This is a genomic window from Nocardioides sp. GY 10127, assembly GCF_004919085.1.
Lineage (GTDB): Bacteria > Actinomycetota > Actinomycetes > Propionibacteriales > Nocardioidaceae > Nocardioides.
In genome coordinates this window covers 400,871-443,936 of sequence record NZ_STGL01000008.1, presented here as the reverse complement: position 1 = coordinate 443,936, position 43,066 = coordinate 400,871, and the positions used below count along the sequence as shown (strand labels likewise).

Here is a 43,066-nt window from a genome sequence, read left to right as displayed (position 1 = left end):
CCGGCCCGCGGGCGGGTTGGGTCCTCGTGCCCACGAGGACCGAAGGCGTCTCGGTGCGCTGGGTGGTGGTGCGTTGGTGCTGGTCAGCGGGGTGGTGTCGCGGGCGGGCGCGGGTTCGGTCCTTCTGGGGCGCGTGGACGGCCTGCTGGGCGTGGCGGGTCTGCTGACTGAGTTCCTGAGCGGTTGGGCTCCGGCCCTACCCGCGGGCGGGTTGGGTCCTCGTGCCCACGAGGACCGAAGGCGTCTCGGTGCGCTGGGGGTGGAGTGTTGGTGCTGGTCAGCGGGGTGGTGTCAGGGCGGGTGTGGGTTCGGTCCTTCTGGGGCACGTGGACGGCTGGAGGCCAGCCCGCTCACGGCCAGCCCGGGCCACGGCCGGCCCCACCCCTCAGCACGCACAGCAGCAGGCGGACACGTCCCTGCTGGTCACGGCGCTTCGGCTGTCTGTCAGGATGAGAGCGTGAGCGACGCAACGCCCCGGCCGCCGCAGGTCACGTTCGCCTCGTGGCTGATCGTGCTGGGTTCCCTGGGCGTGCTGGTCACCTCGTGGGAGCGCATCTCCGACCTGCGCTCGCTCGACAGCCGCGAGCAGGTGGCCGGCTGGGTCACCAGCGGCGCCGGCCGCGACCTCGGCCTGAGCACCACCGAGCTGCTCGACCTCCTGCACTGGGTCACGATCGCCGTGGCCGCATGCGCGGTCGCCGCCGCCGTCCTCGGGCTCTTCCTGCGGGAGCCGGCCCGGCTGACGCGGGCGGTGCTCGGCGTCCTGGCCGTGCCGATCTTCCTCGGCGGCCTCGTGGTGGGGAGCATCCTCACCTCGATCGTGGCCGCCGCCGTGGTGATGCTCTGGCTGCCGCCGGGTCGCTGGTGGTTCGACCCGGACAAGGCGCCCGCGGGCTACGACCCCAAGACCGGGCGGATGAAGCCGGACGAGCGGGTCGACCCGGGCGAGGGCCCGCGGCGTCCCGGACCCTGGACCGCCGCCCCGTACGGCTCCTCCCCCTACGGCTCGCTGGAGCGACGCCCGCAGGCCGTGGTGACCGCGTGCCTGCTGACCTGGGCGCTCAGCGCGATGGTCGCCGTCGTGCTGGGTCTCGTGATCGTCACGCTGCTGGTCTCCGGCTCCGCCGAGGTCGACCAGGCGCTGGACGAGGCGATCACCCAGATGAAGAGCGTCGACCCCTCCGTGGCCACCGGCCTCGACCGACACCTCCTGCTCATGGTGATGATCGCGATGATGGCGGGCTTCGTGCTGTGGAGCCTGCTGGCCGTCGTCCTCGGCGTGCTGGTCTGGCAGCGCCGCGACTGGGCCCGCTGGCTGCTCGTCGTCTCCGCCGGCTGCGCGGCCCTGACGATGATCCTGGGCGCGGTCGCCACGCCCGTCCTGCTCGTGCCCTTCGCGGGGTGCGTTGCCGTCGTGATCCTGCTGCTGCGGCGCGACGTCAACGCCTGGCTCACCCGGCGCTGACGTCCGCGCTGAGGTCCGCCCCCAGCAGCTGCTCGACGGCGCGGGAGAGCACCTCCGGGCGCTTGCAGAACGTCCACCGGACGAGGTGGCGCGACGCGTCGGAGTCGCCGAAGCCCTGCAGCGGGATGGCGACGACGCCGGCCCGCTCCGGCAGCGCCCGGCAGAACGTCTCGCCGTCCGGCCAGCCCAGGTGCGAGACGTCCGTGACCGCGAAGTAGGTGCCCTCGGGGGTGCGCACCGGGCGGGCGGGGTCCACGAGGCCCGCCTCCGCCAGCCCGGCGAGCAGGAGGTCGCGCCGGCCCTGGAGGTCGGCGGCCAGCGCCTGCGGCCAGTCGCCGTGCTCGCGCAGCGCCACCTCGACGGCCGGCTGGAGCGGCGCGCCGGAGGTGAACGTGAGCCACTGCTTGGCCGCGAGCACCGAGGCCACGAGCGGGGCGGGCCCGGTCGCCCAGCCGACCTTCCACCCGGTGAGGGAGAAGGACTTGCCGACGCTGGAGATGGTGAGGGTCCGCTCGCGCATCCCCGGGAACGTCGCGGCAGGACGGTGCCGGCGGCCGTCGAAGACGAGGTGCTCGTAGACCTCGTCGGTGATGACCAGCAGGTCGTGCTCGACGGCCACGGCCGCGACGGCGGCGACCTCGTCGTCGGTGAGCACCGTGCCGGTGGGGTTGTGCGGGGTGTTGAGCAGGACGGCGCGGGTGCGGTCCGTGACCGCGGCACGCAGAGCGGCCACGTCCAGCCGGAAGTCGGGCGCGCGCAGCGGGACGGGCACGCGCACCGCGCCGGCCATCTGGAGCATCGCGACGTAGGAGTCGTACCAGGGCTCAAGGACCAGCACCTCGTCGCCGGGGTCCAGGAGCCCCAGGACGGCGGCCGCGACGGCCTCCGTGGCGCCGGTGGTCACCACGACCTCGGACGTCGGGTCCAGCGTGATCCCGTAGCGCCGCTGCTGGTGCTCGGCGACCGCCTCGCGCAGCCCGGGCAGTCCCGGCCCGGGGGCGTACTGGTTGTGGCCCGAGACGAGCGCCGCGCGCGCCGCCTCGACGACCTCGCCGGGCCCGTCGACGTCCGGGAAGCCCTGGCCGAGGTTGACGGCCCCCGTGCGCACCGCAAGCGCGGAGTACTCGCTGAAGACCGTCGGCGCGATCCCGGCCAGCCGCGCCGCGCGACGCAGGGCGCCGGCCCGGTCACCGGCCCGGGACCCCGGGGAGGCGCCGGGGGCAGAGCCGCTGGTGGAGGGCGTGTCTGTGGGCAGGCTCATGCCCGCCACCGTAGGCCGCGGGAGGCCGGGGGCCGCGCGCGTCTCGCGGACCTTGTTGAATGGTCCCCGTGACGACCTCCTCGCAGACCCCTGTCCCGGACGAGACCCTCGCGGCCGACATCGACGCCCGCTGCCGCCTCACGGGCACGTTCACCCTGCGCTCCGGCCAGGTGGCCTCGGAGTACTTCGACAAGTACCTCTTCGAGTCCGACCCGGCGCTGCTGCGCCGCGTCGCCGCCCAGATGGTCGGCCTCCTGCCCGAGGGCACGGAGCTGCTCGGCGGCCTGGAGCTCGGCGGCGTCCCGATCGCCACGGCCGTCTCCGGCCTCACCGACCTGCCGGCGCTCTTCGTGCGCAAGAAGGCCAAGGAGTACGGCACCTGCAAGCTCGCCGAGGGCCCGGACGTCGCGGGCAAGCGCGTCACCCTCATCGAGGACGTCATCACCACCGGCGGCGCCGTCCGCGACGCCACGAACGCGCTGCGCGAGGCGGGCGCGATCGTCGAGGTCGTGGTCTGCGCGATCGACCGCAGCCCCGCCGACGTGACCCCGCTGGCCGACCTCGGCCTCGAGATCCGCCCGGTGCTCACCAAGGCCCAGCTGGACGCGGTGAGCGGCGCGTGAGCCTCGCCGCGGACGGGTACGGCGCGGACGCTCCGGGGACGCCCCCGGCGCACCCCCGGCGCTCGCGGGCGCTGCTGCCCCTGGACGTCCTCCGGGGCTTCCTCATCGGCACCGCCGAGCTCGTCCCCGGCGTCTCGGGCGGCACGGTCGCCCTGGTCACCGGCGTGTACGACCAGCTCATCAGCTCGGCCTCGCACGTCGTCTCGGCGGCCCGCCGCCTCGTCCTCGGGCCGCAGCGGCTGGCCGGCCTGCGGGTCGAGCTGGCCCGCACCGACTGGTGGCTCGTCGTCCCCGTGCTCGTGGGGATGGCGACCGCCGTCCTCACCATCGCGGGCGTCATGGAGGGCTTCGTCTCCGGGCACCCCGAGCTGGCGCGCGGGCTGTTCTTCGGCCTGGTCGCGGAGTCCGTCCTCGTCCCGCTGCGGATGCTGCCCGCCCAGGGTCGCCGGCACTGGGGCGTCGAGGTGCTCGTCGTCGCCACGATGGCGGCGCTCGCCTGGTGGCTGGTCTCGCTGGCCGGCGGCAGCGCGGACGCCGACCCCGCCCTGCCCGTCGTCTTCCTGGCCGCCGCGGTGGCGATCTGCGCGCTCGTCGTGCCCGGCGTCTCCGGCTCGTTCTTCCTGCTGGCCGTCGGCCTCTACACCACCACGCTCACCGCGGTCGACGAGCGCGACCTCGTCTACATCGCCGTCTTCGGCCTCGGCGCCGTCGTCGGCCTGGCCTCGTTCGTGCAGGTCCTGCGGTGGCTGCTCGACCACCACCGCCGGCTGACGCTGCTGGCGATGACCGGCCTCATGATCGGGTCGCTGCGCGCGCTGTGGCCCTGGCAGTCCAGCGGGGGCGCGGAGGACGGCGAGGCGCACGGCCCGGGCGCGCTGCTCGCCCCCTACGACCCGGTGGCCGGCCCGATCCTGCTGGCGCTGCTGGGCGCGGCGATCGTGCTCGTCCTCCTGGTCGTGGAGTCCGTGAAGGAGCGGCGGCTCGCGGCGTCCGCCTGAGACGCCTGAGCCGCCCGAGCCGCCCCGGGTGCCCGAGCCCGGTCAGGCCCGGCTGCGGGACCGGCGACGGTCCTTGACCCACTCCACGACGAGCGGGACGAAGAAGACCGCCATCACCAGCAGGAGGATGAGGTCGAGGTTCTCGCCGAGCCAGGGCAGCCCGCCGAGGAAGTAGCCGAGCAGCGTGATCGACACGACCCAGGCCAGCGCGCCGACGGCGCTCCAGAGCAGGAAGACCCGGCGCGGCATCTCGGTGGCGCCGGCGACCACGGTGACGTAGGTGCGGACGAAGGCCACGAACCGGCCCCCGACGATCGCGGCCTGGCCGTGCTCGGCGAAGAAGAGCCGGGTGCGGTCGATGCCCTTACTGTTGATGAACCGGCCCTCGCGCTCGTAGAGCCGGGGGCCGATGCGCCGCCCGATCTCGTAGCCGACGACGTTGCCGAGGAACGCCGAGAGGCTGAGCAGGGCGATGGAGATCGTCAGCTCGACGGCGGCGTTGCCGGGGAACAGGTCGAAGTTCCCGGCGGCCACGAAGAGGCCGAAGCTGAACAGCAGGGTGTCGCCCGGGAGGAACGGGAACAGCAGCCCGCACTCGATGAACACGACGACGAGGCCGACCCAGAACAGGGCGGGCCCCAGGAGGGCGAGCCAGTACTCCACGTCCAGGAAGTCCAGCCCGAGGAGAAACGGCTCGATCCCCAGCACCCTCTCAGGTTACGGGTGGCCCGGTAGCGTCCTCGTGTGCGGGACCACCCAGACGACCTCGGCCGTGACGAGCGACACCGTGACGAGGCCCCGCCCCCCGAGGCGACCACGCCCCCCGAGGAGCGCGCGCCCTACGACCCGATGCCCCACGGCCGGCCGGAGGTCGGCGTCGGGCCGTGGGAGGGCCCGTGGCCCGAGGGCCCGCAGTGGGACCCGGTGCTGCTCGCGGAGGGCGACCGGCGCAACGTGGTGGACCGGTACCGCTACTGGACGCTGGAGGCCGTCCGCGCCGACCTCGACACGCGCCGCCACGACTTCCACGTGGCGATCGAGAACTGGCAGCACGACTTCAACATCGGGACGGTCGTGCGCAGCGCCAACGCCTTCCTGGCCGCCGAGGTGCACATCGTGGGCAACCGCCGCTGGAACCGCCGCGGCGCCATGGTGACCGACCGCTACCAGCACCTGCGGCACCACGGGAGCGTCCCCGACCTCGCGGCGGACCTGCACGCGCGGGGCGTGGCGCTGTGGGGCGTCGACAACCTGCCGGGCTCCCTGCCGCTGGAGACCGCGGCGCTGCCCCGCCGCGTCTGCTTCCTGTTCGGCCAGGAGGGCCCGGGGCTCTCGGAGCAGGCGCGGGAGGCGTGCGACGCCACCTTCTCGATCGCCCAGTTCGGCTCGACGCGCTCGATCAACGCCTCGGCCGCCGCGGCGATCGCCATGCACACGTGGGTGGTGCAGCACGCCGACCTCGCCGGCGAGGACGCCTGGCGGGGCTGAGCCCGCCCGCGTCCCCGCCGGTGGGGGTCAGTTGCTGGTGCGGGAGAAGCAGGCGACGACGGCGGTGGTCGCGGACAACCTGCGCCACGAGTAGAACCACTGGTCGGTGGTGGTCAGCCTCGGGCACTGCGCCTTGGTCTTCTTCGCCACCTGCTTGGCCGCCTTGCTGTCGTTCTTGCTCAGCTTCTTGGCCACGAACGTGCCCGTGGCGCGGGCGACGTGCGCGTGGGAGCACAGCGTGGTGGCGTACTTCGCCGACACGCACCGGCCCACCGAGCGGCGCGACGCCCGCCCCACGTTCGCGGCGGTGACCTTGAGGAGCGTGGCGGGCAGGGGCGCCAGGGCGGCGTCGCTCTTGAGGAGCGTCATGTCGCACCGGTACCAGCGGGCGCCCCGGTCGAGCTGCGCGTCGGTGGGGCGGAAGATGAACGCGCCGTACAGGGTGCGGAAGGCGGTCGTGGGCGACCCGTAGACCTTCGCGAACGACGGGTCGCACCGGTCGCCGATCTCCGCGAGGACGGCCGTCTCGTCGCTCCAGTCGGTGTCCGCAGGCAGCAGGCCGGTCTTGAGGACGACGACCTGGTGGGTCTTCTTGCACGGGACCGCGTCGATGTTCAGCGCGGCCTGGTAGACCTGCTTGAACGTCGCCCGGTAGCAGTCGCCCTCCGAGGGCGCGCCGGCCCAGGCGTCGGCGGCGGTGACGGGGCTCGCGAGCGCGAGCAGGCCGAGCACGGGGCCCAGGAGCAGGCCCAGGAGCAGGGCGAGCAGGCGGGGCAGGGCGGGCAGGGCGCCGCGGTGGGTCATGGGGGTCCTCTCGAACGGGTGGTCGCCGCAGCGTAGGTGCAAGACGTTCCGGACGTCTCCGGAACCCTGACTTCCGCGCCCGTTCGTGACCATCCGCCGCCGGCGGGCACCCTCAGTCCTCCAGCGCGGACCTCACCTCGGCCAGCGCGCGCCGGTGCACGAGCTCGACGAGCGCCTCGCGCGCGGGCAGGTCGGCGACCAGGTAGGCGGCACCCAGCAGCCCGGCCGGGTCGAACCGGACCTCCTGGCTCACCACGGCGCCGGCGTCCCGCCCCCGGCCGGCGGGTCGCACCAGCGTCTCCAGCCGCACCCGGCCCGGCGCGCGGACCTCCGCCTCCAGCAGCAGCCGGTGCCCGTCGGGCCCACGGCCGCAGCTGAGCACCCGCCAGAACCCGACGAGCTCGCCCTCGCGCAGGAGGGCACGCCCGCTCGGCTCCCCTGCGGCCCCCGCACCCCCGAGCAGGACGTCGAGCAGCGCGCGGAACCGCAGCGGCAGCGCGTCCGCGTACCAGTGGGGCCCCGGGCGGGCGGAGGCGAGCGTCCGGAAGGCCGCCGCGGGCGTGGCGGGGAACCGCGTCGCGCGGGAGGAGGTGAGCAGCGTCCGGTCGCGCCGGCGGCCGGGGGAGCCGTGCAGCCCCGCGGAGGGGGGTCCGGAGGTCATGACGATGCAGCGTACGTCGCACGGACACGGGACCAACGGCAGCGCCGGGAGCGACTAGGCTCGGGCCGTCCTCGACGTCACCGTCGCCCTCGTGAGGAGACTCATCGCATGCCCATCGCCACTCCGGAGAAGTACGCCGAGATGCTGGACGCCGCCAAGAGCGGCCAGTACGCCTTCCCGGCCGTCAACGTCTCGTCGTCCCAGACGCTCAACGCGGTCCTCCAGGGCTTCGCCGACGCGGGCTCCGACGGCATCATCCAGGTCTCCACCGGCGGCGCGGAGTACCTCTCCGGCCAGAAGGTCAAGAAGATGACCACCGGTGCCGCCGCCTTCGCCGCGTTCGCCGCCGAGGTCGCCAAGGACTACCCGGTCAACATCGCGCTGCACACCGACCACTGCCCGAAGGACAAGCTCGACACCTTCGTCCGGCCGCTGCTCGACATGTCGCTCGAGCGCGTGAAGAACGGCTCCGCGCCGCTGTTCAACTCGCACATGTGGGACGGCTCGGCCGTGCCGCTCGACGAGAACCTCGTCATCGCCGAGGAGCTCCTCGAGAAGTGCATCGCGGCGAAGATCATCCTCGAGATCGAGGTCGGCGTCGTCGGTGGCGAGGAGGACGGCGTCGCGCACGAGATCAACGACAAGCTCTACACCACGCCCGAGGACGCCATCGCCACCGTCAAGGCCCTCGGCCACGGCGACCGCGGCTACTACATGACCGCGCTGACCTTCGGCAACGTGCACGGCGTCTACAAGCCGGGCGGCGTGAAGCTCAAGCCGTCCGTCCTCAAGGACGCCCAGGAGGCCGTCGTCGCCGAGCTCGGCCTCGAGGCCGGCTCCAAGCCGTTCCACTTCGTCTTCCACGGCGGCTCCGGCTCGGCCCCCGAGGAGATCGCCGAGGCCGTCTCCTACGGCGTCGTGAAGATGAACATCGACACCGACACCCAGTACGCCTTCACCCGCTCGATCGCCGGCCACATGCTCGGCAACTACGACGGCGTGCTGAAGATCGACGGCGAGGTCGGCAACAAGAAGCTGTACGACCCCCGAGTGTGGGGCAAGGCCGCCGAGACCGCCATGGCCGCCCGCGTGGTCGAGGCCTGCCAGGACCTGTCCTCCGCCGGCAAGACGCTGGGCTGACTCCTGGGCTGAGTCCCGGGCCGGCTCCCGCAGCAGCCGCGACGCCCCGCACCCGTTCCCGGGTGCGGGGCGTCGTCGCGTCCGGCCCGCGTCCGGCCCCCGCTCCCGTGTCGTGGGGCCGGTGGCACGATGACCCCATGAGCATCGGAACCGACCTGATGGCCGGGCCCCCGCCCGTCCACCTCCCCGTCGACCCGGCCCAGGCCGAGCTGGCCGCGGGCGCCGACCCGTCCGCCGTCGCGCGGGCGCACCCCGCCTCGCCGTTCGCGTGGGCCGCCCTGGCGGGCGCGGCCGCCGAGCGCGAGGACGACCCGATCACCGTGTACGCGTTCGCCCGTGTCGGCTACCACCGCTCGCTGGACCTGCTGCGCCGCAACGGCTGGAAGGGCCACGGGCCCGTGCCGTGGGAGCACGAGCCGAACCGCGGCTTCCTCATGAGCCTGGCGATGCTGGCGCTGGCCGCGACCGCCATCGGCGAGACCGAGGAGTGGGAGCGCTGCTCCACGTTCCTGCGCGAGACCAGCCAGACGGCCTACGACGAGCTGCTCGCCGACCTGGCGTGAGCCGCGCCGCCGGTGGTCCGGGTCTCGAGGCTCGGCCGTGGCCGGCCTCGCACCTCGACCACCGGTGAGGTCGCCGGGTCTCGAGGCTCGGCCGTGGCCGGCCTCGCACCTCGACCACCGGTGAGGTCAGCGGGCCTCGGGGCGCAGGTGCGGGAAGAGGATGGTCTCGCGGATGCCGGAGCCGGTGAACAGCATGATCATCCGGTCCAGGCCGAGGCCCAGGCCGCCCATCGGCGGGGCGCCGTACTCCAGCGCCCGCAGGAAGTCCTCGTCGAGCTGCATCGCCTCGGGGTCACCGGCGGCTGCGGCCAGCGACTGGGCGGTGAGCACCTCGCGCTGGACGACCGGGTCGACCAGCTCGGAGAACGCCGTGCCGCGCTCGACGCCGCCGATGATGAGGTCCCACGCCTCGATGAGGCCGGGCTTGCTGCGGTGCGGGCGGGCCAGCGGCTGGGCTGAGGCCGGGTAGTCGCACAGGAACGTCGGCTGGAGCAGGCCGGGCTCGACGAGCTCGGAGAGGAGCTCCAGCGCCAGCTTCTCGGTGCCCCACTTCGGGTCGAAGTCGATCTCGTGCTTGCGCAGGTGGCCGATGAGCGTCGCGGCGTCCGTCTCGATCGTGATCTCCTCGCCCACCGCCTCGCTGATGGCGTCGTAGACGGGGAGCCAGCGCCACTCGGCGTCGAGGTCGATGACGCCCTCGGGGGTCTCGACCTGGCGCGAGCCCGCCGCGTCGGCGGCGGCGAGGAAGAGCTCGCGCATGAGCGCGGCCATCGTGAACTGGTCGCCGTAGGCCTCGTACGCCTCGAGCATCGTGAACTCGGGGGAGTGGGTGGAGTCCACGCCCTCGTTGCGGAAGATGCGGCCGAGCTCGTAGACCTTGTCGACGCCGCCGACGACGGCCTTCTTCAGGTTGAGCTCGAGGGCGATGCGCAGGGTCATCGGCTGGTCGAAGGCGTTCATGTGGGTGGTGAACGGCCGGGCGGCGGCGCCGCCGTGGATGAGCTGGAGGGCCGGGGTCTCGATCTCCAGGAACTCGCGGCCCTCGAGGACGCCGCGGACGGCGCGGGTGATGGCCGCGCGGGTGCGGACCATGTCGCGCGCCTCCTGGCGCACGATGAGGTCGGCGTAGCGCTGGCGGACCCGGGACTCCTCGGAGAGGTCCTTGTGCAGCGTGGGCAGCGGGCGCAGGGCTTTGGAGGCCATCTCCCAGCGCGTGGCCATGACGGAGAGCTCCCCGCGGCGCGAGGAGATGACGCGGCCCTCGACGAAGACGTGGTCGCCCAGGTCGACGGTGCGCTTCCAGTCCTCCAGCGCCTCCTCGCCGACCTCGGCGAGGCTGAGCATCACCTGGAGGCGGGTGCCGATGCCCTCCTGGAGGGTGGCGAAGCAGAGCTTGCCGGTGTTGCGCGAGAAGACCACGCGGCCGGCGATGCCGACGACGTCCTGCGTCTCCTCGCCCGACTCCAGGTGGCTCCAGCCCTCGCGGACGGCGGCCAGCGAGTGGGTGCGGGCGACGTGGACCGGGTAGGCCTCGCGTCCCTCCTCGAGCAGGCGCGCGCGCTTCTCCTTGCGCACCGCGATCTGCGAGGGGACGTCCTCGGTGACGTCGGCCGCGGTGGCGTCAGGGTGCGCGTCGGTGCTCATGGGGCGAGGGTATCGAGAGGGACGCCCCTGGCCCGAGTCGGCGGAGCGGGTGCCCGCCCGTGCGGGGGCGGCGCGCGACGGCGCGGGCCCGCGATGGTGCCGGCGGCGCGTCTCTCGGAGCGGCGCCGTGCGCCCCACGCGGACAGCGACGTCTCCGGCGCGGCTCGCCGACACCCACGGGGGAGGGTGGGCGCCGGAGTCAACCCCTGAACTCGACCCCGACGCCCGGACGTGCACGATGCGGGTCATCCCCCGACGAAGCCCGTGTCGCGCCGGTCCGCCGTAAGGCAGGACCGGACCGTCCTTCGCGCCATCATCGGGGCGGAGCCGGTTCCTTTACCAGGCAGAAACGGACAATGGCAGGAAGCGGACACCATCCCGGGACTCAGGTCCCTGTGCGGGGATCAGGGCGGACTCTGGTGAACCTGTGCGCCGGGATGATCTCCCGTCCTACTCTCCGGTCATGCCGCTCCCGCCCCCCGAGTCCGTGCTCACGGCCCTCGGCGTGCCGCGCGCGGCGGAGCGGACCTACCAGCGGGTCCTGGGGCAGTCGGGCCGCGAGGTCGTCTCCATCGCCTCCTCGCTGCTCCAGACCGAGGCCGAGCTCCTGGCCGACCTGGCACCCCTCGCCGAGCGGGGCCTGGTGGACGTCCGCGACTCCCGCGTCTTCGTCTCCACCCCCGCCGAGGCCGTCTCCCGCGCCATCGCCGAGACCTCCCGCGCGGCGGCGGAGGCCCACCGCCGGCTCGAGGCGATCTCCGACGCCGTCCCGTTCCTCACCGCCACCAACGTGCGCCCCGGGCCCGGCGAGGTGCTCGACGTGCTGCCCGTCGACGGGGAGATCAGCTCCGGGGGCAACCCGGTCGAGCTCCTCACCAGCCTGATCCGCGAGAGCAGCGGGGACCTCCTCTGGCTGCGCCCGGACCAGTTCCGCCGTCCCCGTGAGGACGCCATGGCGGCCCTCGTGGGCGAGATCGTGGCCAAGGGCCGGCGCTCGCGCGCCATCTACCCCGTGCGGGCCGTCTCCGAGGCGCCGGAGACCCTCTCCCTGCGCGCGGAGGTCGGCGAGGAGATCCGCATCCTCCCCGACCTGCCCACGCGGATGTTCATCATCGGGACGACGCACGTGGTGCTCCCCGAGCCGCTGGGCTTCGCCGACGAGCCGCGCTCGCTGGTGCGGCAGGCCGGGTGGGTGCAGGCGATGACGCACTGGTTCGAGCTGCTGTGGGACCAGGCGGTGCCCTACGCGCAGCAGTCGCGCTCCGAGGTGCGCTCGGACATGCGGACGTTCCTGCTCCAGCAGCTGGCCAGCGGCGCCCAGGACGAGCAGATCGCCCGCCGCCTCGGCGTCAGCCTGCGGACGGTGCGCCGCCGCGTGGCCGACATGATGACCGAGCTCGGCGCGGAGTCCCGGTTCCAGGCCGGGGTCGAGGCCGCGCGGCGCGGCTGGCTCTGACGCGGTCCTCCTGGTCAGCAGCGGGCTGAGCGGGGGCTCAGGCCGGCGGCGGCTGCATCGCGGGCAGGACCATCCGCAGCGCGTGCGGCTCGACCCGCCAGGTGCGGCGCCGGTCCGGGCCGTCGATCTCGCCGTCCGCGGAGCACCAGAACTCCTCGCCGGACACCGAGACCCGGCTCCCACGCAGGTACAGGACGTCGTCCCGCTCGGGGTGCCGGCCGCGCACCAGGTCCGCCACGTAGCCGAAGCGGGCCAGCGGGCCGACGGACCGGCTCACCATGACGTCCACCTTGCCGTCGTCCACGCGGGCGAGCGGGGTCAGGGGGGTGCCGCCGCCGACGTGCCGGCCGTTGCCGATGGCGACCATGAGGACGGGCTCGTCGACGTCCACCACGCGCTCGCCGTCCACCTCGACGCGGAGCCGGACGAACGGGGGTCGCACCGCGGCCTGGAGCGAGCCGACCGGGTACCCGAGCCGTCCGAGGTTCACCCGGCCCACGCCCACGCGGTGCAGCCGCTCCTTCCAGCGCGCGCCCCGCCGGCTGGCCTGCGCCCCGGCCCCGACGTGGACGCTGTTGACCACGACGTGGCCCAGCTCGTCGACCACGAGGTCGACGGGACGCTCCACGCCGGTGAGCACGAGCCGCGCCGCGTCGTCCACCTCGAGCGGGACGCCGTTGCCGCGGGCGAAGTCGTTCCCGGTGCCGAGGGGGAGCAACCCGAGGACCCGCTCGCCGAGCTCACCGCGGGCGTGCAGCGCGGCCACGACCGCGTGCAGGCTGCCGTCGCCGCCCGCCACGACGATCCGCCGGGTGCCGGCGCGGTGCAGGACGCTGTTGAGCTCGCCGGGGTCGCCGGTCGCGACGACCTCGACCGACGTCGCCTCCCGGAGCACGGACAGACCGAGCTCGAGGTTCTCCTCGTCCGCGGTCCCGGCTCCGCTGTTCCTGATGACCAGCAGCGGCTCCACGGCGACGACGCTACCGTCCGACCCGCCGCCCGCGCCCCCGCCCGGGCGGGTGCAGGAGCGTGCACCGGAACGTCGGCCGCCGCCGGCCGCAGAACCGGTGCGTCCGACATCCGGACGTCCGTCCAGCCGGACCGGACGGGTGAGGCCCGCCGATCAGGCCCCGGGGGGTCTCCGGTGCTAGCGTGCTGCCGCACAAGCCCCCGGCCGTTGTGCCAGGGGCATTCGCCTTTCAGGGCCCGCCGCGAGGGCGGTCCCCCGGCTGGAGAGTGAGCAGGCAGATGCCCGCGATCGCCATCATCGGAGCCCAGTGGGGAGACGAGGGGAAGGGCAAGGCCACCGACCTGCTCGGCTCCTCCGTCGACTACGTCGTCAAGTTCAACGGCGGCAACAACGCGGGCCACACCGTCGTCATCGGCGACGAGAAGTACGCCCTGCACCTGCTGCCGTCGGGCATCCTCACGCCGGGCTGCACCCCGGTGATCGGCAACGGCGTGGTCATCGACCTCGACGTCCTCTTCCACGAGATCGACGGCCTCGAGGCCCGCGGGATCGACACCTCCCGCCTCGTCGTCTCGGCCAGCGCCCACGTCATCCCGGACTACAACCGGACGATCGACAAGGTCACCGAGCGCTTCCTCGGCTCCCGCCGGATCGGCACCACCGGCCGCGGCATCGGCCCGACCTACGCCGACAAGATGAACCGCATCGGCATCCGCGTCCAGGACCTCTTCGACGAGTCGATCCTGCGCCAGAAGGTCGAGGGCGCGCTCGAGCTCAAGAGCCAGATCCTCACCAAGGTCTACAACCGCAAGGCCCCGGGCGTCGACGAGATCGTCGACGGCCTGCTCGTGCACGCCGACCGGCTGCGTCCCTACGTCGCCGACACCGTGCTGCTGCTCAACCAGGCGCTCGATCGTGGCGAGACGGTCCTGCTCGAGGCCGGTCAGGCCACGCTGCTGGACGTCGACCACGGCACCTACCCGTTCGTGACCTCCTCCTCGGCCACCGCCGGCGGCGCCTGCACCGGCTCCGGCATCCCGCCGATGCGGATGGACCAGGTCATCGGCATCGTGAAGGCGTACACGACCCGCGTCGGCGAGGGCCCGTTCCCCACCGAGCTGTTCGACGACGCCGGCGAGCACCTGCGCAAGGTCGGCCACGAGTACGGCACCACCACCGGCCGCCCGCGTCGCTGCGGCTGGTACGACTCCGTGGTCGCCCGCTACGCGGCCCGCGTCAACGGCGTCACCGACTTCGTGCTCACCAAGCTCGACGTCCTCACGGGCCTCGAGCAGGTCCCGGTGTGCGTGGCCTACGACGTCAACGGCGTCCGGCACGACGAGATGCCGGTCAACCAGACCGACTTCCACCACGCCAAGCCGATCTTCGAGTACCTCCCCGGCTGGTGGGAGGACATCTCCGGTGCCCGCACCTTCGCGGACCTCCCCGAGAACGCGCAGAACTACGTGAAGGCCGTCGAGAAGCTCTCCGGCGCCCGGATCTCCGCCGTCGGCGTGGGCCCGGCCCGCGACGAGACCTGCGTGGTCCACCCCCTGGTCTGAGCGCACAGCGCCCCACCGCGACGCGGCCCGCCCCCACCGGGGACGGGCCGCGTCCGTTTTTCCTTGACCGCGATCCTCTCGCTCAGTGGAAGCGCTGCGCCGAACGGTCGCTAGCGGTCGGCCAGCGGCCGAGCCCGTGGCGAAGGTCCCGAAAGGTGCGTTCGGCAGTCCTCTCAGGTCGGGCCTGCTGCCGCCCGCCGCCGTGCTCCGGCCGCCGTACGGTGCTCGGGTGTGCCTCTCCGGCAACCGGGGAGGGGGATCTGGCAAGGGGGCTGGAATGACGCTGGACAGCTCTCCCGTGCCGGCGGCCGAGGCGGTCGTCTGGCGGGAGAAGACGCTGGGAGAGAACCTGGCGAGGGCCGGCGTCTCACGCCGCTCCTTCCTGGCCTTCTGCAGCCGGATGGCGGCCGTGTTCGCGGTCGGCGCGCCCGTCGCCGGATGGGCCGGCTCGGCCAGCGGCGCGACGCCGACGGCCGAGGAGATCGCGAGCGCGCTGGAGAAGGTCACCAAGCCCGTCGTGGTGTGGCTCCAGCTCCAGGAGTGCACCGGCTGCTCGGAGTCGCTCCTGCGCGCCGGCGGCACCACGGTCGAGGACGTCGTCCTCAAGCTCCTCTCCGTCGACTACCTCGAGCTGCTCATGGCCGCCTCGGGCGACGCCGCGAACAAGGCGCTCGAGGACGCGAACGCCTCCGACCACGTGCTCGTGGTCAACGGCTCGGTGCCCACGAAGAACGGCGCCTTCTGCGTCATCGGCGGGGAGTCGGCCGAGACGGTCCTGCGCAAGTCCGCCGAGAACGCCACCGCCGTGCTCGCCGTCGGCGCCTGCGCGGTGTGGGGCTCCGTCCAGGCCTCGAAGCCGAACCCCACCGGCGCCGTCGGCGTCGAGGAGATCATCACCGACAAACCGGTGCTCAACGTGGCCGGCTGCCCGCCCATCGGCGAGGTCATCGTCGCCGCCATCACCTACATCCTGGCCAACGGCGACCTGCCGGAGACCGACAGCGAGGGCCGCCCGACCTTCGCCTACGGCCAGCGCATCCACGACACCTGCCCCCGCCGCGCGCACTTCGACGCGGGGCAGTTCGTGAAGACCTTCGACGACGAGGGCGCCAAGCAGGGCTGGTGCCTCTACGACGTCGGCTGCAAGGGCCCGAGCACCTTCAGCCCCTGCCCCGTCGTGCAGTGGAACCTGGGCACCAGCTGGCCCATCGGGTCCGGCCACCCCTGCATCGGCTGCACCGAGAAGGACTTCTTCGACACCTTCACGCCCTTCTACACCGAGCTCCCGGACGTCGAGCTGCCCGGCGTGGAGGCCACCGCCAACAAGGTCGGGCTGGGCCTGCTCGGCGTGGCCGCGGGCGGTGTGGCGATCCACTCCGCCGCCACCGGCGTCCGCCGCTGGCAGGGGAACCGGAAGGACGCGGGCGACGCCCCGCTGGTCGCCTTCGGCGACACCGACAAGGTCTGGCTGCCCACCCCGCAGGGCCGCCCCGGCCTCGGCGGCCGGCACCAGGCACCCGACGAGACGACCGAGGAGCAGAGCTGATGTCCACCACCCGCGTCGTCATCGACCCGCTGACCCGCATCGAGGGCCACCTGCGGATGGAGCTGGAGGCCGCCGACGGCGCCGTCTCCGACGCCTGGTGCGAGGTCACCCAGTTCCGCGGGATCGAGATGATCCTCAAGGGGCGCGACCCGCGCGATGCGTGGGCCTTCGCGCAGCGCATCTGCGGGGTCTGCACGGCGGTCCACGCCGTGGCGTCCGTCGTGGCCGTCGAGGACGCCCTCGACTACGCCCCGCCGATCCAGGCCCAGCGCATCCGCGAGCTCGTCCTGGCCTCGCAGACGGTGCAGGACCACGTCGTGCACTTCTACCACCTGCAGGCGCTGGACTGGGTGAACGTCCCGAACGCCGCGAAGGCCTCCCCGGCGGCGGCCGCCGCCTTCGCCGCGAACGCCGGCTCCACCTGGACCGGCAACTCCGTGGAGCGGATGGCCGAGGTCAAGGAGACGCTCACCTCGATCCTGGCCAGCGGCCAGGAGTCGATCTTCACCAACGGCTACTGGGACCACCCCGCCTACGAGCTGCCGCCGGCCGCCGACCTCATGGCCGTCGCGCACTACCTGGACGCGCTGGAGTTCCAGCGGACGATGATCCGCGTCGGCACCGTCTTCGGCGGCAAGAACCCGCACCCGAACTTCCTGGTCGGGGGCATGGCCTGCTCCATCGACGTCGACTCCCAGACGGCGGTCAACCAGGTCGACATCGACTCGATCACCGCGTGGATCGACGACACGGTCACGTTCGTCACGGACTGCTACTACCCGGACGTCCTGGCGCTGATGAAGGCCTACAAGCCGTGGTTCTCCATCGGTCGGGCCGCCGACACCTACCTGGCGGCCGGCATGGCCGGCGCGGTCTTCCAGGGCGACCCGAACGACACCCGGACGCTGCCCTCGCTGAGCCCGGTCATGGGCGGCGTCCTGCTGGACGGCGACCTCTCCACGGTGCACCCCATCGACACCGACAAGATCGCGGAGTACGTGACCTCGGCGTGGTACTCCCAGGACGACCCGGACGCCGGCCTGCACCCCAGCAAGGGCGAGACCGAGCCCGACTACACCGGCCCCGAGCTGCCGTGGGAGTGGATCGCGGACGAGGACCGGTACACCTGGTCCAAGTCGCCCCGCTACGACGGCCGGGTCACGCAGGTGGGCCCGCTGGCCCGCGTCCTCATGGCGTACGCGCAGGGCCACGACCGCACGGTCGAGCTCGTGGACGAGGCGCTGAAGGTGCTGCGGATCGAGCTGAAGGACCTCAACTCCACGGCCGGTCGCATCCTCACCCGCGCCATCGAGGCGGTCACGGCCGCCGAGCTCATGCGCGACGCCACCTGGGCCGCCTTCACCGCCGACGTGGCGTCCGGCACCACCGACGTCTTCAACGCCGAGAAGTGGGAGCCGAAGACGTGGCCCTCGCAGGCGTCCGGCTTCGGGATGATCGAGGTCGCGCGCGGCAACCTCTCGCACTGGGTGACGATCGAGGACGGCGAGGTGGCGCGCTACCAGGCCGTCGTCCCGACGACCTGGCTCTCCGGCGGGCGCGACGCCGAGGGCAAGCCGGGGCCGTACGAGCAGTCGCTCACGCTCGACACCCACCCGCTGGTGGACCCGAAGGCCCCGCTCGAGGCGCTGCGGACCATCCACAGCTTCGACCCGTGCATGTCGTGCGCGGTGCACGTGCTCGACCCGGAGGGCGCCGAGATCGTCTCGGTGACCACGTCATGAGCACCGTCGCGGACGAGGACAGGCGGGCCGGCACGCCGGCGGAGCCGCCGCGGGTCGAGGTGCAGGTGGCCTCGGCGATCTCGGTCGGCACCGTCGCCGCCTCCCGGGTCACGGCCCTCGCGGCCGCGGCCTGCCCGGAGCCCGTGACCGCGGTGCTCGCCGACGCGCTCGGCGAGCAGGCGCCGGCTCCGGACGCGGTGGACGAGGCGCTGGCGGCCGCCCTCTGCGTCCTGCTGGAGGAGGCCCACGAGACCGACGCGCACGAGGTGGAGGGGTGCACCTGCGCGGACGTGCTCGGCCGGGTCCGGGTGCTCGCCCACGAGCCGGCCACGCCGTCGCGGCGCTACAGCCGCACCCGGCTCACGGGTCTGCTCTACCCGGACGGTGCCCGCTCGGGGGAGATCGAGGTGCTGCGCGGCGAGCTCGGGGCGGTGGCCCACGCCGTCCGCCCGAGCATGGAGCGCCGGCTGCTGCTGCGCCGCAACGCCTCCTACGTGGAGTCGCGGGGGTGGCGGCCGCTGGCCGTGGCACTCGCTCCGGTCGAGCACGGCGAGGCGGGACGCTTCGACCTGGTGGGCCTGGTGCCCGTGCGCGCGGCCGGGGCGACCGGGTTCCGCCGCGGTGTCTCGGCCTCGACCGCCGAGTGGGTCCGCGTGCCGCTGTGGCCGGCGAGCCTGCGGGCGCTGCACTGGCTAAACGTGCTGGCCATCGTGCTGCTCACCGTCACCGGCTTCCTCATCGCCGACCCGCTCCTGGGCGGCGGGGACGGCACGGCGACCACGACCTACACGATGGGCTGGATCAGGCTCCTGCACTACGTCGGGGCCTGGGCCTGGATCGGGCTCGGGGTGATCCGCGCCTGGCAGCTCGTCGGCTCGCGCAACCGGTTCGTCCGCTGGACCGCCCTGTGGCCGGTCAAGAGCCGGCGCGACCTGCACCTGCTGTGGCACACGCTGCGGCACTACGCGGTCGCGGACGCCGGGCACGCGCCGACCTTCGTCGCGCACAACCCGCTCCAGCAGCTCGCCTACACGGGCATCTACGTCATGGCGATCGCCCAGGTGCTGACCGGCCTGTGCCTCTACGGCCTCTACCAGCCGGAGTCCGCGTTCTGGGCGGCCTTCGCGTGGCCCGGGGCGCTGCTCGGCGGCATCCCCGTCGTGCGGCTCGTGCACTACCTGATCATGATCTTCTTCTGGGTCTTCCTGGTCGTGCACATCTACATGGCGGTGCGCGCCGACACCCTCGAGCGCCACGGCGGCCTCTCCTCGATGATCAACGGCGGCGTGTGGATCCGCCGCGGTGCCCACCCCGTCGACCTCCCGGACGTGTGACGTGACGACCTCTCCTCCGCTGCTCACCCTGCCCGCGGCGCCTGCGTCCTCGCCGGCCACGTTCGACGGGCCGGTGCCGGTGCGCGTCGGCCGGCTCGACGGCACGGGGACGGCCGTGCTCGGCATCGGCAACCCGCTCATGGGCGACGACGGCGTCGGCCTGCGGCTCCTGGAGGAGCTGATGGGCCTCGACCTGGCCGACGGAGTCGAGTACGTCGACGGCGGCACGATCGGCCTCTCGCTGCTGCCGCTGGTGCAGGACGCCACGAGCCTGCTGGTGCTGGACGCGGTCGCGCCCGGGGGCACCGGCGCGGGGCGGCGCGAGCCGGGCGACGTGGTCCGGCTGGACGGCGACCAGCTGCCGCGGCTGCTGCGGACCCAGCTCTCGCCGCACCAGGTCGGGCTGCTCGACGTCCTGGTCGGGGCGCGGCTGCTGCGGGCCGACCCGGAGCGAATGTGCGTCGTGGGGGTCGTGCCGTCGTTCGTGGACCTGGCCTGGGGCCTCACGCCGGTCGTCGAGGCCGCCGTGCCCGAGGCGCTGCGCGTCGCGCGGGAGGTGCTGGAGGGCTGGTGGGAGCGGTGACGGGCTCAGCCGTCGGTGGGGTCGTCGGTGGGGCCTGCGGCCGTCTCCTCGGCCGTCTCCTCGACGTCCACCCAGGCCACGGAGAGCTCCTTGCCGCGGCTGATCGCCCCGGCCGGGGTGTCGCACACCGGGCAGCGCCAGGCGTAGAGCTCGTCGACCTCGACGTCGCGGGCGCACGTCGGGCAGGCCACGGCGGCCTGGACGGTCTCGACCACGAGCCGCGCCCCGGCGAGACGGGTGCCCGCGCTGGCCATCGGCCAGGCCGCGTCCAGCGCGACCGGCTCGGCGCCGCTCATCGTGCCGACCGTGAGACCGACCGCGGAGACGGTGCCCGGCCGGTCGGTCAGGGCGTCCTCGACCGCGGTGACCACCGATGCCAGCAGGCCGAGCTCGTGCACGGGATCAGTCTGGCACTGGTCAGTCTGTCGCCGGCGGGCGCCACGGGGGGTGCCGCGTGAGCACCCGGACGCTGCGGCTCGACGCCGTGGTCGACGCGGACGCCGCGCAGGTGCTGGCGCGCCGCGGGGCGGACGGTGCGTGGGCGGAGGCGCGGTTCGCGCTGGACTCGCTGCCGCGGATCGAGCCGCTGCTGCGCGGCCGGCCGGTGACCGACGTGCCGCGGATCGTGGAGCGGCTGTGCGGCATCTGCCCGGCCGCGCACCACCTGGCCGGCGTCCGCGCGCTGGAGTCGCTGACCGGGCTGGACGTGTCCTCGGCGACGGCCCGGGCCCGCCGGCGGCTCCTCCACCACGCGACGGTCGCGCAGGAGCACGCGCGGCACCTCACGCACGTCTCCGGCCCCGAGGCACGGGCTGTCCACGCGGCCGCGACGCGCCTGGTGGCGGCGGCCTCGGGCGACCGACACTTCCCCGTCTGCGCGGTGCCGGGCGGCTCGACCGGCCCGCTCGACGCCGCCCGGGTGGCCGGGCTGCGCGGCCCGGTCGCCGACGCCCTGGACGCGGCCGCCGCGCTCCTGCGGGGCGCCGCCTCGGCGGAGCAGGGGGACGGGCTGCCGCCGTTCGCCGGCCACGACCTGGCGCTGGTGGACGAGGACGGCCGGCTCGACCTGCTCGGCACCCGGCTGCGCGGCCGGGACGCCGAGGGCCGACTCGTCGTCGCCGACGTCGCGCCCTCGGCCTGGCCGGCCCTGGTGAGCGAGGAGCGGCCCGGCGCGAGCGCGCCCCGGACGTTCCTCACCTACCTCGGCACGCCCGGCGACGGGCGGGTCGGCGGGGCCTACCGGGTCGGCCCCCTGGCGCAGCTGCGGGTGGCCGCGCTCAGCACGCCGCGGGCCGAGCGGGCCCGCCGGGCGTGGCTGGCCGCTCGGCCCGGGGCCGCGGCCGGCGGGGCGACGACCGCCCGGGCCGTCGTCCTGCTGCACGCGCTGGAGGTGGCGGCGGCGCTCCTGGAGGACCCGGCACTCACCTCCGCCGACGACATGACCGCGCCGCCGGTGGTCCCGCCGGCTGCGGGCGGCACGGGCGTCGGCTGGGTCGACGGCGCGCGCGGGCTGCTGGTGCACCTGTACGTCGCGGACGCCGACGGCCGGCTGGCCGACGCCCGGATCACCACCCCGACCGCGCAGAACGAGCGGTGGCTGGGGGAGCTGCTGTCCGCGCTGCTGCGGGCGGGCGTGGGGTCGGGTCTGGAGGCCGCCGTCCGCGCTGCCGACCCGTGCCTGCCCTGCTCCTCCGCCCCGGTGGGCGGCATGCACCTGACCGTCGCCGAGGAGGCCTGAGATGTGCCTGGGAGTGCCCGCGAGGATCGTGGAGGTGAGCGGGGTGCCGCCGCTGCGCTCGGCCGTGGTGGAGCAGGGGGACGCCCGTCGCACCACGCGGCTGACCTACCTGCCGGAGGCGGACGTGGGGGACTGGGTGCTGCTCCAGAACGGCTTCGCGGTGACGCTGCTGGACGAGGAGTCGGCCCGGGAGTCGCTGGCGCTGTTCGGTGAGCTGCTCGACGAGATGGGCGCCGGGCCGACCTCCTCGTAGGATTGCCGCCCGTGAGCGATGCGTCCCTGACCTGTCTCGTCATCGGCACCGGCGGGCGCGAGCACGCGCTGGCGCGGGCCCTCGCGGCCGACCCGGCCGTCGCCGCGGTCCACTGCGCCCCGGGCAACCCCGGGATCGCTGCCGTGGCGACCCTCCACGACGTCGACCAGCTCGACGGCGAGGCCGTCGCCGACCTGGCGGTCTCGCTGGGTGCGGACCTCGTCGTCGTCGGCCCGGAGGCCCCGCTCGTCGCGGGCGTCGCGGACGTCGTGCGCGCCCGCGGGGTCGCGGTCTTCGGCCCGTCCGGTGCGGCTGCGCAGCTCGAGGGCTCCAAGACGTTCGCCAAGGAGGTCATGGTCGCCGCCGGCGTCCCGACCGCCGCTGCGTACACCTGCACGACCGCGGAGGAGGTGGCCGCCGCCCTCGACGAGTTCGGCGCCCCCTACGTGGTCAAGGACGACGGCCTGGCCGCCGGCAAGGGCGTCGTCGTCACCTCCGACCGCGACGCGGCCGTGGCCCACGCGGCCGCCTGCGAGCGGGTCGTCATCGAGGAGTACCTCGACGGCCCCGAGGTCTCCCTCTTCGCGATCTGCGGCTGGGACGAGGAGCGTGGCACCACCGTCTACCCGCTGCAGCCGGCGCAGGACTTCAAGCGCATCTTCGACAACGACGAGGGCGGCAACACCGGCGGGATGGGCGCGTACACGCCCCTGCCGTGGGCGCCGGAGGGGCTCGTGGAGGAGGTGCTGCGGGACGTCCTCCAGCCGACCGTCGACGAGATGGCCCGCCGCGGCACCCCGTTCACCGGTCTGCTCTACGCGGGCCTGGCGCTGACGTCCCGCGGTACCCGTGTCGTCGAGTTCAACACCCGGTTCGGCGACCCGGAGACCCAGCCGCTCCTCGCCCTGCTCGACTCGCCCCTCTCCCCGCTGCTGCTCGGTGCCGCGAACGGCACGCTGGACTCCGTGCCGGCGCCGGCGTGGAAGGACGGCAACGCCGTCGCCGTCGTCATGGCCTCGGCCGGCTACCCGGAGTCGTCCTCGAAGGGCGACGTGATCGCCGGCCTCGACGCCGCCGAGGCGCTCGAGGGCGTGCACGTGATCCACGCGGGCACCGCGCTCTCCGACGCGGGCGAGGTCGTCACCGCGGGCGGCCGCGTGCTGGCCGTGGTGGCCGTGGACACCTCGCTGGCCGCCGCCCGCGACCGCGCCTACGCCGGGGTCGGTGAGATCTCGTTCGACGGCGCCCAGCACCGCACCGACATCGCCCTCAAGGCCGCCCACCTCTGAGCACTCGGCAGTGGGGCCCGCCCGGGCCCTACTACTGACTCCACCCGACCCGAGGCCGCCGACTCGGTAGTGGGGCCCGGCTGGGGTCATCTACCGATGGCAGTGAAGGCGCTCAGGCCCCATCGGTAGTTGGGCCCGCCTGGGCCCATCTACCGACGGCAGTGAAGGCGCTCAGGCCCCATCAGTAGTGGGGCCCGCCTGGGCCCATCTACCGACGGCAGCGAACGTGCTCAGGCCCCATCGGTAGTTGGGCCCGCCTGGGTTCCACTACCGACTGCACCTGACCCGAGTCCGCCGACTCGCTAATGGGGCCCGGCCGGGCCCATCTACTGATGGGGTGGGGGTCGGCGGCATGCGGTCGGTAGTTGCGCCCACCCGGGCCCCACTTCCGAGTGCTCGGGAGGGGACCCGCGCCTCGGCAGCGCGCAGGGGCCCGGCCGCACCGCCGCACCGACGGTTATCCACAGGCGCGGCGAACGGCGGCTGACAGACCGACCAGGCGTCCCTAGCGTCGCCTCCATGTCAGCACCAGGGCCGGCACCAGGGCCGGGACCACGGGTCGTCTACGACGAGGACCACGCCGCGCGCCTCCGCGCCGAGGCGGCGGCCGCCCTGCCGCCGTTCCTCACCGGTCGTCAGGCGCGCGAGCTGCTCGCGGGCGAGGGGGTCCCCGAGCGCTCCACCCGCCACCTGCTGGACAACGGCTGGGCGGGCACCCCGATCAGGACCTCCTCGGCGCTCCTCTTCGAGACCCGCGCCGTCCTGGCGCTCGCCCTCCGCCCCCGCCTGGGGCCACGCGACCTGGACGCCTTCGCGATCCCGCTGCTCCTCGTCACCCGACGAGCGTTCCCGGCCGGCCCCGACGCGGCCACCGAGCGCGAGCGGCTGCGGGGCCCCTGGCCCCTGGGCCGGTTCGCCTCCGCGACGCTGAGGGCCGTGCTCAGGCTGTACGGTCCGCAGCCGCTGATCGCGACGGTCGCGGGCATCGTCGTCCAGGGGGCCGAGATCACCGGTGCCAGGCCCGGCCGCCCGGAGCCGGTGCCCGGCGGAGTCGGGGACGCCGCGGTCGAGCCCCTCACCCTCGACCTGGCCCCTGCCGGACCCTGGTTCCCCGCCTGCGCAGCGACCCGCGTCACGCACGGCCCCGGCCGCCCGTGGGTGCTGCACGGTTTCGACCAGGTCTCCCAAGCCCCGCGTCACCCGCCATCCGTGGGAGAATCCAGCGCGTGACCGTCCCGAACGTCCTCGCCACCCGCTACGCCGCCGCCGACCTCGCGGCCATCTGGTCGCCGGAGCACAAGATCGTGCTGGAGCGCCAGCTCTGGGTCGCTGTGCTCAAGGCCCAGAAGGACCTCGGCATCGAGGTTCCCGACGGGGTCGTCGAGGCCTACGAGAAGGTCGTCGCCCAGGGCGAGGAGGCCGTCGACCTGGCCTCGATCGCCGCCCGCGAGCGCGTGACGCGCCACGACGTGAAGGCGCGCATCGAGGAGTTCTGCGCGCTCGCCGGGCACGAGCACATCCACAAGGGCATGACCTCGCGCGACCTCACCGAGAACGTCGAGCAGCTCCAGGTGAAGCAGTCCCTCGAGCTGGTCCGCGACCGCGCCGTGGCCTCGCTGGCCCGCCTCGCCCGGCTCGCCTCCGAGCACGAGACCACCGTGATGGCCGGTCGCTCCCACAACGTCGCCGCCCAGGCCACGACCCTCGGCAAGCGGTTCGCCAGCGTCGCCGACGAGCTGCTGGTCTCCGTCGAGCGCGTGGAGGACCTGCTGGCCCGCTACCCGCTGCGCGGCATCAAGGGCCCCATGGGCACGGCGCAGGACATGCTCGACCTCCTCGACGGGGACGCCGAGAAGCTGGCCGAGCTGGAGTCCCGGGTCGCCTCGCACCTCGGGTTCGAGCGGGTGCTCACCAGCGTCGGTCAGGTCTACCCGCGCAGCCTGGACTTCGACGTCCTCTCCGCCCTGGTGCAGACGGTCGCGGCGCCCTCGAACCTCGCCACCACCATCCGGCTCATGGCCGGCAACGAGATCGTCACCGAGGGGTTCAAGGAGGGGCAGGTCGGCTCCTCGGCCATGCCCCACAAGATGAACACCCGCTCGTGCGAGCGCGTCAACGGCCTCGCGGTCGTCACCCGCGGCTACCTCTCCATGGTCGGCGAGCTCGCCGGCGACCAGTGGAACGAGGGGGACGTCTCCTGCTCGGTCGTCCGTCGCGTGGCGCTGCCCGACGCCTTCTTCGCCGTCGACGGCCTCTTCCAGACCTTCCTCACGGTGCTCGACGAGTTCGGCGCCTTCCCCGCCGTCATCCAGCGCGAGCTCGACCGCTACCTGCCGTTCCTGGCCACCACCAAGGTGCTGATGGCCGCCGTGCGCAACGGCGTCGGCCGCGAGACCGCCCACGAGGCGATCAAGGAGGCGGCGGTCGGCACCGCGCTGGCCATGCGCGCCGGCCAGGCCGAGAACGACGTCTTCGCCAAGCTCGCCGCCGACGAGCGCCTCGGGCTCACCCCCGACCAGCTCCAGGCCCTGGTGGCCGACCCGATCACCTTCACCGGGGCCGCGGTCGCGCAGACCCAGGCCGTCGTGCGGGCGGTCGAGGAGCTGTGCGCCGAGCACCCGGACGCGGCCGTCTACAGCCCGGGCGCCATCCTCTGACGCTCCCCGGGACGGCCCAGGCGCTGACCCCGCCCGGCCCCGGGCCACGCGCAGCGTGATCGTGCCCACGGTCTTGCCACCCGAACCCGGGGTGCCGCTCCTGGGCCCGGCGCGCAAGGATGGGCCACATGGCCCCCGACACCCCAGAGGACCCCACCCCCGAGGAGATGATCGCCGCGGACCGGCGCGAGCCGCGCGTGGCGGACTTCGCCCAGGCGGTCAGCAGCGGTGAGCAGCACGCGGCGCTCCGCGCCTCCGTGCGTCAGCTCGGCACGCTCCTCGGCGACGCCCTGAGCCGGCACGAGGGCGAGGACCTCCTGGCCCTCGTCGAGGAGGCCCGCCACCTGGCGCGCACGCCCGAGGACGGTCGGCTGGAGGCGCTGCTCGCCGAGCAGGACGACGCCACGGCCGTCGTCCTCGCCCGTGCGTTCACCGCCTACTTCCAGCTGGTCAACGTCACCGAGCAGCTCCACCGCTGGCAGGAGCTCAGCGCGTCGGAGGACGGCCCGCTCGCCGCCACCGTCAAGAAGATCGGTGAGGCCGTCGAGGCCGGCACGATCTCGCTCGACGAGGTGCGCGAGGTGCTGGCCCGCGTCGAGTACCGCCCGGTCTTCACCGCGCACCCCACCGAGGCGTCCCGCCGCACCGTGCTGCGCCTGCTGCGCAAGGTCGCCGAGACCGTCCAGGCCGCCGAGGACCCGCGCGCCACCGGCTCCGCCAAGGCCCGCGCCGACCGGCGCCTGGCCCAGCTCGTCGACATGCTCTGGCAGACCGACGAGCTGCGCATCGCCAAGCCGCAGCCCAAGGACGAGTCGCGCACCGCGATCTACTACCTCACCCAGCTCGAGGGCCACGTCGTCCCCGGCCTGATGGAGGAGCTGCACGAGCAGCTCGCCACCATCGGCATCGAGCTGCCCGCCGACGCCCGCCCGCTGCGCTTCGGCGCCTGGGCCGGCGGCGACCGCGACGGCAACCCGTTCGTCACCCCCGAGGTCACCCTCGACGTGCTCGGCCAGCAGCACGACTTCGGTCTGCGCCGGCTCATCGACCTCGTCGAGGAGGAGCTCACCGAGTCGTCCGCCTCCACCCGGATCGTCCCGATCTCCGCGGCGCTCCAGGCCTCTCTCGAGGCGGACGCCGAGGCGCTGCCGATCACCTACGAGAAGGTCCGTCGCCTCAACGCGGAGGAGCCGTACCGGATGAAGCTCAGCTTCGTCCGCGTGCGCCTCATCCGCACCCGCGACCGCCTGGTGAACGGCACCCCGCACGAGCCCGGCCGCGACTACGCCTCGTTCGACGAGCTGGTCGCGGACCTGTGCCTCATGCGCGACTCCATGCTCGAGGTCGGCGACAAGCTCTTCGCGGACGGCTCGCTGCTCAGCCTCATCCGCACCGCCACTGCCTTCGGGATGGGCCTGGCCACGCTGGACGTGCGCGAGCACTCCGCCAAGCACCACGCGGCCCTCGCCGAGCTCTACGACCGCCTCGGCGAGCTGGACACCCCCTACGGCGAGCTCGACCACGCCGAGCGGATCACCACGCTCTCGACCGAGATGGCCGGCCGGCGTCCGCTCGTCGCCTCCGGCACCCACCTGGGCGACGGGCAGGCCGAGAAGTCGCTCTCGCTCATGCGGACGATCCGCGAGGCCCAGGACACCTTCGGCCCGGACGTCGTGGAGACCTACATCGTCTCCATGACCCACGACATCGACGACCTGTTCGCGGTCGTGGTGCTGGCCCGCGAGGCCGGCCTGGTCGACACCGGCTCCGAGACCGAGCCCGCCTCCGCGCGGCTCGGCTTCGCCCCGCTGTTCGAGACCGTGGCCGAGCTGGAGCTGGCCGGGCCGCTGCTCGAGGGGCTGCTCTCCGACCCGTCCTACCGCCGCGTCGTCAAGGCGCGCGGGGACGTGCAGGAGATCATGCTGGGCTACTCGGACTCCTCCAAGGACGCCGGCATCGCCGCGTCCCAGTGGCAGATCCACCGCGCCCAGCGCGGCCTGCGCGACATCGCCGCCAAGCACGGCGTGCAGCTGCGGCTCTTCCACGGCCGCGGCGGCTCGGTGGGCCGCGGTGGCGGCCCCAGCGCGGAGGCGATCCTCTCCCAGCCGTACGGCTCGCTCACCGGCCCGATCAAGGTCACCGAGCAGGGCGAGGTCATCTCGGACAAGTACCTGCTGCGTGGCCTGGCCCGCTACAACCTCGAGAACGCGCTCTCGGCGGTGATCGAGGCGTCGGTGCTGCACCGCACCTCGCTGCTGCCGCGCACCGTGCTCGACGGCTGGGACTCCACGATGGACATCGTGGCCTCGCAGGGGCAGGTGGCCTACCGGGCCGTCGTGCGCGACCCGGCGCTGGTCCCGTTCTTCGTCACCGCCACCCCGGTCGACGAGCTGGGCAAGCTCAACATCGGCTCGCGTCCCTCCAAGCGCCCCGGCGGCGAGGGCGGGCTCGACGACCTGCGCGCCATCCCGTGGGTGTTCGGCTGGACCCAGTCGCGGATCATCCTGCCCGGCTGGTTCGGCGTCGGCTCCGGCCTCGCCGCCGCCCGCGAGCAGGGCCGCGAGAAGGCCCTCACCGAGATGTACGGGTCGTGGAACTTCTTCCGGACGTTCCTGTCGAACGTCCAGATGACGCTGGCCAAGACCGACCTCGACATCGCCTCGCGCTACGTCAACACGCTGGTCCCCGAGGAGTCGCGCGGCCTGTTCGACCTCATCCGGGCCGAGCACGAGCGGACCGTCGAGGAGGTGCTGCGCGTGACCGGGCAGAAGACCCTCCTGGAGTCAGCCCCGGTGCTGCGCCAGACCCTCGAGCTGCGCGACGCCTACCTGGCGCCGCTGCACGCCCTGCAGGTCTCCCTGCTGGCCCGCTCCCGTGCCGCCGCCGCGACCGCCGGCGACGAGCCCGAGCCGGTCCTGGACAGCGACCTCCAGCGCGCGCTGCTGCTCACCATCAACGGCATCTCCGCCGGCCTGCGCAACACCGGCTGAGCCGACACCGCCGTTCCGCACGAGGTGCGGGGTCCCGCTGGGGCCCCGCACCTCGTGCGTCCGGGGGCCGTCGGGAGCCCGCCCGGTGCCCGGCGGGTGCGCGCCGGGCGTGCCGCACCTCACTGCCTGGGACCCCCGGGAGGGGGAAACATGTTCGGTGTGGTGAATCATCAGGGTGTGGTGGCGGAGACGACGGCAGCAGCGGTGACCGACGACTACGTGCCCCACCCCCACCGCTGGCGCATCCTCTGCGTCTCGCTCGTCATCGGCTTCATGGCCCTGCTGGACGTCTCGATCGTCAACGTCGCGCTGCCCTCGATGAGCAGCGGGCTCGGCGCGAGCGAGGGCGAGATCCAGTGGGTCGTCTCCGGGTACGCGCTCACCTTCGGCCTCACGCTCGTGGCGGGCGGACGCCTCGGGGACGCCTACGGCCGCCGGCGGATGATGCTCATCGGCATCACCGCGTTCGTGCTCTCCAGCGCCGCGGTCGGGTTCGCGCCGACCACCGGGACGGTCGTGCTCGCGCGGCTCGTGCAGGGCGCCTCGGCCGGTCTGCTCACCCCGCAGAACTCCGGCCTCATCCAGGTCCTCTTCCGCGGTCGGGAGCGGGCGCAGGCGTTCGGCGTCTTCGGCATGACGGTGGCCAGCGCCCAGGCGCTCGGGCCGGTCATCGGCGGCCTCATCATCGCCGTCGCGGGCAGCGCGTCCGGCTGGCGCTGGGTCTTCTGGGTCAACATCCCGATCGGCGTGATCGGGCTGCTCGGCGTCCTGCTGCTGGTGCCGCGGGTCCTGCCGCGCAAGGACCGGCCCGACCCGCGCATCGACGTGCTCGGCGCGCTGCTCCTCGGCGTTGCCGTGGTCTGCCTGCTGTACCCCGTGGTGAGCCTGGAGAGCGACCGCTACCTGCCGCTGGTCATGCTCGTCGGCGTCCCGCTCGGCCTGTGGGCGTTCGTGCGCTGGGAGGCCCGCGTCCAGCGGCTCGGCCGTCCGCCGCTGCTCGACCTGCGCCTGCTCCAGGGCCTGCCCGGCTACGTGAACGGCCTCGCGGTCGGCGCGCTGTACTTCACCGGCTACGTCGGCTTCATGCTCGTCGTCTCGCTGCACCTGCAGGAGGCGCTCGGCTACTCCGCGCTCCAGGCCGGCCTCACGATGATGCCGTTCGCCGTCGGGGCGGCCGTGGCCGCGCCGATCGCCGGCCGCTTCGTCACCGACCTCGGCCGGGTCATCACCGTGGCCGCGCTCTCGGTGCTGATGCTCGGGGTCCTGGCCGTGGCCGTCTTCGTCCAGGTCGCCCCCACCGACCGGCTCTGGCTGGTCATCCTGCCCGCCCTGCTCATCGGCGGCATCGGCTCCGGCGCGGTGGTCTCGCCGAACATGGCCCTCACCCTCGCCGAGGTGCCGCCCGCGATGGGCGGGGCCGCCGGCGCGGCCGTGCAGACGGGCCAGCGCATGGGGCAGGCCATCGGGTCGGCGCTGGCGGTCTCCGTCTACGGCATCGTCGGCTCCCGCCTCACCTCCGAGGACGGCGTGAGCGCCGCCCTGGTCGTGGAGGCCCTGCTGCTCTGTGCGGCGCTGGCGATGGCCGTGCACGCCAAGCGCCAGGCGTCGGCCGCCTGACCCGCCGGCCGCCTGACCCGCCGGCCGCCTGACCCACCGGCCGCCTGACCCACCGGCACGGGCGGGCCGCCGCCCGTGAGGCGTCCCACCCCCGCCCGAGGTGCGTCCGGGGCCCGTCACCGCGACCATGGGTGCCATGACGGATGCCCCTCCCGACCATGTCACCGACGTCCACCCCGACGCCGTGACGGTCTGCGTCTCGCGGGTCGTCGACCCGTCCCGCGAGGCGGAGATGATCTCCTGGCTGACCGCCGGACAGTCCCTCGCCCAGCTCTTCCCCGGCTTCCTCGGGGTCGGCTGGGTCCGCCCCGCGCCCGGCCACGACACCTGGCACGCGCTCTACCGGTTCGCCGACGCCGACGCCCTCAAGGCCTGGGAGGAGTCGCCGCAGCGCCACTGGTGGCGCGAGTCCGCGGTCGGGCTCGTCGTGCGCGAGGTCGGCACCGAGAAGCGGTCCGGCATCGAGGGCTGGTTCGACGCCCCGACCGCCCAGGTGCTCGCCGACGCCCCGCCCCCGCCGCCCCGCTGGAAGCAGGCCATCACCATCTTCCTGGTGTTCTACCCGGCGTCCCTGGTGGTCAACTTCCTCGCGCTGCACCTCGGCTGGGTGCAGGCGCTGCCCCTGCCGCTGCGGCTGCTCTCGACGATCGTGGTGCTGACCCCGCTGATGGTCTACTTCGGCCTCCCGTGGATCACCCGCAAGATGGACTGGTTCCTCCACGGCCGGCCCGCCCCCTGGCGCCGAGGCAGCGCGACCTGACGTCGCAGGACCGGAACAACGCGGTGGCGGCCCGAGCAGCACGCCGCTGACCTGCGCCGACGCAGGCAGCCGGGCGCTCGGGCCCGCGTTGTTCCGGTCCTGGGACGCGCGGGCGTCGAGCCGACCCGTCGCACGTCCTAGGCTGGCCCCGTGAGCACGGAGCTGAACATCCCCGCCGCCCCCGCGATCCCCGGCACCCGCCACGTCCACTCGGGCAAGGTGCGCGACCTGTACGAGGTCACCGAGGGCGAGCACACCGGCCGCTTCCTCATGGTGGCCAGCGACCGGCTCTCCATCTTCGACTTCGTGCTCGACACGACGATCCCCGACAAGGGCGAGATCCTCACCCGGATGTCCCTGTGGTGGTTCGACCAGCTCAAGGACCTCGTCCCGCACCACGTGGTCTCCACGGACGTGCCGGACTCGGTCAAGGGCCGCGCCGTGATCTGCGAGAAGCTCGACATGTTCCCGGTCGAGTGCGTGGCCCGTGGCTACCTCACCGGCTCCGGGCTGGTCGACTACACCGCCACCGGCGAGGTCTGCGGCGTCCCGCTGCCCGCCGGCCTGGTGGACGGCAGCCGCCTGCCCGAGCCGATCTTCACCCCCGCCACGAAGGCCGACCTGGGCGACCACGACGAGAACGTCTCCTACGAGGCGGTCGCGGCGACCATCGGCGAGGCCGACGCGGCCAACCTGCGCGACCTCACGCTCGCCGTCTACGGCCGGGCCGAGGAGATCGCCCGCGAGCGCGGCATCCTGCTCGCCGACACCAAGTTCGAGTTCGGGCGGGACGCCGCGGGCCGCACGATCCTCGCGGACGAGGTGCTCACCCCCGACTCCTCGCGGTTCTGGCCGGCCGACCAGTGGCAGCCGGGCCGCACCCAGCCGTCCTACGACAAGCAGATCGTCCGCAACTGGGCGCTCTCGGCCGAGTCCGGGTGGGACAAGGCCTCCGGCGAGCGTCCGCCCGCCCTCCCGGCCGAGGTCGTGGAGCGCACCCGCGCCCGCTACGTCGAGGCCTTCGAGCTCCTCACCGGCCAGACCTTCTGAGGGGGCCGGGGTGGTCGCGCGGCACGGCTCGGGCAGGGTCCGCTTCGGCGTCCCGCAGGACGTCGCGTTCGACTACCTCGTCGACCCGGCGAACCGGCCCGCGTGGCAGTCGTCGCTGCGCGCCGTCACCGGTGTGGAGGGCGAGCCGCGGGTCGGTCAGACCTGGGTCGACGTGACGGTGCCCGGCCTGCGCCCCGCCATGCGCACCACCCTGCTCGAGCGTCCGCACCTGTGGGCCGAGTCGGGCCGCTGGCGTGGGGTCACGGCCACCCTCGACCTCGCGTTCACGCCCGCGGCCGCGGGCACCGCCTGCGACGTCGGGTTCCGGTTCCGGATCGAGGCCCTCGGGGTGCTCGGCCTGGCCGCGACGTTCGCCTCCGTCCCGGCCGTGCGGGCCGACCTGAAGCGGGCCGCGGCCATCCTCCTGCGCGACGCCGGCTGACTCCGCGGCACCGGACCGGCCCCCCGTGGACCTGCTTGTGACTCCTGGGTAGGTTGTCCGCATCACACCCGGACGTGACGGAGGCCACTCTCGTGTCGGACTACAACCTCGCCAGCCTGCTCGAGCACAGCGCCGCGTCCTTCCCGGGCCGCGACGCCGTCGTCCTCGGCGACACCCGGCTCACGTACGCCCAGGTGGACGGGGCGGCGAACCAGGTGGCGAACGCGCTGGCCGCGCGGGGCATCGGCCACGGGGACAAGGTGGCGCTCTCCTGCCCCAACCTGCCCTACTTCTCGATCGTCTACTTCGGCATCCTCAAGGCCGGGGCCTCCGTCGTGCCGCTCAACGTCCTGCTCAAGGGCCGCGAGGTGGCCTACCACCTGGCCGACTCCGACGCGAAGGCCTACTTCTGCTTCCAGGGGACGCCGGAGCTGCCGATCGGCGCCGAGGGCCACGCCGGCTTCGAGGCCGCCGACGCCTGCGAGCACTTCTTCATGATCACCGCCGACCCGACCGCCCCGTCCCCGATCGAGGGCACCACGACCCTCGGGCAGGCGATGGCGGGCCAGGCCCCGACCTTCGACACGGTCGTCACCGACGAGGACGACACCGCCGTCATCCTCTACACCTCCGGCACCACCGGGCAGCCCAAGGGCGCCGAGCTGCGGCACCGCAACATGCGCGACAACGCCCTGGCCGGCGAGTACCTCTTCGGCGCGGACGCCGAGAACCCCGACACCTACCTGTGCGTGCTGCCCCTCTTCCACTCCTTCGGCCAGAGCGTCATCCAGAACGGCGGGTTCGCCTTCGGCGGCACCGTCGTGATGCTGCCGCGCTTCGAGGCGGCGCCCGCCCTCGGCCTCATGCTCAAGGAGCAGGTGACGTTCTTCGCCGGCGTCCCGACGATGTACTGGGGCCTGCTGGGGGCGCTCACCCCCGAGATCGACGTCGACACCCTCTCCAAGAACCTCCGCGTCGCCGCGGCCGGCGGCTCGGCCCTCCCGGTCGAGGTGCACCGCAAGTTCGAGGAGCAGTTCGGCGTGACGATCCTCGAGGGCTACGGCCTCTCCGAGACCTCGCCCGTGGCGTCCTTCTCGCCCTACGGCCAGCCGGTGCGGGTGGGCTCGATCGGGCTGCCGATCCGGGGCGTGGAGATGAAGCTGATCGACCCCACGCCGGGGGAGTGGAGCGACATCCCGGGCGACCTGGACGAGAACGGCATGACGTCGGTCGGCGAGATCGCGATCAAGGGCCACTGCGTCATGAAGGGCTACTACGACCGCCCCGACGCCACCGACGCCGTCCTCAGCCCCGACGGCTGGTTCCGCTCCGGCGACCTCGGCCGTCAGGACTCCGACGGGTACTACTACATCGTCGACCGGTCCAAGGACATGATCATCCGCAACGGCTTCAACGTGTACCCGCGCGAGATCGAGGAGGTGCTGATGACGCACCCGGCGGTCTCGCTGGCCGCGGTCATCGGCATCCCGCACGAGGAGCACGGCGAGGAGATCAAGGCCGTGATCATCCCGGAGAAGGACGCCGCGATCACCGAGGCCGAGCTCCTGGCCTGGGGCAAGGAGCAGATGGCGGCCTACAAGTACCCGCGCGTGGTCGAGCTCGTCCCGACGCTGCCGATGACCGCCACGGGCAAGATCCTCAAGCGCGAGCTCAGCTGAGCCGAGCCACGTGGGGCCCGGCCGCGCCGGCCGGGCCACTACGCTCTCCCGCGTGAAGTACGTGGTGTTCAGCGTCCTGGCCCTGCTGATGCTGGCGGCCGGCGTCCTGTGGACGGGCGAGGCCTACGGCTGGTTCGGCGGCGAGGCCGCGACGGACGGACCGAAGGCCGTGCTCGGCCCCGCGCTCGCCGGCCTGGGCCTGGCGATGGGGATCGTCGTCGCGCAGAACGCGGTGCACCGGGACTGAGCCGCGACCGCCCCGCGCAGGGTCGGGAACTGGCGGCTCAGGCGAACGGGTTGGGCAGCGCGCCCGGCAGCCCGGCGAGGATCTCGCGGGCCTGCGCGGCGACCTTGTGCTCCACCAGCACCTCGTAGCGGGTGGCGACCACCTGCGAGACCGAGGAGAAGTCCCGCTGGCCTCGGGTCAGCGCGTAGCTGATGAGGGTGAAGATCAGCCCGAACAGCGCGCCCATCACCATGGCGGGGACGAGCGTGCCGAGCAGGGTGCCGTCGCTGGAGAACAGGCTGAGCACCAGGCCGACGAAGAGGCCGAACCACGCGCCCGAGGCCGCGCCGCCCGCGGCCACGCGGCCGGTGGTGAGCCGGCCGGTGATCCGCTCGACCCGCTTGAGGTCGGTGCCCACGATCATGCAGTGCTCGACCGGGAACTTCTCGTCGGAGAGGTAGTCGACGGTGCGCTGGGCCTGGGCGTAGTCGTCGTAGGTGGCCAGCGACTGCGGGAACTCGAGGCGGAAGACGTCGGCGGTCAGGCGGCGGGGGTGGCTGGCGCTCATGCGGCCAGTCTGCCCGGCCGCTGGGAACGCCGGACAGGCCCGTCCCTGTGGGCCGGCCATGAGTCCGGCGGGGAGGGGCGTGGGCGGGTCAGTCGGTGAACTGGCGGACGGCACGGACCAGCGCCACCGTGTACCTCTTCTGCCCCTTCGCGCGGTGCATGAGCCGGGCGTCCCGCTTGTTGCGCATGTTGCCCGCCTCGAGCATCACGGTCGGGACGTCGGAGAGGTTGAGCGTGCCGAGGTCGCCCCGCGCGTCGATGCCGGTGCCGCCGGCGACGTAGTTGGCCTTACGGAAGCCCTGGTGGACCAGCGTGTGCCGCAGCACCCGGGCCAGCCGGCGGCTCGGCTTGAAGATGTCGGCGGTCCACTTCTTGCGGTAGGTCGGCCGGATGACGTGGAACCCGCGGGCGCCCTTCACCGTGGTCCCGTCGCCGTGCAGGGAGATCATCAGGTCGGCGTCGTACTTCGCCCCGGCGCGGCCCCGGGTGTTGATGCACGGGCCCCACTCGTCCTCGGAGTTGCTGTGCCGCGTCAGCCGCACCACCGCGCCGAGGCGGCGCAGCTGCTTGCGCACCCGCACCGCCAGCTGCCAGGTGAACGTCGCCTCGGGCCAGCCGCCGTTGGTGGCGGTGCCGGTGGTGTTGCAGGCCTTCTTGAACCCGCCCGCGTTGACGAGCCGGTTGATCTCGTCGGGGAAGTTGTGATTGCCGAGCTGGTGGCCGGGGTCGATCACCACCGTCACGCCGTCCAGCGGCCGCGCGGCACGCGTGCCGGTGGTCGTGGCGGACGCCGTGCCGGGCACCGCCCCGACCAGCAGACCGGCGGCCAGCGCCAGCGTCAGGAGCGGGGCCAGCAGCGGGGCCAGCAGCGGGGCCGCGAGGGGGGCCGGGACGCGGGCGGGGACGACGGACGGGCCGAGCCGGTGGGGGAGCCGAGACATGCCAGCAGGGTAGGTCCGGAGTCCGCGGTGCGCAGCGGGCTCGGTGCATCGGGCCGCGCCGCTTAGACTGAGGCCGCGCCGGCCCGTCCGGCGTCCCTGAAACCCCACCGCGCACCCGCAGGAGTCGCCGTGCCCGTCGTCGTCGTCGACGTGATGCCCAAGCCCGAGATCCTCGACCCGCAGGGCAAGGCCGTGCAGGGCGCTCTGCCCCGCCTGGGCTTCTCCGGGGTCAGCGACGTCCGCCAGGGCAAGCGCTTCGAGCTGACCGTGGACGAGGTCACCGACGAGGTGCTCGCCCAGGTCGCGCAGATGGCCGAGACCCTGCTGAGCAACCCGGTCATCGAGAACTTCACCGTCCGGGTGGAGACCGAGGTCGAGGCCGCGGTGGCGGGAGCGGGCGCGTGAAGGTCGGCGTCGTCACCTTCCCGGGGACGCTCGACGACGTCGACGCCGCCCGCGCGGTCCGGCTCGGCGGCCACGAGGCCGTCTCGCTGTGGCACGGCGACCACGACCTCAAGGGCGTGGACGCCGTCGTCCTGCCCGGCGGCTTCTCCTACGGCGACTACCTGCGCTGCGGTGCCATCTCCCGCTTCGCGCCGGTGATGACCGAGGTCGTCGCGGCCGCGCACGGCGGCCTGCCGGTGCTCGGCATCTGCAACGGCTTCCAGATCCTGTGCGAGTCGCACCTGCTGCCGGGCGCGCTCATCCGCAACGACCACATGAAGTTCGTCTGCCGCGACCAGCGGCTGCGGATCGAGAACAACCGCACGCCGTGGACCGCGGCCTACGCCGAGGGCGCCGAGATCACCATCGCGCTGAAGAACGGCGAGGGCGGGTACGTGGCCGACGAGGCCACCCTCGACATGCTCGAGGCCGAGGGCCGGGTCGTGGCCCGCTACCTCGACCTCAACCCGAACGGCTCGCTGCGCGACATCGCCGGCGTCACCAACGAACGCGGCAACGTGGTCGGCCTCATGCCGCACCCCGAGCACGCGGTCGAGGAGCTCACGGGCTCCGGCACCGACGGCCTCGGGTTCTTCACCTCGTTCCTGGAGCAGGCCGCCTCGGCCTGAGCAGGAGCGCCACCGACGCACCGCGAGCCGGGGCGACGGAGCAGCGGGACCTGGTGGTCCCGCCCTCCGCCGCCCCGGCTCGTGCCGTTCCGGGTCCGACGGGCCGGCGTCGGCACCGGCGCCGGCCCGCGGCAGGCCGGGAGCGCGTCAGGAGCGCTGGCCGGTGCGCAGCATCGTCCACTGAGCGGCGGTGACGACGCCGGTGGCGTCCAGGCCGACGCGGCGCTGCCACTGCTTGACGGCGGTGGCGGTGGAGGCGAGGAAGACGCCGGTGACCGGCGTGTGGATCTTGTCGGAGACCGCGTTGAGCGTCCGCTGGAGGCGCCTGACCTGGTTGCTGCCGTCGCCGAACTTCAGGCGCGTGCCCTGGGCGTACTCCGACAGGGCGGCGACCCAGTTCTCCCGCGACCAGGTCCTCGACATCGAGAAGCCGTGGTGGCGCTGCCAGGAGCGGACGACCGCGACGAGGTCGTCGTCGTAGACGCCGTCGACGGTCCCGCCGGCGAACCCGTCCAGCTTGAGGACGCACTGCAGCGCCTTCACCCGGGACGCGCTGGGTGTCACGGTGGTGCCGCTCGACGTCGTGTGGGTCGGTGAGAGGGCGGGGTAGTCCTGGAAGTCGATCCGGGTGCCGTTGCAGACCGAGGCCTCCTCCGGCGCGGTGGTGCCGGTGCCGAGGTCGAGGTAGCTGGAGTCGATGTTGACGGTGACCCCGCCCCAGGTCTCGTCGTGCCCGCCGCGGTACTGCTTCATCCGGGCGCCGTCGGACCACCCGTCGTCCGAGATGTACTCGCTGGAGGTGGTGGCGTCGCCGTCCCAGTCGGCGATCCAGATCCGGTCGGGCAGCGCGAAGCGGTTGGGCCGGTTCTGCCGGGCGCCGTCGAGCGCCTTGATGCCGGAGCTGGCGCTGGAGTAGACGCCGGAGACGTAGCCGAGCTCGTGGAGGCGGTCGGTCCACCCGTCCAGGAAGGAGAGGGCGGACTCGCGGCAGTGCTTGCTCCCGAGGTTGAAGCCCTCCATGTCGTACCAGAGGGTCGAGCCGGCGGCGATGCCCAGGTCGGAGGCGGTGTTGACCGCGTGCGAGGCGGAGCCCACGCCCTGCTCGTAGGCCTGGTCGTAGCGGCCGTTCTTCCCGGGCTTGGCGATGACGGTCTCGTCGTTCTTGTACCGGGGGAAGCGGGGGTTGCAGGACGCCTGGGGCCCGAGCGTGATCGGGAGGATGCGCCAGCCCTTGGCCGCCTGCGTGGCCACCCACGTCGCGGTCAGGTTGGGCTGGCTGCGGCAGGCGCGCGAGGCGCCGGAGATGTAGACGCCGACTGCCTGGTAGGGGGACGCCTTCCACCAGGCGTTCATCGTCTTCTGGCTCTGCGTGTGGCACTGGTCGAAGGCCAGGCCGGTGAAGTTGCGGGGCGTGACGACCGTGGGGTCGCCGTCGCGGGTGGCGGTGCCGGCGGCCTCGGCGGCGCCGCCCGTCAGCCCGGCCGCGAGCAGCGGGACGACGGTGAGGGTGGCGAGGACGGTGGTGAGCAGTGCGCGCAGGCGCGTACGGCGGTGCATCGTGACTCCGAGGGGTCGGGAGAGGCGCCCGGGGAAGGGGCCGGAGGGGAGCGGCCCCAGCACGATAACCCCAGGAGTCACTCCCGTACCGGGCTTCACGAGAGGTGCACACGACCGAGCCCGGGCCGGCGGACCGGACCCGGGCTCGGGGTGTGACGGGGTGCGAGCGCTGCGGCGGGCCGTTGTCCGCCGAGGGCTCAGGCCTGCGCGGCCACCGCGCGGCGGGCCCGCACGTGGGCGACCGTGAGCGAGGCCCCCGCGAGGGCGGCGCCCGCCGCGAACGCGCTCGCGGTGAGGAACGCGGCCGACATGCCGGGCACGACCTGCCCGCTCACGGCACCCGCGGCGTAGACGGACACGACCGCGGCGAGCCCGACCGCGCCGCCGAGCTGCTGGGCGGTCTGCAGCAGACCGGACGCGGCGCCGGCGTCCTGCGGCCGGACCCCGGCCATGACGATCGAGGTGAGTGGCATGAACACCAGGCCCGCCGAGGCGCCGATGACGAGCAGCGGCAGGAGCAGGTGCGGGAAGAAGCCGTCGCCGGCGTCGTAGGTGGACAGGGACGCGAAGGCCACGGTGAGGCCGAGCGCGCCGGAGGTCACCAGGACGGGCGCGCCGAACCGCGCGACCAGGCGCGGGGCGAACCGCGAGACCGTGAAGATCGACAGGCTCACCGGCAGGAACGCGAAGCCGGCGGCCAGCGGGCCGTAGCCGAGGTCGCCCTCGAGGATCTGCACCACCAGGTAGAACATCGACATCTGCGCGCCGAACATCAGCGGCATGACCACGAGGGCGCCGACGCGGCGGCGGTCGCGGAGCAGCTGCGGGTTGACCAGCGGGACCCGGCCGAGCGCCTCCTGGCGCAGCTCGGTGCGCACGAGCAGGGCGACGAGCACGAGGCCGACGACGAGCAGGTCGAGCGTCCGGGTGGAGGTCCAGCCGTGGTCGGCCGCACCGACGAGCCCGTAGACCAGGGACACGGCGCCACCGGTGGCGAGCAGGGCGCCGAGGACGTCGAAGCGACCCGGTCGGCGCGGGGTCTCGCTCACGAACCGGCCGACCAGGGCGATGACGGCCAGGCCGAGCGGGACGTTGATCCACAGCGTCCAGCGCCACGAGCCGAGGTCGGTGACGATGCCGCCGAGCAGCAGGCCGACGCTCGCACCGCCGCTGGAGACGGCGGCGAAGAGGGCGAACGCGCGGTGGCGGGCCGCCTCGTCCTTGGCGCTCGTGGTGAGCAGGGCCAGGACGCTCGGGGCGGCCAGCGCGGCGCCGACCCCCTGCGCGGCCCTGGCGGCGACCAGCTGGCCGGGCGTCTGGGCCAGGCCGCCGAGCAGCGAGGCGAGGGTGAAGACCGTGAGGCCCACGCGGAAGACGGAGAGGCGCCCGAGGACGTCGCCCAGCCGGCCGCCGAGCAGGAGGAGGCCGCCGAAGGCGAGCGTGTAGCCGTTGAGCACCCACGAGAGGGACGCCGGGCCGAAGCCCAGGTCGGTCGCGATGTGCGGCAGCGCCACGTTCACGACGGTGGCGTCCAGGACGATCATCAGCTGGGCGACCAGGACGATCGCCATGCCGAGGCCGGCCCGGCGGTCGGCCCGGTGGTCGGCCCGGTGGTCGGCCCGGTGGGTGTCTGCCTCGCCGGGGGCCGTCGCCTGGTGGCGGGGGCCGGGCTCGAGGTGCGCGACGCCGGGCTCGGCGGTCGGCGGCACCTGCGAGTGGGCGCGGGAGGAGGCGGGCGAGTGGCGGCGCTCGTCCAGGACGTCGCCGGCGTCGAGCATGACCGTCTCGAGCGGCTGTGGCGCGGGCTCTGCCTGGGTGCGGGGGCCGGCGTGGCCGGGGTGGAGCGTGATGCGGGTGAACGACTCGTGCGGGTCGTCGGTGCGGGGAGTCGGGGGCGTGGTCTGGGACATGGGGAGCGTCCTGTTCTGACCGGGGCGGTCGACGTAGACTCTGGAATCGGAGATGTCCTCCGGTTCGCTGTCGACGATACGGAGACACTCTCCGCTTAGCAAGGTTCGGGGACGAGGTGTTCCCGCAGGAGTCGTGAGAGGTGCGTCATGCGCGCTGATGCCCAGCGCAACCGGGACAAGATCGTCGATGCTGCTCGTGAGGCCTTCCGCTGCGGCGGCTACGACGTCCCGCTCGACCAGATCGCCAAGGCCGCCGGCGTCGGCCCCGGCACCCTCTACCGGCACTTCCCGACCCGCGACGACCTGCTCGACGCCGTCATGGCCCCCTGGGTCGCGAACGTCGAGGCCGCGGCCGACCGCGCCCTGGCCGCCACCGGCACGCCCCGCGAGCGCCTGCTCGCCTGGTTCGACGAGTACGTGCACCTCATCTGCGTGCACAAGGGCGGCCCCGCGAAGTTCACCACCGCCCTCGGCGACGAGGGCTCCCCGATCAAGCACAAGTGCGGCGTGCTCCTGGGTGCGCACGAGCGCGTGCTCGAGCCGCTGCTCGCCGAGGGCGCGCTGCGCGACGGCGTCACCGCGATCGAGGTCGGACGCCTCGTCGGCGGCGTCGCCATGGTGAGCGACTCCGGTGGGCTCGACGAGGCGGCCGTCGCCCCGATGCTGGCCGTGGTCGCCGACGGGCTGCTCGCCCCGGCCCCCGCCGCGTCCGCCTCCTGATCCTGCGAGCGCGTCGGCGTCCACCCGTCTGGACGTCCGGGGCGCCATGGACGGATCCACGGACCCGGCCCGCGGGGCGCTGGGAGTATCGGCCGCATGAGGTCCGCCCTGCTCAGGCACCCGCTGCGACTCGTCCGAGTTGCAGCGGCTGTCGCGATGACTCTCGCGTCGGCCTCGTGCGGGGAGGCCGGATCGACGACGGTCGACGACGACGGCCCGCTCTCGACCAGCACGGTCGTAGGTGGAGGCGCGGTCGATCCGCCGCTGGGCTGGAAGGGGTCGTTCGAGGCGACCTTCGGGTCGTTCGTCCTCTGCTCCACGGAGGAGGGGGCCAGCATCCGTCTGACCGAGGTGACCTTCCCCTCCGGTGCCCCGGACGGAGTGACGGCGTGGGTCCGGAGGGTGCTGCCGGATGACGTGGCGGCCGTCGCGCCCCGGAATCGCCACCGGCGGTTCACGCCCGTCGCCTTCGGTCTCGGCGCTCCGCCCTCGTTCGACCAGCCCTACTCGTCGATGCGGCCCGCCGGCGACTACACCGACGACGTCAGTGCGGTCACGGTCGACGAGTCCTGCACACAAGTCCACCGGGCGGCGTCGGCCCTTGCCTCGGGGGACGTGCCGACGCACGGCTACGACGAGCTGATGATCAGCGTGCCGTCCACTCACCGAGGCGCCGACGTGCGGGGGTTCTCCATCTCCTACGAGGCCGACGGTCGTTCCTACGACGTCCGCGTCCCGTGGACCATGGTGGTCTGCGACGCGAAGGGCACACGTCGGCACTGCTCGTGAGGTGCGAGCACCGAGGTCTCGGATCTGCCGGTCGGGGTCGGGCGGGCCTGGCAGCAGGTCCACCCGCGCTCGCCGAGGTGAGCCGAGGGGCGGTCGGCAGGTAGATTGCCCCCGTGCTGGACACCGTCTCCGTCGCCGCGTCCGACCCCGACCGCGAGCAGCCGTTCGCCGAGCTCGGGCTCAAGCCCGACGAGTACGCCAAGATCAAGGAGATCCTGGGCCGTCGGCCCACGAGCTCCGAGCTGGCGATGTACTCGGTCATGTGGAGCGAGCACTGCTCGTACAAGTCCTCGAAGGTGCACCTGCGCCAGTTCGGGGAGATCCCGCAGGAGACGAAGGCCGGCCGCATGCTCGCCGGCATCGGTGAGAACGCGGGCGTCATCGACGTCGGCAACGGCTGGGCCGTGACGTTCAAGATCGAGTCCCACAACCACCCCAGCTACGTGGAGCCCTACCAGGGCGCCGCGACCGGCGTCGGCGGCATCGTCCGCGACATCCTCGCGATGGGCGCCCGCCCGGTCGCCGTGATGGACCCGCTGCGCTTCGGCCCGCTCGACGCCGCCGACACCCGACGGGTCCTCCCGGGCGTCGTGGCCGGCGTCGGCGGCTACGGCAACTGCCTCGGCCTGCCGAACATCGGTGGCGAGGTCGTCTTCGACTCCACCTACTCCGGCAACCCGCTGGTCAACGCCCTGTGCGTCGGCGTCCTCAAGCACGAGGACCTGCACCTGGCCAAGGCGTCCGGCGAGGGCAACCTGGTCATCATGTACGGCGCCCGCACCGGCGGCGACGGCATCGGCGGCGCCTCGATCCTGGCCTCGGACACGTTCGAGTCCACCGGCCCGGCCAAGCGCCCGGCGGTCCAGGTCGGCGACCCGTTCATGGAGAAGCTGCTCATCGAGTGCACCCTCGAGCTGTTCTCCGCCGGCATCATCGCCGGCATCCAGGACTTCGGTGCGGCCGGCATC

40 protein-coding genes (1 of these 40 only partly in view) are annotated in these 43,066 nt (G+C 73.6%); 29 read left to right on the top strand and 11 right to left on the bottom strand.

Annotated elements, in window-relative coordinates; all coding sequences use genetic code 11:
* Positions 1-457 precede the first annotated feature (457 nt).
* Positions 458-1,465: a hypothetical protein gene (locus E8D37_RS16715; RefSeq protein ID WP_136570915.1), complete on the top strand. Its 1,008-nt coding sequence runs from the start codon at positions 458-460 to the stop codon at positions 1,463-1,465.
* On the opposite strand, the gene E8D37_RS16710 is transcribed toward E8D37_RS16715, so the two are convergent.
* The gene (locus E8D37_RS16710; protein WP_136570914.1) at positions 1,452-2,726 is read right to left on the bottom strand and encodes a pyridoxal phosphate-dependent aminotransferase; all 1,275 of its coding nucleotides are present in this window, start codon (positions 2,724-2,726) and stop codon (positions 1,452-1,454) included. The two genes, E8D37_RS16715 and E8D37_RS16710, sit on opposite strands and share 14 nt — an antisense overlap.
* A gap of 68 nt (positions 2,727-2,794) precedes the next feature.
* Here E8D37_RS16710 and pyrE point away from each other — a divergent pair, with 68 nt between their 5' ends.
* Positions 2,795-3,349, top strand: a complete 555-nt coding sequence (pyrE, locus tag E8D37_RS16705) for an orotate phosphoribosyltransferase (RefSeq protein ID WP_240770507.1) — start codon at positions 2,795-2,797, stop codon at positions 3,347-3,349.
* Entirely contained in the window at positions 3,346-4,347 is a 1,002-nt protein-coding gene (locus E8D37_RS16700; protein WP_136570912.1) for a DUF368 domain-containing protein, read from the top strand. The genes pyrE and E8D37_RS16700 overlap by 4 nt, the downstream gene beginning before the upstream one ends.
* Positions 4,348-4,389: 42 nt before the next feature.
* Here E8D37_RS16700 and E8D37_RS16695 read toward each other — a convergent pair whose 3' ends face one another.
* The gene (locus E8D37_RS16695; protein ID WP_240770506.1) at positions 4,390-5,055 is read right to left on the bottom strand and encodes a VTT domain-containing protein; all 666 of its coding nucleotides are present in this window, start codon (positions 5,053-5,055) and stop codon (positions 4,390-4,392) included.
* A gap of 141 nt (positions 5,056-5,196) precedes the next feature.
* Here E8D37_RS16695 and E8D37_RS16690 point away from each other — a divergent pair, with 141 nt between their 5' ends.
* Positions 5,197-5,835, top strand: coding sequence for a TrmH family RNA methyltransferase (locus E8D37_RS16690; protein ID WP_136570977.1), 639 nt, complete (start codon positions 5,197-5,199; stop codon positions 5,833-5,835).
* Positions 5,836-5,862: 27 nt separating this feature from the next.
* Here the strand turns inward: E8D37_RS16690 and E8D37_RS16685 are convergent, their stop codons facing one another.
* Positions 5,863-6,639, bottom strand: a complete 777-nt coding sequence (locus E8D37_RS16685) for a septum formation family protein (RefSeq protein WP_168929794.1) — start codon at positions 6,637-6,639, stop codon at positions 5,863-5,865.
* Positions 6,640-6,751: 112 nt separating this feature from the next.
* A complete protein-coding gene (locus E8D37_RS16680) occupies positions 6,752-7,300 on the bottom strand; it encodes a DUF2867 domain-containing protein (protein ID WP_136570910.1) in 549 nt (182 codons plus the stop codon).
* 108 nt (positions 7,301-7,408) lie between these two features.
* Between E8D37_RS16680 and fbaA the strand changes: the two genes are divergently transcribed.
* Both fbaA and E8D37_RS16670 read left to right on the top strand, forming a co-directional pair.
* Positions 7,409-8,440, top strand: coding sequence for a class II fructose-bisphosphate aldolase (gene fbaA / locus E8D37_RS16675; protein ID WP_136570909.1), 1,032 nt, complete (start codon positions 7,409-7,411; stop codon positions 8,438-8,440).
* A gap of 137 nt (positions 8,441-8,577) precedes the next feature.
* Entirely contained in the window at positions 8,578-9,003 is a 426-nt protein-coding gene (locus E8D37_RS16670) for a DUF3151 domain-containing protein (protein ID WP_136570908.1), read from the top strand.
* Positions 9,004-9,129: 126 nt separating this feature from the next.
* Here E8D37_RS16670 and lysS read toward each other — a convergent pair whose 3' ends face one another.
* The gene (gene lysS / locus E8D37_RS16665; RefSeq protein ID WP_136570907.1) at positions 9,130-10,647 is read right to left on the bottom strand and encodes a lysine--tRNA ligase; all 1,518 of its coding nucleotides are present in this window, start codon (positions 10,645-10,647) and stop codon (positions 9,130-9,132) included.
* 463 nt (positions 10,648-11,110) lie between these two features.
* Here lysS and E8D37_RS16660 point away from each other — a divergent pair, with 463 nt between their 5' ends.
* On the top strand, positions 11,111-12,103 hold the full coding sequence (locus E8D37_RS16660) for a helix-turn-helix transcriptional regulator (protein WP_136570906.1): 993 nt from the start codon (positions 11,111-11,113) through the stop codon (positions 12,101-12,103).
* 37 nt (positions 12,104-12,140) lie between these two features.
* On the opposite strand, the gene E8D37_RS16655 is transcribed toward E8D37_RS16660, so the two are convergent.
* Positions 12,141-13,073: a diacylglycerol kinase family protein gene (locus tag E8D37_RS16655; RefSeq protein ID WP_136570905.1), complete on the bottom strand. Its 933-nt coding sequence runs from the start codon at positions 13,071-13,073 to the stop codon at positions 12,141-12,143.
* Positions 13,074-13,351: 278 nt separating this feature from the next.
* Between E8D37_RS16655 and E8D37_RS16650 the strand changes: the two genes are divergently transcribed.
* The 5 genes from E8D37_RS16650 to E8D37_RS16630 all read left to right on the top strand — a co-directional run bounded on the left by E8D37_RS16650 (position 13,352) and on the right by E8D37_RS16630 (position 19,840).
* The gene (locus tag E8D37_RS16650) at positions 13,352-14,635 is read left to right on the top strand and encodes an adenylosuccinate synthase (protein ID WP_136570904.1); all 1,284 of its coding nucleotides are present in this window, start codon (positions 13,352-13,354) and stop codon (positions 14,633-14,635) included.
* A gap of 277 nt (positions 14,636-14,912) precedes the next feature.
* On the top strand, positions 14,913-16,181 hold the full coding sequence (locus E8D37_RS16645; RefSeq protein ID WP_136570903.1) for a hydrogenase small subunit: 1,269 nt from the start codon (positions 14,913-14,915) through the stop codon (positions 16,179-16,181).
* The gene (locus E8D37_RS16640) at positions 16,181-17,923 is read left to right on the top strand and encodes a nickel-dependent hydrogenase large subunit (RefSeq protein WP_136570902.1); all 1,743 of its coding nucleotides are present in this window, start codon (positions 16,181-16,183) and stop codon (positions 17,921-17,923) included. The genes E8D37_RS16645 and E8D37_RS16640 overlap by 1 nt, the downstream gene beginning before the upstream one ends.
* Positions 17,920-19,257 (top strand): Ni/Fe-hydrogenase, b-type cytochrome subunit, encoded by a 1,338-nt coding sequence (gene cybH / locus E8D37_RS16635; protein ID WP_136570901.1) that lies wholly within the window; start codon positions 17,920-17,922, stop codon positions 19,255-19,257. Before E8D37_RS16640 ends, cybH begins: the two co-directional genes overlap by 4 nt.
* Position 19,258: 1 nt before the next feature.
* Positions 19,259-19,840 (top strand): HyaD/HybD family hydrogenase maturation endopeptidase, encoded by a 582-nt coding sequence (locus E8D37_RS16630; protein ID WP_206055807.1) that lies wholly within the window; start codon positions 19,259-19,261, stop codon positions 19,838-19,840.
* A gap of 5 nt (positions 19,841-19,845) precedes the next feature.
* Here E8D37_RS16630 and E8D37_RS16625 read toward each other — a convergent pair whose 3' ends face one another.
* Positions 19,846-20,238: a hydrogenase maturation nickel metallochaperone HypA gene (locus tag E8D37_RS16625; RefSeq protein ID WP_136570900.1), complete on the bottom strand. Its 393-nt coding sequence runs from the start codon at positions 20,236-20,238 to the stop codon at positions 19,846-19,848.
* 56 nt (positions 20,239-20,294) lie between these two features.
* Here E8D37_RS16625 and E8D37_RS16620 point away from each other — a divergent pair, with 56 nt between their 5' ends.
* The 12 genes from E8D37_RS16620 to E8D37_RS16565 all read left to right on the top strand — a co-directional run bounded on the left by E8D37_RS16620 (position 20,295) and on the right by E8D37_RS16565 (position 34,562).
* Entirely contained in the window at positions 20,295-21,578 is a 1,284-nt protein-coding gene (locus tag E8D37_RS16620) for a nickel-dependent hydrogenase large subunit (RefSeq protein ID WP_168929793.1), read from the top strand.
* Position 21,579: 1 nt separating this feature from the next.
* Positions 21,580-21,831: a HypC/HybG/HupF family hydrogenase formation chaperone gene (locus tag E8D37_RS16615; protein ID WP_136570898.1), complete on the top strand. Its 252-nt coding sequence runs from the start codon at positions 21,580-21,582 to the stop codon at positions 21,829-21,831.
* Between the two features lie 26 nt (positions 21,832-21,857).
* A complete protein-coding gene (gene purD / locus E8D37_RS16610) occupies positions 21,858-23,120 on the top strand; it encodes a phosphoribosylamine--glycine ligase (protein ID WP_136570975.1) in 1,263 nt (420 codons plus the stop codon).
* A 519-nt stretch (positions 23,121-23,639) separates the two neighbouring features.
* Positions 23,640-24,350 carry a hypothetical protein gene (locus E8D37_RS16605; RefSeq protein WP_136570897.1) on the top strand — a complete coding sequence of 237 codons (711 nt, stop codon included), beginning with the start codon at positions 23,640-23,642 and terminating at the stop codon, positions 24,348-24,350.
* Positions 24,347-25,777, top strand: a complete 1,431-nt coding sequence (purB, locus tag E8D37_RS16600; protein WP_206055805.1) for an adenylosuccinate lyase — start codon at positions 24,347-24,349, stop codon at positions 25,775-25,777. Before E8D37_RS16605 ends, purB begins: the two co-directional genes overlap by 4 nt.
* 128 nt (positions 25,778-25,905) lie before the next feature.
* The gene (ppc, locus tag E8D37_RS16595; RefSeq protein ID WP_206055804.1) at positions 25,906-28,767 is read left to right on the top strand and encodes a phosphoenolpyruvate carboxylase; all 2,862 of its coding nucleotides are present in this window, start codon (positions 25,906-25,908) and stop codon (positions 28,765-28,767) included.
* Positions 28,768-28,971: 204 nt separating this feature from the next.
* A complete protein-coding gene (locus tag E8D37_RS16590; protein ID WP_240770505.1) occupies positions 28,972-30,384 on the top strand; it encodes an MFS transporter in 1,413 nt (470 codons plus the stop codon).
* A gap of 136 nt (positions 30,385-30,520) precedes the next feature.
* Positions 30,521-31,144: an antibiotic biosynthesis monooxygenase gene (locus E8D37_RS16585; protein WP_136570895.1), complete on the top strand. Its 624-nt coding sequence runs from the start codon at positions 30,521-30,523 to the stop codon at positions 31,142-31,144.
* Positions 31,145-31,294: 150 nt separating this feature from the next.
* On the top strand, positions 31,295-32,194 hold the full coding sequence (locus tag E8D37_RS16580; protein ID WP_136570894.1) for a phosphoribosylaminoimidazolesuccinocarboxamide synthase: 900 nt from the start codon (positions 31,295-31,297) through the stop codon (positions 32,192-32,194).
* A 10-nt stretch (positions 32,195-32,204) separates the two neighbouring features.
* A complete protein-coding gene (locus tag E8D37_RS16575) occupies positions 32,205-32,636 on the top strand; it encodes an SRPBCC family protein (protein WP_136570893.1) in 432 nt (143 codons plus the stop codon).
* 92 nt (positions 32,637-32,728) lie between these two features.
* The gene (locus E8D37_RS16570) at positions 32,729-34,315 is read left to right on the top strand and encodes a long-chain fatty acid--CoA ligase (protein ID WP_136570892.1); all 1,587 of its coding nucleotides are present in this window, start codon (positions 32,729-32,731) and stop codon (positions 34,313-34,315) included.
* 52 nt (positions 34,316-34,367) lie between these two features.
* Positions 34,368-34,562 carry a hypothetical protein gene (locus E8D37_RS16565; RefSeq protein ID WP_136570891.1) on the top strand — a complete coding sequence of 65 codons (195 nt, stop codon included), beginning with the start codon at positions 34,368-34,370 and terminating at the stop codon, positions 34,560-34,562.
* A gap of 37 nt (positions 34,563-34,599) precedes the next feature.
* Here the strand turns inward: E8D37_RS16565 and E8D37_RS16560 are convergent, their stop codons facing one another.
* Both E8D37_RS16560 and E8D37_RS16555 read right to left on the bottom strand, forming a co-directional pair.
* Entirely contained in the window at positions 34,600-35,109 is a 510-nt protein-coding gene (locus E8D37_RS16560) for a general stress protein (protein ID WP_136570890.1), read from the bottom strand.
* Positions 35,110-35,197: 88 nt separating this feature from the next.
* Positions 35,198-36,049, bottom strand: coding sequence for an N-acetylmuramoyl-L-alanine amidase (locus tag E8D37_RS16555; protein WP_136570889.1), 852 nt, complete (start codon positions 36,047-36,049; stop codon positions 35,198-35,200).
* A gap of 129 nt (positions 36,050-36,178) precedes the next feature.
* Between E8D37_RS16555 and purS the strand changes: the two genes are divergently transcribed.
* Together purS and purQ are read left to right on the top strand one after the other, a co-directional pair.
* The gene (gene purS, locus E8D37_RS16550) at positions 36,179-36,454 is read left to right on the top strand and encodes a phosphoribosylformylglycinamidine synthase subunit PurS (protein ID WP_136570888.1); all 276 of its coding nucleotides are present in this window, start codon (positions 36,179-36,181) and stop codon (positions 36,452-36,454) included.
* The gene (purQ, locus tag E8D37_RS16545) at positions 36,451-37,122 is read left to right on the top strand and encodes a phosphoribosylformylglycinamidine synthase subunit PurQ (protein WP_136570887.1); all 672 of its coding nucleotides are present in this window, start codon (positions 36,451-36,453) and stop codon (positions 37,120-37,122) included. Before purS ends, purQ begins: the two co-directional genes overlap by 4 nt.
* A gap of 147 nt (positions 37,123-37,269) precedes the next feature.
* On the opposite strand, the gene E8D37_RS16540 is transcribed toward purQ, so the two are convergent.
* Together E8D37_RS16540 and E8D37_RS16535 are read right to left on the bottom strand one after the other, a co-directional pair.
* Entirely contained in the window at positions 37,270-38,679 is a 1,410-nt protein-coding gene (locus E8D37_RS16540; protein WP_136570886.1) for a glycoside hydrolase domain-containing protein, read from the bottom strand.
* Between the two features lie 197 nt (positions 38,680-38,876).
* A complete protein-coding gene (locus tag E8D37_RS16535; protein ID WP_240770504.1) occupies positions 38,877-40,589 on the bottom strand; it encodes an MFS transporter in 1,713 nt (570 codons plus the stop codon).
* A 147-nt stretch (positions 40,590-40,736) separates the two neighbouring features.
* Between E8D37_RS16535 and E8D37_RS16525 the strand changes: the two genes are divergently transcribed.
* The 3 genes from E8D37_RS16525 to purL form a co-directional block, all read left to right on the top strand.
* Positions 40,737-41,309, top strand: a complete 573-nt coding sequence (locus E8D37_RS16525) for a TetR/AcrR family transcriptional regulator (protein ID WP_136570885.1) — start codon at positions 40,737-40,739, stop codon at positions 41,307-41,309.
* A gap of 156 nt (positions 41,310-41,465) precedes the next feature.
* Positions 41,466-42,098 (top strand): hypothetical protein, encoded by a 633-nt coding sequence (locus tag E8D37_RS16520; protein WP_136570884.1) that lies wholly within the window; start codon positions 41,466-41,468, stop codon positions 42,096-42,098.
* Positions 42,099-42,211: 113 nt separating this feature from the next.
* Positions 42,212-43,066 carry the beginning of a phosphoribosylformylglycinamidine synthase subunit PurL gene (purL, locus tag E8D37_RS16515; protein WP_136570883.1) on the top strand. The gene runs 1,419 nt beyond the window's last position, so 855 of the gene's 2,274 nt are visible here — the first part of the coding sequence; its start codon is at positions 42,212-42,214; its stop codon lies off the right edge, out of view.

What these genes read in the sequence shown, in the direction of transcription:
- E8D37_RS16710 (WP_136570914.1), bottom strand. Translation starts at nt 2,726, where the DNA reads ATGAGCCTGCCCACAGACACGCCCTCCACCAGCGGCTCTGCCCCCGGC.
- E8D37_RS16690 (WP_136570977.1), top strand. Translation starts at nt 5,197, where the DNA reads ATGCCCCACGGCCGGCCGGAGGTCGGCGTCGGGCCGTGGGAGGGCCCG.
- E8D37_RS16685 (WP_168929794.1), bottom strand. Translation starts at nt 6,639, where the DNA reads ATGACCCACCGCGGCGCCCTGCCCGCCCTGCCCCGCCTGCTCGCCCTG.
- E8D37_RS16680 (WP_136570910.1), bottom strand. Translation starts at nt 7,300, where the DNA reads ATGACCTCCGGACCCCCCTCCGCGGGGCTGCACGGCTCCCCCGGCCGC.
- fbaA (WP_136570909.1), top strand. Translation starts at nt 7,409, where the DNA reads ATGCCCATCGCCACTCCGGAGAAGTACGCCGAGATGCTGGACGCCGCC.
- E8D37_RS16670 (WP_136570908.1), top strand. Translation starts at nt 8,578, where the DNA reads ATGAGCATCGGAACCGACCTGATGGCCGGGCCCCCGCCCGTCCACCTC.
- lysS (WP_136570907.1), bottom strand. Translation starts at nt 10,647, where the DNA reads ATGAGCACCGACGCGCACCCTGACGCCACCGCGGCCGACGTCACCGAG.
- E8D37_RS16660 (WP_136570906.1), top strand. Translation starts at nt 11,111, where the DNA reads ATGCCGCTCCCGCCCCCCGAGTCCGTGCTCACGGCCCTCGGCGTGCCG.
- E8D37_RS16650 (WP_136570904.1), top strand. Translation starts at nt 13,352, where the DNA reads ATGCCCGCGATCGCCATCATCGGAGCCCAGTGGGGAGACGAGGGGAAG.
- E8D37_RS16645 (WP_136570903.1), top strand. Translation starts at nt 14,913, where the DNA reads ATGACGCTGGACAGCTCTCCCGTGCCGGCGGCCGAGGCGGTCGTCTGG.
- E8D37_RS16640 (WP_136570902.1), top strand. Translation starts at nt 16,181, where the DNA reads ATGTCCACCACCCGCGTCGTCATCGACCCGCTGACCCGCATCGAGGGC.
- cybH (WP_136570901.1), top strand. Translation starts at nt 17,920, where the DNA reads ATGAGCACCGTCGCGGACGAGGACAGGCGGGCCGGCACGCCGGCGGAG.
- E8D37_RS16615 (WP_136570898.1), top strand. Translation starts at nt 21,580, where the DNA reads ATGTGCCTGGGAGTGCCCGCGAGGATCGTGGAGGTGAGCGGGGTGCCG.
- E8D37_RS16605 (WP_136570897.1), top strand. Translation starts at nt 23,640, where the DNA reads ATGTCAGCACCAGGGCCGGCACCAGGGCCGGGACCACGGGTCGTCTAC.
- ppc (WP_206055804.1), top strand. Translation starts at nt 25,906, where the DNA reads ATGGCCCCCGACACCCCAGAGGACCCCACCCCCGAGGAGATGATCGCC.
- E8D37_RS16585 (WP_136570895.1), top strand. Translation starts at nt 30,521, where the DNA reads ATGACGGATGCCCCTCCCGACCATGTCACCGACGTCCACCCCGACGCC.
- E8D37_RS16560 (WP_136570890.1), bottom strand. Translation starts at nt 35,109, where the DNA reads ATGAGCGCCAGCCACCCCCGCCGCCTGACCGCCGACGTCTTCCGCCTC.
- E8D37_RS16555 (WP_136570889.1), bottom strand. Translation starts at nt 36,049, where the DNA reads ATGTCTCGGCTCCCCCACCGGCTCGGCCCGTCCGTCGTCCCCGCCCGC.
- E8D37_RS16540 (WP_136570886.1), bottom strand. Translation starts at nt 38,679, where the DNA reads ATGCACCGCCGTACGCGCCTGCGCGCACTGCTCACCACCGTCCTCGCC.
- E8D37_RS16535 (WP_240770504.1), bottom strand. Translation starts at nt 40,589, where the DNA reads ATGTCCCAGACCACGCCCCCGACTCCCCGCACCGACGACCCGCACGAG.
- E8D37_RS16525 (WP_136570885.1), top strand. Translation starts at nt 40,737, where the DNA reads ATGCGCGCTGATGCCCAGCGCAACCGGGACAAGATCGTCGATGCTGCT.
- E8D37_RS16520 (WP_136570884.1), top strand. Translation starts at nt 41,466, where the DNA reads ATGACTCTCGCGTCGGCCTCGTGCGGGGAGGCCGGATCGACGACGGTC.